General features: G+C 36.2%; 41 protein-coding genes and 1 other RNA gene (2 of these 42 running past the window's edge). 31 read left to right on the forward strand and 11 right to left on the reverse strand.

From position 1 onward, the window contains the following. The 6 genes from ACHZAX_RS05460 to ACHZAX_RS05485 form a co-directional block, all read right to left on the reverse strand. On the reverse strand, positions 1–20 hold the start of the coding sequence (locus ACHZAX_RS05460; protein ID WP_320018324.1) for a DUF3999 family protein. The gene continues 1222 nt to the left of window position 1, outside the view; only the first 20 of its 1242 coding nucleotides appear in the window; it begins with the start codon at positions 18–20; its stop codon lies beyond the left edge, outside the window. A gap of 62 nt (positions 21–82) precedes the next feature. Then, on the reverse strand, positions 83–2443 hold the full coding sequence (locus ACHZAX_RS05465; RefSeq protein WP_320018325.1) for a DUF2339 domain-containing protein: 2361 nt from the start codon (positions 2441–2443) through the stop codon (positions 83–85). 252 nt (positions 2444–2695) lie between these two features. Beyond that, complete coding sequence (locus ACHZAX_RS05470; protein ID WP_101308427.1) at positions 2696–3436, reverse strand: shikimate dehydrogenase family protein; 741 nt, start codon at positions 3434–3436, stop codon at positions 2696–2698. Position 3437: 1 nt separating this feature from the next. After that, positions 3438–4376 carry a polyprenyl-phosphate transporter gene (locus tag ACHZAX_RS05475; protein WP_394698218.1) on the reverse strand — a complete coding sequence of 313 codons (939 nt, stop codon included), beginning with the start codon at positions 4374–4376 and terminating at the stop codon, positions 3438–3440. A gap of 42 nt (positions 4377–4418) precedes the next feature. Next, positions 4419–5822, reverse strand: coding sequence for a tetratricopeptide repeat protein (locus ACHZAX_RS05480; protein ID WP_101308425.1), 1404 nt, complete (start codon positions 5820–5822; stop codon positions 4419–4421). Positions 5823–5972: 150 nt separating this feature from the next. Next, a complete protein-coding gene (locus tag ACHZAX_RS05485; RefSeq protein WP_320018327.1) occupies positions 5973–7529 on the reverse strand; it encodes a DUF4301 family protein in 1557 nt (518 codons plus the stop codon). Positions 7530–7838: 309 nt separating this feature from the next. Here ACHZAX_RS05485 and mnmL point away from each other — a divergent pair, with 309 nt between their 5' ends. Continuing rightward, a complete protein-coding gene (gene mnmL / locus ACHZAX_RS05490) occupies positions 7839–8792 on the forward strand; it encodes a tRNA modification radical SAM protein MnmL/YtqA (protein WP_320018328.1) in 954 nt (317 codons plus the stop codon). On the opposite strand, the gene ACHZAX_RS05495 is transcribed toward mnmL, so the two are convergent. Both ACHZAX_RS05495 and ACHZAX_RS05500 read right to left on the reverse strand, forming a co-directional pair. Beyond that, positions 8793–9521, reverse strand: coding sequence for a tetratricopeptide repeat protein (locus ACHZAX_RS05495; RefSeq protein WP_320018329.1), 729 nt, complete (start codon positions 9519–9521; stop codon positions 8793–8795). A 101-nt stretch (positions 9522–9622) separates the two neighbouring features. Then, a complete protein-coding gene (locus ACHZAX_RS05500; protein ID WP_320018330.1) occupies positions 9623–11458 on the reverse strand; it encodes a YgiQ family radical SAM protein in 1836 nt (611 codons plus the stop codon). A gap of 201 nt (positions 11459–11659) precedes the next feature. On the opposite strand from ACHZAX_RS05500, the gene hisJ reads away from it, so the two are divergent. The 3 genes from hisJ (at position 11660) to ACHZAX_RS05515 (ending at position 15277) form a co-directional block, all read left to right on the forward strand. After that, the gene (hisJ, locus tag ACHZAX_RS05505) at positions 11660–12499 is read left to right on the forward strand and encodes a histidinol-phosphatase HisJ (protein WP_320018331.1); all 840 of its coding nucleotides are present in this window, start codon (positions 11660–11662) and stop codon (positions 12497–12499) included. A gap of 267 nt (positions 12500–12766) precedes the next feature. Then, positions 12767–14572: a lysophospholipid acyltransferase family protein gene (locus tag ACHZAX_RS05510; protein WP_101308419.1), complete on the forward strand. Its 1806-nt coding sequence runs from the start codon at positions 12767–12769 to the stop codon at positions 14570–14572. Positions 14573–14626: 54 nt separating this feature from the next. Next, positions 14627–15277, forward strand: a complete 651-nt coding sequence (locus ACHZAX_RS05515) for a LysE family translocator (RefSeq protein ID WP_197092799.1) — start codon at positions 14627–14629, stop codon at positions 15275–15277. Between the two features lie 220 nt (positions 15278–15497). Here the strand turns inward: ACHZAX_RS05515 and ACHZAX_RS05520 are convergent, their stop codons facing one another. Beyond that, a complete protein-coding gene (locus ACHZAX_RS05520; RefSeq protein WP_320018332.1) occupies positions 15498–16526 on the reverse strand; it encodes a Smr/MutS family protein in 1029 nt (342 codons plus the stop codon). 162 nt (positions 16527–16688) lie between these two features. On the opposite strand from ACHZAX_RS05520, the gene ACHZAX_RS05525 reads away from it, so the two are divergent. The 26 genes from ACHZAX_RS05525 to ACHZAX_RS05650 all read left to right on the forward strand — a co-directional run bounded on the left by ACHZAX_RS05525 (position 16689) and on the right by ACHZAX_RS05650 (position 51946). Beyond that, positions 16689–17924 (forward strand): S-adenosylmethionine:tRNA ribosyltransferase-isomerase, encoded by a 1236-nt coding sequence (locus ACHZAX_RS05525; RefSeq protein WP_320018333.1) that lies wholly within the window; start codon positions 16689–16691, stop codon positions 17922–17924. Positions 17925–19004: 1080 nt separating this feature from the next. Next, entirely contained in the window at positions 19005–20891 is a 1887-nt protein-coding gene (locus tag ACHZAX_RS05530; protein WP_320018334.1) for an OmpA family protein, read from the forward strand. Positions 20892–21529: 638 nt separating this feature from the next. After that, positions 21530–22684, forward strand: a complete 1155-nt coding sequence (locus ACHZAX_RS05535; protein ID WP_320018335.1) for an SPOR domain-containing protein — start codon at positions 21530–21532, stop codon at positions 22682–22684. 117 nt (positions 22685–22801) lie between these two features. After that, on the forward strand, positions 22802–23158 hold the full coding sequence (locus tag ACHZAX_RS05540) for a four helix bundle protein (RefSeq protein ID WP_320018336.1): 357 nt from the start codon (positions 22802–22804) through the stop codon (positions 23156–23158). A gap of 171 nt (positions 23159–23329) precedes the next feature. Continuing rightward, positions 23330–23679: RNase P RNA component class A (gene rnpB / locus ACHZAX_RS05545), an RNA gene on the forward strand. A 1794-nt stretch (positions 23680–25473) separates the two neighbouring features. After that, entirely contained in the window at positions 25474–27426 is a 1953-nt protein-coding gene (locus ACHZAX_RS05550) for a polysaccharide biosynthesis protein (RefSeq protein WP_320018337.1), read from the forward strand. 452 nt (positions 27427–27878) lie between these two features. Next, on the forward strand, positions 27879–30299 hold the full coding sequence (locus tag ACHZAX_RS05555) for an SLBB domain-containing protein (RefSeq protein ID WP_320018338.1): 2421 nt from the start codon (positions 27879–27881) through the stop codon (positions 30297–30299). A gap of 37 nt (positions 30300–30336) precedes the next feature. After that, positions 30337–30717 (forward strand): GxxExxY protein, encoded by a 381-nt coding sequence (locus ACHZAX_RS05560; protein WP_320018339.1) that lies wholly within the window; start codon positions 30337–30339, stop codon positions 30715–30717. Between the two features lie 99 nt (positions 30718–30816). Continuing rightward, positions 30817–31956: a Wzz/FepE/Etk N-terminal domain-containing protein gene (locus tag ACHZAX_RS05565; RefSeq protein WP_320018340.1), complete on the forward strand. Its 1140-nt coding sequence runs from the start codon at positions 30817–30819 to the stop codon at positions 31954–31956. Between the two features lie 211 nt (positions 31957–32167). Continuing rightward, positions 32168–33706, forward strand: coding sequence for a lipopolysaccharide biosynthesis protein (locus ACHZAX_RS05570; RefSeq protein WP_320018341.1), 1539 nt, complete (start codon positions 32168–32170; stop codon positions 33704–33706). A gap of 5 nt (positions 33707–33711) precedes the next feature. Beyond that, positions 33712–34815 carry a polysaccharide pyruvyl transferase family protein gene (locus ACHZAX_RS05575; RefSeq protein ID WP_320018342.1) on the forward strand — a complete coding sequence of 368 codons (1104 nt, stop codon included), beginning with the start codon at positions 33712–33714 and terminating at the stop codon, positions 34813–34815. 11 nt (positions 34816–34826) lie between these two features. Then, positions 34827–36551, forward strand: coding sequence for a 2-succinyl-5-enolpyruvyl-6-hydroxy-3-cyclohexene-1-carboxylic-acid synthase (gene menD / locus ACHZAX_RS05580; protein WP_320018343.1), 1725 nt, complete (start codon positions 34827–34829; stop codon positions 36549–36551). Between the two features lies 1 nt (position 36552). Next, on the forward strand, positions 36553–37371 hold the full coding sequence (locus ACHZAX_RS05585) for an SDR family NAD(P)-dependent oxidoreductase (RefSeq protein WP_320018344.1): 819 nt from the start codon (positions 36553–36555) through the stop codon (positions 37369–37371). A 35-nt stretch (positions 37372–37406) separates the two neighbouring features. Continuing rightward, the gene (locus ACHZAX_RS05590) at positions 37407–38669 is read left to right on the forward strand and encodes a glycosyltransferase family 4 protein (protein WP_320018345.1); all 1263 of its coding nucleotides are present in this window, start codon (positions 37407–37409) and stop codon (positions 38667–38669) included. 455 nt (positions 38670–39124) lie between these two features. Further along, a complete protein-coding gene (locus tag ACHZAX_RS05595; protein WP_320018346.1) occupies positions 39125–40369 on the forward strand; it encodes a hypothetical protein in 1245 nt (414 codons plus the stop codon). 84 nt (positions 40370–40453) lie between these two features. Beyond that, complete coding sequence (locus ACHZAX_RS05600) at positions 40454–41326, forward strand: glycosyltransferase family 2 protein (RefSeq protein WP_320018347.1); 873 nt, start codon at positions 40454–40456, stop codon at positions 41324–41326. A gap of 11 nt (positions 41327–41337) precedes the next feature. After that, complete coding sequence (locus ACHZAX_RS05605; protein ID WP_320018348.1) at positions 41338–42546, forward strand: glycosyltransferase; 1209 nt, start codon at positions 41338–41340, stop codon at positions 42544–42546. Positions 42547–42561: 15 nt separating this feature from the next. Beyond that, positions 42562–43599, forward strand: coding sequence for a polysaccharide biosynthesis protein (locus ACHZAX_RS05610; protein WP_320018349.1), 1038 nt, complete (start codon positions 42562–42564; stop codon positions 43597–43599). A gap of 11 nt (positions 43600–43610) precedes the next feature. Further along, positions 43611–44753 carry a capsular polysaccharide biosynthesis protein CapF gene (locus ACHZAX_RS05615; protein ID WP_320018350.1) on the forward strand — a complete coding sequence of 381 codons (1143 nt, stop codon included), beginning with the start codon at positions 43611–43613 and terminating at the stop codon, positions 44751–44753. Between the two features lie 143 nt (positions 44754–44896). Next, the gene (locus tag ACHZAX_RS05620; protein ID WP_320018351.1) at positions 44897–45253 is read left to right on the forward strand and encodes a four helix bundle protein; all 357 of its coding nucleotides are present in this window, start codon (positions 44897–44899) and stop codon (positions 45251–45253) included. Between the two features lie 53 nt (positions 45254–45306). Then, on the forward strand, positions 45307–46437 hold the full coding sequence (gene wecB / locus ACHZAX_RS05625; RefSeq protein WP_320018352.1) for a non-hydrolyzing UDP-N-acetylglucosamine 2-epimerase: 1131 nt from the start codon (positions 45307–45309) through the stop codon (positions 46435–46437). Further along, on the forward strand, positions 46437–47630 hold the full coding sequence (locus ACHZAX_RS05630; RefSeq protein WP_320018353.1) for a glycosyltransferase family 4 protein: 1194 nt from the start codon (positions 46437–46439) through the stop codon (positions 47628–47630). Before wecB ends, ACHZAX_RS05630 begins: the two co-directional genes overlap by 1 nt. Before the next feature lie 17 nt (positions 47631–47647). After that, a complete protein-coding gene (locus ACHZAX_RS05635) occupies positions 47648–48595 on the forward strand; it encodes an NAD-dependent epimerase/dehydratase family protein (protein ID WP_320018354.1) in 948 nt (315 codons plus the stop codon). A 94-nt stretch (positions 48596–48689) separates the two neighbouring features. Beyond that, positions 48690–49658, forward strand: a complete 969-nt coding sequence (locus ACHZAX_RS05640; protein ID WP_320018355.1) for an MraY family glycosyltransferase — start codon at positions 48690–48692, stop codon at positions 49656–49658. An 88-nt stretch (positions 49659–49746) separates the two neighbouring features. Then, complete coding sequence (locus tag ACHZAX_RS05645) at positions 49747–50217, forward strand: WbuC family cupin fold metalloprotein (protein ID WP_320018356.1); 471 nt, start codon at positions 49747–49749, stop codon at positions 50215–50217. Positions 50218–50674: 457 nt separating this feature from the next. Then, positions 50675–51946: a mannose-1-phosphate guanylyltransferase gene (locus ACHZAX_RS05650; RefSeq protein WP_320018357.1), complete on the forward strand. Its 1272-nt coding sequence runs from the start codon at positions 50675–50677 to the stop codon at positions 51944–51946. A gap of 1568 nt (positions 51947–53514) precedes the next feature. Here the strand turns inward: ACHZAX_RS05650 and ACHZAX_RS05655 are convergent. Then, positions 53515–54432 carry a carboxypeptidase-like regulatory domain-containing protein gene (locus ACHZAX_RS05655; protein WP_320018358.1) on the reverse strand — a complete coding sequence of 306 codons (918 nt, stop codon included), beginning with the start codon at positions 54430–54432 and terminating at the stop codon, positions 53515–53517. A gap of 766 nt (positions 54433–55198) precedes the next feature. Between ACHZAX_RS05655 and ACHZAX_RS05660 the strand changes: the two genes are divergently transcribed. Beyond that, positions 55199–55399, forward strand: coding sequence for a hypothetical protein (locus ACHZAX_RS05660; protein WP_320018359.1), 201 nt, complete (start codon positions 55199–55201; stop codon positions 55397–55399). 1253 nt (positions 55400–56652) lie between these two features. On the opposite strand, the gene ACHZAX_RS05665 is transcribed toward ACHZAX_RS05660, so the two are convergent. Then, on the reverse strand, positions 56653–57671 hold the end of the coding sequence (locus ACHZAX_RS05665; protein ID WP_320018360.1) for an alpha-amylase family glycosyl hydrolase. The gene runs 2050 nt beyond the window's last position; 1019 of the gene's 3069 nt are visible here — the last part of the coding sequence; its start codon lies beyond the right edge, outside the window; the stop codon is at positions 56653–56655.

Here is a 57671-nt window from a genome sequence, read left to right on the forward strand (position 1 = left end):
AAACAGATCTTAATTTTCATGGGAGTGTAAGTTTATTAGTATGTCTGAGTGAAACCAGCTGAAATAAATTGTGTTCTTTGCTTTAGATTTCTTCCTCAGTCATATTGCTCTTGTATTTGTTGTACAGGAACGAAATAATCAAAAGAAGTATTCCCAATAAAACAAATGCGATGGTTTTTGCTATTGTACTCAATTGCGAGATGTCGTAAAAGAAGAGCTTTACCAATGTAAGTGCAAACAATCCGATAGCGCCAATTCGCAAATGTTTCTTGTTTTTCCAGATGCCGTAGGCAATCAGGAGTAATGAATAGGAACCCCAAAGTATGCTTAAGCCAAGTTTATAGGATTGAGTTGATCCGCTTATGTCCATCCAATTAAGCAACTCGCTGCTAAATATCCATAGAATGGAGGTGCTAAGCAGGTATTCAAATGCTATTCTGTACCTTTTTGCATTAAATTCTTCCTTTACATGAAGAAATATACTTGTCAGTGCAATTGCAGCAAAGGCTAATGAGATGTATCTGATTATGATATTGAATGTTCCCCGGTGATAATATTCAGATAAACTTTGAGTAAGATAACTTTCTCTTAATTCACTTAGGGAGTACAATCCTTGGGTTAAAAATACGACCAAAGTTATCGTTGTTAATCCAATACCGGCATAAGCTAAATTTTTGTTTTTTAATTTCCTGATATTCACAAAAGAAAGAACTGAAAAAAACAGTAAGGAATAATTGATGATCCAGATCGTTTTAAATTCTTTTAAATCGTAGTTGTTATAGTAGCTGGCATATTCCTCTCCGGTTGCCTGAATGCTTAATGCCGATTCCTTAATTAGTTGATTCCAGTAATTGCCAATTTCCAATCGGATTGAATAGTAAAGCGTAAATACGAGAATAACAGGAATGGCATAGGATAATAGTTTGGTGACCTTTAGCCATGAGCCTAATAAAGTCGGATACTTGATATTGCTGTTCAATCTGTTGATAAGCCCAAATGAAATAATAAAAAGCAATGAACTCAAAAAATTAACATTAAGAAACAGAGTGATTTTGGTTTCCGGATCATCCACAAGGTAGGTGTTATACATGGTGGTCCAATCCTGCAAAATACTACAGAAAGCAAGTGCCATTAAAGGGTAAGACATTGCTTCGTAAATGGAAACTTTTTTAGTTCGGCCAATCCAAAAGAGCAGAGCGGCTTCACTGACCCATAATAAAGTTACCCAATTTCCGTCTAGCTGAATAGGAAATGCGATGGTGATAAATATGAGAACTAAACCTGATATCAAATAGAAAACATTTTTGTCGTCAAGCTTTTGTTTGTAAATAATTACACTGACAATACTGTGAATAACAGCATTGATAAGAGTGAATAATCCTAATAAATGTTGTCCTGTTTCGTGAAGCGATAATATAGAATATCCCAGACCAAAAAAGATAAGGGAGTTGGATACAAGAAGCAGAGAATTGCCTTTGTTGAATTTCTCTTTTCGAACCAATTTGTAAGCAAGGAACAGCAAATAAAAGATCGCGAAAAATACGGTTAGAAAGCTGCTTCCCAGTACAAAGTGTTCACTGGTTTCGTATTTTCCCAGGAACCAGGAATAGAAAATCAACCAGGTAAGCACGAAAGAAGAATAATGCAATGCCTTCCAGTATTTCCTGAATGCAATGAAAAGAATGCCAATGTTAATAATGGTCATGTAGGTAAAAAGTACAGCCACTTTTCCTGAGCCGTCACTTAGCAGGAAGGGAACTGCGTATGCTCCCACCAAACCAATATGAGCAATTACCTGCTTGTTGTAATTAATCGCAGCAACAACTGTGAATACGGTGAAAATCAGCATCAGAATAAAAGCAAATGCCTGCGGAAACAGATCGTACAGACTGTAGGCCATGTAGGTAATAAAATATAGAATTGCTATGGCACCACTCACCAGAACGGCACTGTAATTTTCATATTTCGCTTTTAGTTTTATTCCAAAACCCAACAGACCAATTCCCGTTAAATAAGCCAGGATTATTCTTGTTAAAGGGCTGATAAGATCATTGTCGATGGAGTACTTGGCACCTATCGCTACACCGATAATGGTAATGGCAATCCCAATTTTATTGATCAGATTTTCACCAATAAATTTCTCAAGATCGGATTTCGATTTTGGAGGTTGATTGGTTGCAGGAGGGGTGACAATTGTTTTTGCAGTCTCAATTTTGGGTTTCTCCTGCGTTGCTGGAGATGCGATGTTTTTCAGATCATCAAGAAGATTTTCATTCAAAATCTGCGTCTCTTCTTTATCTGCAAGAGGTTTTGCTTCAGCACTCTTTAATCGAATTAATTCATGTCGTAATTCACTAATTTCATTCGACAGAGCCTCTTGTTTTTCATGAAGCTTTTCTTGTATCTCGAAAAGCTGATTTATTTTGTCTTTATTGTCTGACATATGATCTACTTACATAAGTATTGCAAATATAATTCCTTGTTGAATTGTAAATATCCAAAATTGGAAATTTTTAGTTTGCCTGATTAAGGAATTGTTTACTTTAGCTCGTGAATTTATGAAAAGCATTCTACATAAACAAAATGTATGTTTTAATGCAGCTGTCGCACAAACCCAATATTTGATCAAATAATATTATGACGAATTGTTTTGTGAATTTACAATGCCAAGGAATGGAATGTGATATTTTTTGAGTTATCTATTCCAAATTTCCCAGCTTTTTTCGGCTTGTAAGTGAAGCATTTTTAAACCATTATGAGTTTTAGCTCCTTTTTCTGCTCCTTTTTTCATGAAAAGAGTCTCTGCAGGATTGTAAACAACATCGTACAGAAAATGATCTTTTGTAAGGTGTTCGTATGGGATATCAGGACAGGTATCATCTTTTGGGAAAGTTCCCAATGGAGTACAATTCACTATCAAATGACAATTGTTTATGATTTCGGGGGAAAGCATCTCGTAGCTTATGCATTTGTCAGAAGCAGTTCTGGATACAAATTGGTATTCAATATCCATTTCTTCCAATGCTGTGGCTGCAGCTTTTGAAACCCCGCCAGTTCCTAAAATTAATGCTTTTGGTTTCGCTCCATCCAAAAAAACACGCAGCGATTCAGTAAATCCGTGTATGTCGGTGTTGTAACCAACTAATTTAAACTGATCATTTTCACGGATAATTTGTACGGAATTTACAGCACCAATTCTTTCTGCCAAAGGATCAATATCATCGAGGAATTGAATTACATCCTGTTTGTAAGGAATGGTAACACAGAATCCTTTTAAGTCGGAATGTTGCTCCAATATAGCAGGGAAATCTTGAATATTGGAAAGTTCGAAATTTAAAAAAGAAGCATCTATGTTTTCTTCCGTAAATTTATCCGTAAAGTATTTTTTTGAAAAAGAATGTCCCAAAGGGAAACCAAGAATTCCGAATGTATCCATATTATTCTGTTTTAGATTCCGGAGAAAATTTTTCCATCATCCAAATTAATAGAAATCCGGCAATGGCCAAAAGAATTGCAAATATCAATTGTGAATCTTGTTCAGAAATATTTGCGAATGTATTTGGCAGTATATTTTCCTGCAGCAATGGTTTTTCAATTCCGTGCCGGTCAATAAAGGTGGAGATTGTGTTTTTCCAAGGCCAAACTTTATTTAAAGATCCGATCATGAATCCGGAAAGCAAACCGATAGTCATATTGTGGTATTTTTTTAACAGCCAGCTTAGCAGATTTGAGAAACTTAAGAGGCCTATCACAGCTCCCGCACCAACCACTGCAACAACATCCAGTTTAAAAGAACTGATGGCATTTAGGATGTATTCATATTTTCCCAAAAGAAGCAATATGAAGGCGCCTGATATTCCAGGTAAAATCATCGCACAAATTGCCAATGCTCCCGAAAGAAAAAGAAACCAGTAGGAAGTGGGTGTTTCTGCCGGAGTAACAACAGTTACCATGTAGGCAATTCCGATACCAATAAGCATTGCTATAATAGTGCGTAGTTTCCACTCCGTTATTTTACGGGCAATAACAATTGCAGATGCAACAATCAACCCAAAGAAGAAAGACCAGATTAAAATAGGCTGTTCGGCGAGAAAATACTTAATTAGCTTAGCCAATGACAAAAAGCTTAGGAAAATTCCGAAGATCAATGCCAATAGAAAGTTTCCGTTAATTGCCTGCCAGAATTCTTTGAATTTAAATTGAAAGAGAAGTTTTACCGCATTTCCGTTAATGGATTTTATGCTGTTAATTAATTCCTCGTAAATACCGGTAATAAATGCGATTGTGCCACCGGAAACTCCTGGTACAACATCTGCTGCTCCCATTCCCATTCCTTTAAAGGCAATAAGAAGGTAGTCTTTCATTTTTCTGGGCATAGTATAATTTTGTTGCGCTTACTTTACTGGTTTCAAATACAATTATTGATTTGCTTTGATTAGTTTGGTGAAGATTTTATTTTTCTTCAATTCAGGAAACTGAATAAAGATGTCGTTAATGTTTTCAGAATCGATATCGATGGCTTGTCTGATATAATGTTCCGAAGATTTGATGTCACCCGTAATTGCATAGTAAGCAGCTAAATTACTTAGTAATTGAGGACAGTTTGGGGTCTGGGCAAGACTTTCCAACAACACATCAATAGCGGTTTCTTCATTTTCATTTTGATGATAATATTCAGCGAGAGTTATTGGATAAGTGGTATCGTAAGGATCCAGATCAATAGCCTCTCTAAATGCCTGAACTGCTTTTTGAGGCGAATTGGCTCTGGCGTAAGCCGATCCCAAGGCAAACCAATAGTCTGAATTTGTATCGTCCAGATTTTTAGCTTTTTCAAGATAAACCAAACACTCATCAATTTTATCCTGATACATGAGAATTAATCCCATTCCAAACCAGGGATCTGCTAAATTCTCATCCGTTTTAATGGCTGTTTCGTAATTGATTAAGGCTTGTTCGTATTCGTCCATTTTCTCAAAACATTCGCCAATATAGGAATAGGTTGAAGCATGATCATCATCAAACTCAAGATATTCGGTGTAGCATTTTATTGCTTCTTCGAAAAGTCCCTGATTAGCCAGAGCATTGGCTTTGTTAAAATAGGCTTTACTATGTTGATCATTTACTGCCAGTGTGAATTCGTAGGCCTCAACAGCTTTTGGGAAATTCCCCATGCGGTTAAAAATGATTCCCAGATTGTACCAGGCGTTGTCGGAGAATGGGTTTAGCTCTAAAAATTGCTCATAAGCCATGATACTTTGATCATCCTCGCCAATTTTCTCATAACAATAACCCAATTCAAAAAGAACTTCCGAATCTTCTTCATCTAATTCCAGTGCTTCTTCCAAATATTCTATCGCAAGGCCGAATTGACTCAATTGCTCGAAAGCAAGCGCAATTCTGAAAAGTAAATCTTCACGATTCTCGTAACTGACCTGCAGCGCTTTATCGAATTGTTTTTTTGCAAGCTCAGGTTTTCCAATATGGTTATATATGTTCCCTTTAAGTAGAAGAATCTCCTTGTTTGAAGATTCAATACCCTGTATATTCTTTAAAATGGAAAGTGCTTCGAGATGCTGTTCCCGATCAACTAAAATCTGAGCTTTTTTAATTTGGAGAGAAATAGCACCGGGGTGCTGTCTGTTAGCAATGTTAGAAACTTTAACAGCTTCCAACAGATTGCCCTTCTCAATATAGTGATCAATAATGCTTTCAAATTCATGAACATCGAAGTAGTAAAGCGTCTCAGCTTTAATCATTTCTTCGAACCGGCCTACCAAAGTAAGCGCATCATCATCAAGATAGTTTTCTGTATTCTCTATCATCTATCAAATTAAAATGATTATTGCACTGCAAAAATAGGATTAATTTTAAAATATTCAAGATGTAAGATATTAACAAAAGTTAATCCTTATTTCTGTTTTTATTGGGTTTTGCCCAAAACAAACGGCCTCTTGCAAGGAGGCCGTTGTTAATTATAAATTGCGGTGTTCAATTCTAAGTAAGTCAAATACTGTTTTCACAGGATTAAAAGTTGCAATTGGGACTTCAACAAATACAGAATTCCAATCAGACATGGCACCATTCCACAAACCTGGTAATTCCATTGCTTTCAGATCACTGCCATTGTGTGATTTTTGAGAGATGAAACCAGTTTGCTTATCAACAAACAAAGGAAGATCAAATTTATTTCCTTTATAGTCTTTAATACCGCATATCAAATCTACCGGATTAAAGTGCGTAGAACGTTCAAAAATATTTGTTTGTCGAACGTCTTGTTTGTCAATTTGCGATCCTTCAACAATTTGAAGAGATACAGATCCATCTGAATTTCTTGACCAAAATGGTCCCCCACCAGGTTCACCTTCGTTCTTAACCATTCCGCAGACACGAATAGGACGGTTGAATTTGGAAAACAGGTATTTCTTCAGTTTTTCAGGATCTTCAATTTTAAGACTTGCAGGCGCTTTTGTGCAAAGTTTATCTTCTAAAAAGGCAAGCATTTCATCAAGAGTATTTTGCGAAATATTTTTGTCTTCTTCCAAAATTTTTAAATAGTCAAAAATAAATGACTGGCGTTCCAATAGAATACCTGCTAAAACCTTCTTGAATTTGTAAGTAATTTCCTTTAAACGATCAGGAACAACATTATCAATGTTTTTAATGAAAACAATATCAGCATTCAGCTCGTTTAAATTTTCAATTAAAGCACCATGTCCACCCGGGCGGAATAGTATTGTACCATCTTCGTTTCGGAAAGGTTCATTGTTTGTATCAACAGCAATGGTGTCGGTAGAGGATTTCTGAACAGAGTAAGCAACATTTAGTTTGCCGTTATATTTTTCTTCAAAAGTTTCCTTGGTTTTGTCTAAACGATCTTCAAATAGTTCTTTGTGATCTTCTGATACGGTAAGATGAATTTGGGCATCTCCTTTGGAGTTTTTAGCGTAATTTAGCGCCTCAACCAAATGTTCCTCAAAAGCTGTTCTGGAAAAATGTTTGTACCTGTGGAATTTCAGCAGTCCCTTAGGAAGACTGGCATAATTAAGCCCTTTTTTTGTTAGGAGCATGGCCAGGATTTGTTTGAATTGATTTTTATCAATCATCTTTTCCAAATCCATATTGTTTTCCGAAACAATATTTCGAAGATCTCCATAGAAAGCAAAATCTTCAATTCTGTCAAAGAAGTTAAACATGGTTTCCGGTCCCTTGTTACAAAGGAATTTTAGGTATTCGTCTTCCGTGTCCTGATAAGTGTTCAAAAAATCGTACAGCGATTTAAACATTCTTGTAGCTGCACCCGAAGCAGGAACAAATTTTAGCAATGAAAGGCTTTTGGCATGCGCCGTAAATACTTCTTGATAAATATCCTGTTCATCATCACAAATTTGCATTATTCCGTCATCAATTGTGGCAGGCTTCTTCAATTTCATTTTAGGAAAACCAGTTTTGAAGTTATTAAATTGTTCTTCAATGGTTTTAATATCAATGGCTTTGGCCTTGAATTGAGATTGGTCTTGTTTTGAAAACATGTTTAAAGTTTTAATAAAGTGTCAAAGGCAATATAAAGAATACTTTCAATAAATGAAATGCTCATTCTATTAAATAAAAAAAATACTTATGCAATGCTTTGCAGTTTTGCATGTAAAAATACAAATATAGTGGGAGATTTACTGTTTCAATATTATAGTAATATTTGTAAAAAACCTATACAACTGCATTTTAACTTTGTTTTCTGTTTGATTTTTAAGTCTGCAGCTTATCTTGATAAATTCCAATTAATGTCAATCAATTTACTGGAATCAATTTCTTTTGTATTTTTACGATAAATTCGAAGAGGTATGACAAATAAGCAATTTAAGTGGGGAAACAATAAGAGATATAATGATTTCCCAAGTTCATTTAAAAGACGGTTTTCGGAACGAATTCAAAAAATATCAATAGATGCTGGTTTTACTTGTCCCAACCGCGACGGGAGCAAAGGTGTAGGTGGTTGTACATATTGCAATAACAATAGTTTTAATCCAGCTTACTGTAGTCCTAAAAAAACAGTTACAGAGCAGATTTTACTGGGAATAGACTTTTTCAATACCAAGTACAAAGCTCAGTATTATCTGGCTTATTTTCAGGCTTATTCAAATACCTACGGATCACTTGATCATTTAAAACAAATTTATGAGGAGGCTTTGTCTCACGAGAAAGTAGTTGGTTTGGTTATTGGTACCCGTCCCGACTGTGTTTCTGATTCTCTTTTAAGTTATTTGGAAGAATTGGCAAAAGATAATTATATCAGTATTGAGTATGGTGTCGAATCGTTGAATAACCGTGCTTTGGAAGCTATAAATCGCGGACATTCCTATCAGGAGGCAGAGAAAACCATAATGAGAACTTCGGGTCGTGGAATTCACATTGGTGCTCATTTGGTAAACGGCCTTCCGTTCGATACACCTCAGATGATGATTGAGCATGCTGTGAAGTTGTCAAATTTACCGATTGATACGCTTAAAATGCATCAGCTGCAAATTCTAAATAATACAATAATGGCCAAAGAATATGAAGTGGAACCTGAGAAATTCCACTTGTTCGAAATGGAAGAGTATTTGGATTTTATTGTCGATGTAATTGAGAGAATCAATCCAGGAGTGAGTTTGGAACGATTTATAAATCAGGCACCAAAAGGATGGCTGATCGCTCCTAAATGGGGGGTCAAAAATTTCGAATTTGTAGATAAGCTGGACAAGAGATTGGTGGAAAGAGATTCTTGGCAGGGAAAATTATTTAAGGAGATTGAATAATCAACCAATAATTTCCTTGAGCACGTGAGCAGCTTTCTTGAAACCTAATTTTTCTGATTGTTTAATGTCGGCGATAGCTGCTTCTTTGTTGCCGTTTTTCAAATTGGCAATTCCCCGGGCGAAGTAGGCCCGCTCCAATTTTGCGTCAATTTTTATTGCTTTGTCGTAATATTTTATTGCCTTAGGGTATTGTTCCAAACAATCAAGCGCAACAGCTATGTTGTAGTAAACACCCGAAGAGTTTAGTCCGTATTTTATTGCTAGATTATAGTCAGTTACTGCTCCGGAGTAATCTTTAATGTAGTACCTGCAAATGCCTCGAAAATGCAGTGCTTTACTATTTCGGGGATTTATGGTGAGCAGATGAGTGTAGTCTTTAATGGCATCCTCATATTTCTTTTGGTTTTCAAAGAGAATTGCTCTGTTTAAATAGGCCTCCTCATCGAATTTTTGTTTCGAGATTACAAAATTCAAATCATTAATTGCTTCTCTGTTCTTATTAAGAAAAGAGTAACATATTGCTCTGTTGTAATAGGCTGGAAGGTAGTTTTTATCGCCTTTAACAATTGTGGAAAATTCTTTAATTGCTTCGGCGTATTTCTGTTTTCCCATTAATTCAATGGCATTCTCATTAGCTCTGTCTTCCCTGTTTTTGTTGCATCCGAAGACAATAAAAACGAGAATGATCAGAATGACAACTGCAGTAGTTCGTAAGTAAAATTTAGTCATGCAAAGTAGTTAGAGTTGGTTTCTCCAATATACGCAAATAAATAGAAGAGGTTTTCAAACCTCTTCATATTTGTTATGAATATCTGTTAATAGTTGCTTAACTATTTGAAAAGTTTGGTCAGCATATCTTTTTTGCCCATTTTTATTAATTCAGTTTTTATAGCTTCCCGATACTCTTTTTTATACCAGAATAGAAATTTCCGCTGCGATAACTTCTCCTTTTCACTTTTTGCCGTAAATACTTTCTTTAAAGTATAAGGGTGATAACCCGAGTAGTAGATTACTGTAGCAACCGTCATTGGTGTAGGGGTGAAATCCTGAACTTGTTCCAGTTTAAAATCAAGTTCTTTTGTTTTCACGGCAAGGTCGGCCATATCGGTTGGTTGACTTCCCGGGTGACTTGAAATGAAGTATGGAATTAATTGTTGGTTCAAACCTTCTTTTTTGTTGATGTCATCGAACAAAGCCTTCAGTTTGTAAAATAAATTAAAGGATGGTTTTCTCATCATATTCAAAACATCATCGGAAGTATGCTCCGGAGCAACTTTTAATCTTCCCGACACATGATTTTTAATCAATTCGGTGGCATATTCCCGGTTCGATTTATTTATTTTATCATCTTTAGTTTGATGTAGAATAAGATCATAACGAATTCCGCTGCCAACGAACGATTTCTTAACTCCTGGAACTTGATCAACCTTTTTGTAAATGTCAAGCATTGCCTGATGATTGGTGTTCAGGTTTGGACAAACATCCGGGTGGATGCACGAAGGTCTTCTGCAGGTTTTGCAAATAGATTCGAAAATCCCCTTCATTTGGTACATATTGGCAGAAGGGCCTCCTAAATCAGAAAGATAACCTTTGAAATCGGGCATCTTTGTAATGTTTTCAACCTCTTTCAATATCGATTTTTCAGATCGGTTGGCAATAAATTTTCCCTGATGAGCAGATATGGTACAGAATGAGCAGCCTCCAAAACATCCTCTGTGCATGTTTACCGAGAATTTAATCATATCAAAAGCAGGAATCTTTTTGTCTTTGTATCGTGGATGCGGCAATCGGGTATAGGGAAGATCGTAAACTTCATCCATTTCCTTTTCGTTCATCACCGGGTACGGAGGATTCACAACAATGGTCTGATCTTTATAGTCCTGAGTAAGTTTCTTTGCCATCATAGCATTCGATTCCATCTCAATGCAGCGAAAGTTACTTGCGAATTTTTTCTTGTCGTTCAGGCAATCTTCATGTGAATAGAGTTTCTGATCCTGCCATGTTTTTTTTGTAGGATAAACTTCATCCTGGGCAACAAGAAAAGACGTTTGTGGAATATTAGTCAAAGAATAAAATGGTACACCTTTTTTTGTTAGGCGAACAATTTCCTTTAATGGCTTTTCGCCCATTCCATAAACCAGTAAATCGGCATTGCTTTCGCAAAGGATGCTTGGTTTCAGTTCATTATCCCAGTAATCGTAATGAGTTACTCTCCTTAATGAAGCTTCAATTCCTCCAATTAATATGGGGGTGTCAGGGTATAGTTTTTTCAGTATCTGAGAATAAACTATTGTGGGACGATCAGGCCTTTGGCCGTGTCTGCCATCGGGAGTATACGCATCATCATGCCGTAATCTTCTGTTGGCAGTATAATGATTCACCATCGAATCCATATTTCCCGCGGTTACACCGAAGAATAATTTAGGCTGTCCCAGTTTTTTAAAGTCGCGCAAATCATCACGCCAGTTTGGTTGTGGTACGATGGCAACTTTCAAGCCTTCGTTTTCCAGAACTCTTCCTATAACAGAAGCTCCAAACGAAGGATGATCAATATAGGCATCACCGCTGAATAGAATTACATCCAATTCTTCCCAACCTCTTTCTTTTACTTCCTTAGCTGATGTAGGAAGCCATTTATCTATGTGTAATTTGTTGCTCTCAGTCATATGTCTTAAATTATTGCAAAGATAGTATTATTTATAAAGATTTTAAAGAAGGATTATCATCCCAATAAATAATAAATTTTCAACGGATAATAAAAAGCTTCTTTTGTTGTTTGATTAAAGCCGGACAATTGATGCATATTGAGAAAGGGATTTTGTGATATTGGTGTCTTGAAGTATCTTTGCCTTACTAAAATCTGACAAATGAATTATTTTTCATACCACACTCATACGACCTTTTGCGATGGTAAAAACACAGCGGAAGAATTTGTTGAACGAGCTATAGATCTTGGGTTGAGTGCAGTTGGTTTTTCTTCTCATGCGCCATTGGTGCAAAATGAACCATGGAGTATGCCATTGCAAAGCTTAAAGAAGTATTCAGCTGAAGTGGAGGGATTGAAGCAAAAGTACCGGTCTAAAATACAAATTTACCTGTCTCTGGAGATTGACTATATTCCTGAAGTGACAAAATCTTTTAAGGAGCTGAAAAAAGAGGCTGGGTTAGATTATACAATCGGTTCAGTACATTTGGTGAAAGCTAAATCTGATTCTGAATATTGGTTTCTCGATGGGCCGGATACAAATTATATTCATGGTATTGAGGTTTTGTTTGACGGGGATGCGCAAAAAGCAGTTACTGCCTATTACAATCAGGTAATTGAAATGATTGAAACTCAAAAGCCGGACATTGTTGGGCATGTAGATAAGGTAAAAATGAACAATAAAGGCCGTTTTTTTTCTGAAAATGAAAAATGGTATGTTGATTTACTGAATGAGACAATTAAAGTGATTAAGAATTCCGGTACTATTGTTGAAGTCAATACCAGAGGGATTTACAAGAAAAAGTGTGATTCATTTTTTCCCGGTTTGTATTTTTTGAGAGAATGTAAAAAATATGCGGTACCTGTTACAATCAGTACCGATGCTCATCATGTGGATGAATTAGTTTCAGGATTCGATTTAGCTGTGAGTCTGCTCAAAGATATTGGATTTGAGTCGGTTCGTGTTTTTGTTAACGGGGGCTGGTTCGATCAGACTTTGTAATTAACAGTAATTATTAAGTTTTTTAATTGAATATAGGACTGGAGTATTGATAAATAATACTATTTTTATCCGGTTGAAAAGGTCTGATACTTTTGGTTTGGTTAGCGGGTCTGAATAATGCGGGCTTTTTCGAAAACAGTAATGACTTTGAAACAAAAAAACATAGATAAATACTGATTCATGATACAGTCTTGTTAAAGATGTTAATTGATTTAGTTTGTCACTCCCGATATTTGTCGGGACAACCTTTTTAGAACGTATTGACATATGAAGTTGGTTGATCCAAAAGATTTATTAAAGGCAAATGAGAGCCTTAGCTGGTTTGGTGGGGAAAGTTTTGCCAAATTGTTGATGTATATTCTTCGATTGAATAAATTGAATGATTTGTATTCGGCAAATTGTGGTAAGGATGGCATTGATTTTATTGATGCGTTGCTAGACGATTTAGGGATTAAATTCGAATTTGACGAGGAAGAATTAAAGCGTATTCCCAAAGAAGGTCCGTTCATTACAATATCAAATCATCCGTTTGGAGGAATTGACGGCTTAATTCTGATTAAGCTGATTTGTATGGTACGCCCTGAGTTTAAGGCAATGGCTAATTTCTTGCTGAAAAAGATTGAGCCCATAAAAGATTATTTTTTGGGTGTAAATCCTTTTGAGGAAAGAAAGGGTGTAGCTTCCAGTACCGGAGGTATTAAAGAAGGGCTTCGTCATCTAAGCGGTGGTTTTCCATTGGGAATATTTCCTGCAGGAGAGGTTTCGTCTTATCAGTCCCACACAAATAATATTACCGATAAGCAATGGCAGCCATCTATTCTTAAGTTTATTAAGAAAGCTGAAGTACCTGTTGTGCCTATTTATTTTCAGGGAAGCAATAGTTTGATATTCCATTTGCTGGGAATGATTCATCCTACACTTCGAACAGTGAAATTGCCATCAGAGTTATTAAATAAAAAGAATAAAACGGTTCGGATCCGTATTGGAAATCCAATTTCGGTAAAAGATCAGAAAGGATTTACAGATATCAATCAGTATGGTCGGTTTTTGCGCGCAAAGACTTATATGCTGGGGACTCCAATTGAGGTGAAAAAGTTTTATCAATTCAAACGCAAGGAAAAAATTGCAAAGGTTGAAGATATTGTACCTCCTGTAAACCCGGAGATTATTCAAAGTGAGGTGGAGAGTCTTCCTCAGGAATACTTGCTGTTTAAAAGCAGTAATTTTACTGTGTATTGTGCACCTTCTTCTAAGTTGCCACATGTGTTGACCGAACTTGGGCGATTAAGGGAAATTACCTTTCGGGAAGTTGGTGAAGGAACAAATCTGGGAATTGATGTTGATGAGTATGATTTGTATTATCATCAGCTTTTTATTTGGGATGAGGAACTGAAAAAGATAGTAGGTGCCTATCGTGTTGGCAAGGGAAATGAAATTCTTTCGGAGTATGGATTGAAAGGCTTTTATTTGCAGAGCCTGTTCCGTATGAGCAAAAAATTCCAGCCTATTCTTCATGAATCATTGGAGTTGGGGCGTTCATTTATTGTGAAAGAATATCAAAAAAAGCCAATGCCTTTATTTTTGCTTTGGAAAGGGATTTTGTATTTCTTACTCAAGAATCCTCAGTCGCGTTATTTGATAGGACCTGTGAGTATCAGCAATAAGTATTCTGATTTGTCGAAAGATTTGATCATTAAATTTATTATGCGGAATTATTTCAATTACGATTTAGGACAGTACATTAAATCAAGAAAGAAGTTTAAGGTCAAAATAAAAGATCTGGATGTGGATATTTTATTGGAAATGGCTAAGAATGATATCAATAAGCTAGATAAGTTAATTGGCGATTTTGAGATAACGAATGATAAATTGCCGGTACTTCTTAAAAAATATATTTCTCTGAACGCCAGGATTGTGGGGTTTAATATAGACCCAAATTTTAATGATTGTCTGGATGGTTTAATCGTAGTTGATTTGTTTGATGTGCCAATTAAAGTGATTGAATCATTGTCGAAGGAATTCAATGATGACACCATTATGAAAAGATTTTCATCGGAAGATGTCAGATTTTAGCATATATTTTACCACCTTTGCAAGCAATTTTGTTAACTGAAAAAGATTTAGTAGTTGGATTTTCAATATTTATTTAAAGGAATAGTTGTGGGATTAATGGTTTCGATACCATTAGGCCCGATAGGGGTGTTAATTATTCAAAAAACCATTCAGAAAGGTCGCTTGGCCGGTTTTATTTCGGGTCTGGGTGCTGCTGTTGCAGATATGTTTTATGCTACAGTTGCCGCTTTTGGTTTGGGAATGGTGCTTAGTTTTATTAAAACACAGGAATTCTACCTGCAGTTAATCGGTAGTATTTTTCTGGTGTATGTAGGGTTGCGAATCTTCCTTACAAACCCTATAAAGCAGATTAGAGGGGCGAAGAAAACGGGTAAAAAGGGAATGTTGGGTGACTTTGTTTCTATATTTTTTCTTACAGCATCGAACCCGATTGCAGTTTTTGTTTTTGTTGCAGTTTTTGCCGGAGCATCTATCTTTGGAAGCAATCCGACTTTGAGAATTGAATTGTTCTTGATTTTAGGTGTGCTGTTGGGAGGAGCTTTGTGGTGGTATACCTTGTCGACCATTATTAATATTTTCCGCAAGAAATTCAGGTTAAAACAATTATTTTGGATCAATAAAATTTCGGGAATTGTAATTGCAGCATTAGGATTTCTTGCTTTTCTGGCCTGTTTCGAGCCAATCAAATCCTTTATACATACTTAAAATTACTCAAGGAGATATCAGAATATAAAAAAAAGACGCATTTGCGTCTTTTTTTTTATTTAGTTCTTTTTTTAATCCACAGGTAAAGAGGCAGTAAAAAAAATATTTTTCCTTTCAATACTATCCCCGCTAAAGCCACGTGGCAATTTAATTCTGAGCTTATTATTACAATAAGCTTTTGGTTTCAAGACTTTTTGATCTTTCGGATTTTCCAGACTTTTTATCGTATTGTAACCATGGTTGCTCCCCATCCATATTCTTTAAAAGAGGCATCTTGAGAATAATGTTTTCTGTATTTTCTTTTGAGTTCATTATGAACATGCTGCTTTAATGTACCATTGCCGATACCATGAATAAATACAATTTTTTTGCCTTTCTCATATTGGTTCTGACGCAATACCTCATGAAATTTATTAAGTTGAAATTCAAGGATGTCAGCATTTGATAATCCTGTTACAGAGTCAATTAATGCATTAATGTGTAAGTCAACTTCGATTAAATTATCATCAGAATTATTGTTTTTTGGTGTTGGTTTTACTTTTTCTGAATCTTCTTTTTCACGAATTGCCTGTTGGAAATCTTTATTGCTTAGTTCTTCTATTTTTTGCTCCAGATTTTCACCTGTAAGTTTGTAAAGTATCACTTCCTGATGAAAGTATGCAGTATCCTTATAGCTTGAAGATTTGTGGAATTTTACAGCCTGAATTTTGAGCGTACGATCCAAAGGTTTTTTAGGAGAGCATTTTCCTTGCTGATAAAAAATGATTTGAAAATGACAGCAGGTCAATACGTTCAGGTCTTTTATTTCGTATTCTGATAAAAGAATTTTTGATTTAGGATCAAGAGTTCCAGCGGTTATCCCTTCCAGTCCATTTCCTTTTTCATCACAGAAAGTGTACAAAAGAATTTGATTGGTATCGTTAATTAAAAATAGTTCCAACGGGCTTTCCGATTGGGTGGCCGGTTCCTTGGGGGCAAAAGCAGCGTAAACTTCCTCTTTTTCAACAAATAGTGTTTGTTTCTTTGATGGTAATGAGGAACCTGAACTTGAAGAATTACTTTGTTTGGATTGAGGGGAAGCTCCTGTATTTACCGATTCAATCACAACCAAATTGGTTTTCAGACTTGGAATCTCAAATTCATCCTCGTCGTTTAAAACCATAACAGTTTTAGCATCAATTATTCGGGTGACAATACCACCACCTGTTTCATTTAAAAACCGGACTTTATCTCCTGTATTTATTTGCATCAGATTATCTAATTTGAGTTGACTGTTTGAGCATTCGTTTCGACTTTAGAAATCTAAAATAGTCAACAGGTTTTTGATTCCCGACAAAGTTAGCTATTTTTGCCGATCAAAAGGCAAAGCCCCCTTTTTATTAGGAATAAAGCTTGATTAATTAAGAAATAGATGGATTGTAATATCAATATAAATAGTTTGGACGCCAGGCAAATTCAAATTTCAGATTTCACTTACGATCTTCCCGATCAAAGAATTGCCAAACACCCTTTAGCGAACAGGGATTTGTCAAAATTACTGATTTACAAAAACGGATTGATTTCGGAATCTGTATTTGAGAATTTACCTTCGGAGATTGCCTCTGGAACTACGATGGTATTTAATAATACCAAAGTGATTCAGGCCCGATTGATATTTCATAAGGAAACAGGAGCACGAATTGAAATATTCTGCTTGGAGCCCTTGAAGCCGGCTGATTACAACCTGGCTTTTCAGGCATGTGGTTCTTCATCCTGGAAATGTATCGTAGGAAATGCGCGAAAATGGAAGTCCGGGGTATTAAAAATGCCTTTCTATGTTGATGATAAGGAGTATTTTCTGAAAGCGGAGAAGCAGGAAGCATTGGAAGGAGCTCAGGAGATCTTTTTTTCGTGGAATCATCTGGACCTGAGCTTTAGCGAGGTGTTGGAACAAACCGGTAAAATTCCAATTCCCCCCTATTTAAATCGTGACACGGAAGCAACAGATTTGCTTCGCTACCAGACCGTTTATTCAAAATACGAAGGCTCGGTGGCGGCGCCAACAGCAGGACTGCATTTTACTGAGGATGTGTTTTCCCGCCTGGAAGCAAAAAAAATAAATCGGGAAGAATTGACACTGCATGTTGGAGCCGGAACGTTTAAGCCTGTAAAATCGGAGCAGATAGGCGATCATGAAATGCACACAGAACATATTCAGGTTACCCTTGAGAGTATTCAAAATATAATAAAGCTTAGCGGACAAATTATTGCGGTGGGCACAACATCTGTGCGAAGTTTGGAGAGTTTGTATTGGATGGGTGTTAAAATTCTGACCCAAAAGGAAAATCCTCATTTGCTGGGACAGTGGGAGGCTTATCAGTTACCGGCTAATTACAGCAGGCAGGAATCGTATCAGGCAATTTGCAGCTATATGCAGGAGAAAGGTTTGACTTTATTTAATGTCGCGACTCAGATTATTATCGCTCCGGGATATCAATTTAAAGTTATTTCGGGTTTGGTGACAAACTTTCACCAGCCACAAAGTACCTTGCTTCTTTTAATTTCGGCCCTTGTTGGTGATAAATGGAAGGAAATATATCAGTACGCGCTGGATAATGATTTTCGTTTCCTGAGTTATGGTGACAGCTCGCTATTGATGAGGGGATAGAAGAGTCTCAAAAGTCTCGAAAAGTCTTGAAGAGTCTTGAAGAGTCTGGAAAGGTCTCAAAAGTCTTGAAAAGTGAAAAAGGTCAACAAGAGTGAGATAGATAAAGAGATTGCTTATTTTATCGGAGCCTGAAGGGCTCAAATATGAATAGCCCGGAGTAAAGGAGCGAAGCGAATGCCACCCCGGGATAAGAATGGGACATAACAAATTGGCGCAGGTGAAAATCATTCTTTGAAACAAGATCTTATTCTGCGCCACAAGATGTAATGTAAAAAGAAGCATGGGATTGAATTACCTCTCGGATTTTGCGGTTGGAGAAGAAGTATCTTGAAAAGTAGAAGGGTCGAAACATCAAAAAAAGTCAATTGCAGTTTTATGGTTTTAGTTGCTGTGTGGGTTTGACCCACCGTTTGGGAAGATATGTGCTTTGTGAAGCCATGTATTGCCAACTGCTTTAGCTGTGGTGTGAAAAGATTTATTGCAGCAATTCTCCCATTTTCAGGGGAGATCCCGACAGGGAGAGGGGTGTTTGGGGATCGAAAAAGTCTGGAAGAGTCTGGAAAGGTCTCAAAAGTCTTGAAAAGTCAAAAAGGTCAACAAGAGATAGATAAAGAGATTGCTTATTTTATCGGAGCCTGAAGGGCTCAAATATGAATAGCCCGGGGTAAATGAGCGAAGCGAATGCCACCCCGGGATAAGAATGGGACATAACAAATTGGCGCAGGTGAAAATCATTCTTTGAAACAAGATCTTATTCTGCGCCACAAGATGTAATGTAAAAAGAAGCATGGGATTGAATTACCTCTCGGATTTTGCGGTTGGAGAAGAAGTATCTTGAAAAGTAGAAGGGGCGAAAAGTCAAAAAAAAGTCAATTGCAGTTTTATGGTTTTAAATGTTATGTGGCTTTGACCCCGTTTGGGAAGATATGTGTTTTGTGAAGCCATGCATTGCCAACTGCTTTAGCTGTTGCGTTTAAAAATCAAAGAGCCTTGAAAAGTTAAGTTTTTATTAATTCACTGTTTGTTATTGTCCTGAAAACTCTTAATTTTAGTTTATGTTCATTCTAAATCCATTCGAATATGATTTATAAGCTAAAACTGCTTGTTTTATTCCTAATGTTTCCTACTGCACTTTTCAGTCAAACTAAATTTGAAAAAAAAGGCGATAAAGCAATTCTGAAAGGAGATTATCCGGAGGCGATTATTCAATTCAAGAATATAAAGGATAAAAATGCTGAAGTCAACCGGAAGATTGCAGAATGCTATTTTGTTTTGGGCAGGTACGATCAATCCGAGAATTTTTATAACAGTATTCAGGAAAAAGAGAAGAATTCTGCAGATTTACTTCATCTCTCTCAAATAAACCTTGCTAATGATAATTTTACAGCAGCTGTTCTACTGGCAGAAAGAGCTGGTGAATTGGGGGCGGATCCAAATGAAGTTCAAATACGCTTGGATGCTGTTTGTAAATTCGCCGAGGTGCGAAAGGCAAATCAAGATTTGAAAATCACTAAGATTAAAGTTCAACCCCAAGGAAAGTGCTTAGGTATCTTCCTATTGCCCGAGGGAATTGTTTACTCAGAAGCTGGTGCCGGAAAATTAAAATCAGATAAAAATTACAAATTGCTGCTCGCTGCAGGTGAAAATTCGGAGTTTAATGAAACCAAATCTTTTGCCGGCAAACTGGAACCTAAAACAGATATTGGAGCCATTTGCATTTCTCCTGATGGAAATACAATGTATTACACGCGTTGGTGCATTCGAAAGGGAAAGCAACAAATGGAGATTGCGATTGCCGAAAAGAAAAACGGGGAATGGCGTTCTAAGGAAAGTCTTGCATTTTGCAGTCGAAAGTATTCCTGCTGCTATCCTTTTTTATCCCCCGATGGGAAAACAATGTATTTTTCTTCAGATATGGAGGGTGGATACGGAGGGATGGATCTGTATGTTAGTAAGCAGGAGAACGGGAAGTGGACAGAACCTCAAAATTTAGGAAAATCAATTAATACAGCACAAAACGAGATTTATCCACGGGTACTGTCGAATAATCAGTTGTGGTTCTCGTCCGATGGACACGCAGGTTATGGAAAATTGGATTTGTTTTTTACTTCCAGAAATGAGGATGGCAGCTGGGCTCCGGTATTAAATCCGGGAGAACCGTATAATTCTGCATTTTCAGAGTATTCAATTCAGGATATCCCTGAGACGGGCATGCAGCTATTTGTATCAGACCGGGAAGATAGAGGTTTGCGGGACCGGATCTATGAATTGAAAAAAGAAGACAAAAAACGTGTTCAGGTTTTTGTGAAAGATGCACATTCCTATGATATTATTAAAAACGTAAAATTTTCAGTTCTGAAAGCTTTGGAAAATAAAGTGATTGTTGCTGATAAGGGGATGATTGAGGGAGAAACTTCTTTCGAAATACCGGAATCTGAGTTTGATCAGGGAATATTATATGAGATTACTGTTCAAAAAACAGGATATATGGATCGGAAGATTGAATATTACCCATCCTCTCAAAAGATGAATATTGAGGTAAGTTTGGACCGCATCAGCGAAAAACCTAAGTTTTCCTTTGTGTCGGAACTGACGCCAATTGCCTATCCTAAGAAGAAGATTGCATTTAAAAACATCTATTTCGAGAAGAATGAGGATGACTTTAGTGATGAAGCTAAAAAAATATTGGATCGTTTGTACCGGTTTTGGAAAGAATTTCCGGAATTGGGAATTAAGATAAACGGCCATTCAGACTCGAAAGGATTGGAACAAATGAATTTGGACATTTCCCTTCAAAAAGCAGAAAAAGCAAAAGAATATTTGGTAAAAAAAGGTATGGATGTATCAGAGATAGAGGTTGGTGCATGGGGCGGGGAGTTTATTTTGAATGGGTGTTTTGATGATTCGGGATGTTCTGAAAATGAGCATCATGAGAATCGAAGGATAGAATTAATTTTTGTGTTGTAAATCAATTGTTATTCGTCTTGGGAAGCTGCTCTTTATACACAAATATTCGCTTCCCAGGCCATAGTTTAATTATAAACACAAGCACCCCTCTGTTCTTCGAACATCTCCCCTTAAAATGGGAGAATCGTTCGCAAATAGAATCTTCCCTTCTTGAGGGTACCGTAACGCAGTGAAGATTATGAACGCAATTTGAAATAATATTGTGAACAAGGTGCCGATCCCGACACGTCGGGAAAAGGGCGTTAGTTCTTAATATTATCCTTTTTACAGATCTTGTTGCTCTTGATTTTTTCAACCAATAAGATGTATATAAAGAGTTGCTTGGGAAGAGGGATTGTCTTTTGTAATGTTTATTTCCATTAATTAATGATTTTATTAGAAGCTGTTTAAATCTATTTTTAGAAATTCTTATCGAAGAAAAAAGACTAAGAATAAGACAAATTTGATGCGAATAGTGGTTCTGTTTAAAGATAATTTAACGCAATTATGAGGTTTTTGCCTTATAAAAAAGCTAAAGGATAAATTTTAAACAGTTTCTTGTATTTACTACTGTTAATTTTTGTTATTTTTAAGAATTAATCTGACACTCTATTCTGCCATCTGTTATGAGGAATATCTACTTTTTAATCTGTTTTTTCTTGACCGCCGGGACAATTGGTTCCCTTTCTTCTTTTTTCGATATTAACTTTGCCGGTTCTACTGCTGGAGGTTCAACCTATGGTGTAGAAATTGCAAAGTTTAAATATCCGGTGTATACCGATTATTTTGAGGAATTGAATGATGTTGTTGAGTTGAGTGGAAAAGATGGAGAGTATCATTATTTATCCGGTCTTAGCAATTCCAAGAGTGAAGCAGAGACCCGGGTAGAGGAAATAAAGTCTTTTGGATATGCTGATGCTAAGGTTTTGGATTTAAATCAGGAGTTCACATCGGAGCAGATTTCAGCAGTTCTTACAAATGGAAAGGGTGATCAGGATAAAACTCAGAAGCAGAAAATTACCAGTCAAACCGATAAAAGGAATCAAGCCACTGAAACCGCAATTGGTAAACTGACTCATATTGGTAATGATTATTACTACACCATTCTTCTTCAGAAAAGCAAAAATAGTCTAAATGCAGAAAGTTTTTCTCCGTTCAACTCAGTGAAAGTACTGGAAGCCGATGGAATGTTTCAATATGTGTTGGGACGATTTGAGGATGTGGGTGATGCTAAGAAATATTTGCAGGAAAAAGTGGAGGCAGGTTTTCCTCAGGCAAGTGTTGCCGTTATTAATAAAGGAGAGTTGGCGGAAGTTAGAGTAGAGGCAGAAAGGAAAAACGATGTGAAAATGGCCTCGGATCAGACAGGATCCTATAACATGGGACGAAAAATGAGAGGAAAAGAATATGTTGACTACTATTATGAGCTGGGACATTTAAAGATATCTGAAAAGCCGCTTTATGTTATTGAAATAGGAGACTATAACGATAAAAAGCTTGCAAATGAGGCGATTCAAAAATTAAAAGACCTTGGTTTTACTCAGGCAAGAATTAAAACTCCGTCAGGTTTAAAAACAGCAGCCATTCAGGAAAGCCTTTCTGCAGATGCTCATTTTACCATTCAGATATTTGCAAGTAAATCTGAAATGAACCTTAAGCGGATAACGATTAAAGATCTTACCCGTACGTTTGATCCGCAGGACGAATTGTATCGTTATTTTTACGGGAATTACGACAATTATTGGGTTTGTCGCCGGGAATTGCGCGAAATTCGCCAAAAAGGCTACGGCGATGCGTTTATTGTCCGATTATAGGTTCCAAACTTCCAAGGATCAATCTTGAAGTAAAAAGGATAAAGTAAAAAGTACAAAGTACAAAGTACAAAGGGTGAGAAGTATAAGGAATATTGTAAGTGTAAAGTATAAAGCCACGTGAAACAAAATGAATTGCAAGCTCGATTGTTTAATTTTTCTGTTGACATCATAAAACAGGTAAGGGTGTTTCCAAATTCGCGTGAGTATCAAGTAATCTCCTATCAGATATTAAAGTCAGCAACATCTGTTGGGGCAAATTACGAAGAAGCGCAAGCAGCTGTCTCAGAAGCTGATTTTGCTAATAAAATCTCTATTTCCCTGAAAGAGATAAGAGAAACAAACTACTGGATTCGTATTGTTAATTCTATCTCTGAGGAACAAAAACAATGGGATATCTTGGAAAGAGAATCTGAGGAATTAATGAAAATATTGGGAGCAATAAGAGTTAAAATGTACCAAAAGCTAAAACGGTAACATTACCTTCCTTTGTATTTTTTTTCTTTATACTTTTTACTTTATACTTTTTACTTTTTACTTTTTACTTTTTTCTTTGTACTTATTGCCTCCTTTGAACTTTTTCCATTTCTTCCCTTCTCTTTTTTATACTTTATACTTTATACTTGTTACTTTTTCCTTACATTTGTCCCGGCAAACCGTTCTATCGCTGCTTTGTAAAAAGGAGAGGAAAGTCCGGGCAACATAGAGTAACATACTTCCTAACGGGAAGAAGGCCGAAAGGCTTTAGTAGTAGAACAGAAAAGAACCGCCTCCGGGTAAGGGTGAAAAGGTGAGGTAAGAGCTCACCAGCACTGATGGTGACATTGGTGGCTGTGTACCTTATGTGTTGCAAGATCAAGTACACCGGCGTATGTAGGCTGACTCGGCTGATGTTCGGGGGGTGGATTGCTCGAAACATTTGGTGACAAGTGTTCTAGATAAATGATAGAAATTCTTTTCGGAGAATACAGGACCCGGCTTACAGGTTTGCCTTTTTTTAAACATAAACAGACTGACTCGTAATTGAGTTGGTCTTTCTTTTGTGATATAGTGAAAGTCTGGAAGGGTCTCAAAAGTCTTGAAAAGTCTTGAAAAGTCTGGAAGAGTCTTGAAGAGTCAAAAAGTCAAAAAAAGCCAATTGCAGTTTTATGGCTTTAATTGCTATGTGGCTTTGATCCACCGTTGGGGAAGATATGTGTTTTGTGAATTCATGCATTGCCAACTGCTTTAGCTGTTGTGTGAAAAGGTTTATCGCAGCAATTCTCACATTTTCAGGGGAGATCCCGACAGGGAGAGGGGTGTTTGAGGATTGAAAAGTCTGGAAGAGTCTGGAAAGGTCTCAAAAGTCTTGAAAAGTCAAAAAGGTCAACAAGAGATAGATAAAGTGATTGCTTATTTTATCGGAGCCTGAAGGGCTCAAATATGAATAGCCCGGGGTAAATGAGCGAAGCGAATGCCACCCCGGGATAAGAATGGGACATAACAAATTGGCGCAGGTGAAAATCATTCTTTGAAACAAGATCTTATTCTGCGCCACAAGATGTAATGTAAAAAGAAGCATGGGATTGAATTACCTCTCGGATTTTGCCGTTGGAGAAGAAGTATCTTGAAAAGTCGAAGGTCGAAAAATCAAAAAAAAAGTCAATTGCAGTTTTATGGTTTTAAATGCTGTGTGGCTTTGGCCCACCGTTGGGGAAGATATGTGTTTTGTGAAGCCATGAATTGCCAACTGCTTAAGCTGTTGTCTGAAAAGGTTATCGCAGCAATTCTCCCATTTTAAGGGGAGATCCCGACAGGGAGAGGGTGAAAAGTCTTGAAGAGTTTGGAAAGGTCTCAAAAGTCGAAAGGTCAAAAAGTCAATTGCAGTTTTATGGTTTTAAATGTTATGTGGCTTTGACCCACCGTTTGGGAAGATATGTGTTTTGTGAATTCATGCATTGCCAACTGCTTAAGCTGTTGTCTGAAAAGGTTATCGCAGTAATTCTCCCATTTGCAATTCTCCCATTTTCAGGGGAGATCCCGACAGGGAGAGGGGTGTTTGAGGATTGAAAAAGTCTTGAAGGGTCTCAAAAGTCTGGAAAGGTCGAAAGGTCAAAAAAAATCAATTGCAGTTTTATGGTTTTAAATGCTGTGTGGCTTTGGCCCACCGTTGGGGAAGATATGTGTTTTGTGAAGCCATGAATTGCCAACTGCTTAAGCTGTTGTCTGAAAAGGTTATCGCAGCAATTCTCCCATTTGCAATTCTCCCATTTTAAGGGGAGATCCCGACAGGGAGAGGGGTGTTAGAAGATTGAAAAGTCTTGAAGAGTCTTGAAGAGTCTGGAAAGGTCTCAAAAGTCTTGAAAAGTCAAAAAGTCAAAAAGTCAAAAAGTCAAAAAAAGTCAATTGCAGTTTTATGGTTTTAAATGTTATGTGGCTTTAGTCCTAATCGAATGCATTGCCAACTGCTTTAGCTGTTGCAGGGAAGGTGAAGTAGGGAAAATGAATGGCAAAACGGTCAAAAGAAGGGATGGTACAATTGTCATGTTGTAAATATTACCGGGTGTTGTTTTAACGGATTTAAAATGAATGTATTGCGTTTTTTTTGAAACTTTTACGCAACCCTTTGCGTTTTATGTAATCATATAGTTTTGAGGGGCTATGGATTAAAAGATTATAATTGCATGTGAATGGGCCGTAAAAAACGATAAAAAGTAAAAATGGCAACTTTGACAGTTGCTTTTAGTAAAATAAGGAAGTATTTTTGTACTCAGTATTTATTGTACACACTACTACATATAAAACCAATATCTATGAATTTATCTAAAATTAGTGTCTTCGATCACAACACTCCTCGTTGGATCGTTTTTCTAATTGATTTGTTTATTGGGCTGGCTTCAATTTCTGCCGCTTACTTATTACGTTTCAACTTTAATATTGAGAGTGTTAATCTGAGTTCCGCAAAGTTTGTTATTCCTTTGGTTTTATTGGTGAGAGCTATTAGTTTTCTGATTGGGGGAACTTATGCAGGAATTGTCCGGTACACAAGTGCTAAAGATGCCGAACGTATTTTCATGGTGATTTCCTTGGGATCTTTACTGTTTGTTCTTACAAACGGATTGAGCTACTATTTTCTGAACGGCGTTTACCTGCTTCCGTTTTCTATTCTGATTATAGAATACATATCAATGGTTTTTTTGATGACCAGCAGTCGTATTATTTTTAAGGCTCTTTATTTTAGATACTTAACTTATTCTAAAATTCGGGAAAACATACTGATTTATGGCAGCGATGAGTTTGGTATTATGGCAAAACACGCACTGGATAGTGGAAAAGATATCAATAGTACAATTGTTGGATTTATCGATCACAACAACAAAAAAGTCGGGAGTAAATTAGAAAATATAAAAATTTATAGTCCGAATGACTTAGATAGATTGTTGGAAAAGCAGGAAATCGATAAGGTTATTATTGCCAAAAAAGATTTAAGTGTTGATGAACGTCAGGATGTGATTGAAAAATGCCTGAATAAAAATGTGAAAGTTTGGGAGGTTCCTAAATTTGAAAGCTGGGTGAACGGCGAGTTGAGTGTGAAGCAGATCCGGGCCATTAAAATAGAGGATTTGTTGGAGCGTGAACCCATAAAATTAGACTGGGATGAAATAGACAGTCAGGTGAGTGGCAAAACGGTTTTGGTAACCGGTGCTGCTGGATCTATTGGTAGTGAAATGGTGCGTCAGGTAGCACGTTTTCGTCCCAAGAGCATTATTTTGTTTGATCAGGCAGAATCACCCTTATACGATATTGAATTGTCGTTAAAGGAAGAGTTCAATTTTTATGATTTTGAGATTGTTATTGGAGACGTGCGTGATTTGGAACGAACACGTAAAATGTTTGAAATCTTCAAGCCTCAATTGGTGTATCATGCAGCGGCTTATAAGCATGTACCAATGATGGAGAACAATCCTTCCGAGGCCATAAAAACAAATGTGTTTGGAACCAGGAACATTGCTGATTTATCATTGGAATATGGCGTGGAGCGTTTTGTAATGGTTTCGACCGATAAGGCTGTGAACCCAACCAATGTAATGGGAGCATCGAAAAGAATTGCTGAGATTTATACTCAAAGCATGAATTTCCCGGGTGGACAAACGCATTTTATTACAACAAGATTTGGGAATGTGTTGGGCTCAAATGGCTCTGTAATTCCCCGGTTTAAGTCTCAGATTGAAAAAGGTGGCCCCATTACGGTTACTCATCCTGATATTACCAGATATTTTATGACGATTCCTGAAGCTTGTCAGTTGGTGATGCAGGCTGGTGCAATAGGTAAAGGAGGGAAAATCTTTATTTTTGATATGGGTCGTTCTGTGAAAATTGTTGATTTGGCCTACAAAATGATCAAATTAAGCGGACTGAAGGTAGGTGTTGATGTAAATGTTCAGTTTACCGGTTTGCGTCCCGGCGAAAAATTGTTCGAGGAATTGTTGAATGTGAAAGAGAATACAGTACCTACCAAACATCCTAGAATTATGATTGCAAAAGTCCGGGCTTATGAACGGGAAGAGGTTGAACTACTGATTAACCATTTTTGTGAATTGCTTGATGAAAATGATAATTTTAAGATTGTTGCGCATATGAAGGCTATTGTACCTGAATTTAAGTCAATGAATTCAATCTATGAACAGTTGGATGCAAAAATTATCCGCAGGAAAGAGCAGATTGGATTGATTGATTTGGCCGAAATCAAAGAGATGCTGCGATAATTATCCGGAGAAATGGAAGTTGTTATACAACAGTTTGTTAAATTCTTGTAAGTGCTTTATTTTTAGAGAGATTTCATTAATGGGCATCCTGACCTAAGGTTTGAAAATAAGCGCATTGTTAATCAGTCTAATATCTCACAGCTAAAATCTAACGATCTATTATTATAAGGAGACCGTATCGAATTTATTGACACGGTTTTTTTATTTGGCAGGTTTGACAGGCAAATAAATGATTGAGAAATTGTACTATTGCAGGGAATTGCAGTTCTGTATGCAATGTGTTCATAAAATAAGGGAAGTAAAATGCTCTGAAATTAGGGAATTGTGGATTCGTTCCTTATTTTTGTGCTGCGAAAAAAATCTTTCGTCTTATTGAAATAGGGTTTTGTCACAACAAAACGGATATAGATGATAGGAATAAAGGTACATACTATATAAATGTTATTGAAATTATGATTTGGTCGGTAAAAAAAATGTTTCTGGTTTGTTTGTTTGCGGTTTTATTCATCGGGACAGCAAACTCTCAAAACACAAATATCAATCCAGCGAGTGTAAATGTGGAAGCCTTGAGTGATGCTCAGGTTGAAAAGCTGATTTCCGAAATGGAAAAAAACGGCATGAGTCTGGAAGAGGCAATGGCACTGGCACGGGCCAGAGGAGCTTCTCAGTTGCAGATCGATCAAATGGTGAAAAAAATCAACGAGTACAAAAGTGGAAAGCGAAATGTAAAAGCTCCGGCAGATGATTCTCAGGAGACTTTGGTGCCGGAGGTGAAGCTTTCGGAAAAAGCAGACTTTAAAGCCACAGAAAAAAACAAAGAGATTTTTGGGTTTCAATTTTTCAACTCAAAAAATTTAAGTTTCGAACCGGCAATCGATGTGCCTGTGTCAGAATCTTACTCTTTAGGAATAGGTGATGAAGTAAATATATCTGTTTATGGTGCTTCTCAGCAAAATTATCAGTTAACAGTTCAAAAAAGCGGAGCCATAACCATTCCTGATTTAGGGCCGGTTCACGTGTATGGCATTTCGTTTGCCAAAGCACAGGCAAAAATTAAAAGCAGATTGCTTTCCATTTACAATGGCATGGGGGGCGATCGGCCAAATACCTTTGCTGATGTAAGTATGGGAAGCTTAAAAGGGATTAAAGTGAATGTGATTGGGGAGGTGAATTTGCCGGGTACCTATTCTTTGCCGGCAACGGCTTCGGCTTTTAATGCCTTATACCTTGCAGGGGGACCCAATGAAAATGGATCTTTCCGAAATATAGACGTGCAGCGCGATGGTAAATTGGTATGCAGTATAGATGTTTACGCTTATTTAATCGATGGAAAAACGCAAAACAACATACAGTTGCGCGATCAGGATGTGGTCTTGGTGCGTCCTTACGCAAAAAGAGTGAAAGTAGCAGGAGAATTTAAACGGACCGGATTGTTTGAGGCTCAAAAAGAGGAGACTGTAGCCGATTTACTGCGTTTCGCAGGTGGCTTTACGGATAAAGCTTATACTCATCGTTTGGAATTGTATCGCAACAATACCAGAACTCTTAGTTTTAAAGGAGTTGCTGCTGATCAATACGATCAGGTGCAGCTGATGAACGGTGACTCATTGGTGGCAGGAATGCTGACCGAACGTTTCGAAAACAGGGTAAGCATAGATGGCGCGGTGTACCGTCCGGGAAATTATGAATTAACCGAAGGCCTGCAGTTGTCCCAATTGATTCAAAAAGCGGAAGGACTCAAAGAAGAAGCATTTATGGAGCGTGCCGTGATTACCAGAAAGCTGGAGGACATGAGCTTGAAAGCCATTTCCTTTTCGGTCCGGGATGTGGTGAATGGAAAAATAGATTTTGAGCTTCAGAAAGAAGACCGGATTCAGATTTCATCCATATTTGATATGCGCGAAGCCAGAACGGTTGAAATTGTTGGGGAAGTTCAGTTCGAAGGAACTTATGCCTGGGCAGAAAATTTACGGATAGGAGATCTGATTTTTCAGGCAGGAGGTTTCAAAGAGGATGCTGAGGTGGCAGGATTGGAAGTGAGCCGCGTGCTGGATTACAAGGAAACAAGTGAATTGACAAAATCATTGCTGCATACCTTCCAGTTTTCGTTGGACCGGAATTTAAAATTGAATTTGGAAGATGAAGCCTTTTTATTGAAACCTTTCGATAAAGTATATGTGCGCCGCGCTCCAGGTTTTCGTCCGCAGGGAGCTGCCAACATTCAGGGAGAAGTTAAATATTCCGGGGATTACGGGATTACTCATAAGAACGAAAAAATATCAGATATCATTCGAAGAGCAGGAGGGATCACTTCAGAGGCTTATGTGAAAGGGGCTTCCCTGCGAAGAAGAATAGAATTGAGCGAAGCTGAATATCAGGCCAAAGTGGCGATTGCAGCTCAGGATACCACCATGACCGAAGCGGATATTGAAAAGGTAGCCTATCAGATTGTTGGAATCGATTTGACAGCCATTTTAGGTCATCCCGGTGGCGTGGAAGATTTGCAGGTAAAAGCAGGAGATCAGATCTTGGTTCCCTCTAAATTAGAGACGGTAATGGTATCCGGCTCTGTATTGAGTCCGGTGGCTCATACTTTTACAAAGAAGAAAAAATTAAAAGATTACGTGTACAGCAGTGGTGGTTTTGCCGAACGGGCAAAAAAAGGAAAGGTATATGTTCTGTATGCCAATGGAACCACTCAGGCAACAAAAGGAGGACTATTCGGCCGTCGTTTTCCGAAGGTAGAACCGGGTTGCGAGATCATTGTGCCCGAAAAACCAGAGGTTGACAAAGCCGGACAGGCAAGCAAATGGCTGGCCATAGCATCTACCTTTGCAACATTAATTACCGCCATTGCGGTGGCTACGCGTTAGGAAGAGGGAATTACACTGATTAATAAGGATTACACGGATGTCAAACTTGTTACACGAAGAAAAGACTTATTCAATAATTGGAGTGTGTATGGCAGTTCATCGATCATTAGGTTCGGGCTTTCTGGAAAGTGTATATGCTGAAGTATTGACAAAAGAATTTGAAAAAAGGAATATTCCTTTCGAAAGAGAAAAGAAACTGGAATTATATTATGACGGTGAAAAGCTAGACAAATATTTTAAAGCGGACTTTGTCTGTTGTAATTCAATCATTCTTGAATTAAAAAGTAAAAGCAGAATTATAAAAGTAGACGAGCAGCAAATCATTAACTATCTGAAAGCAACAAACTGTGAAGTTGGGCTTTTAGTTAATTTTGGTGAAAGTTCATTAAAATATAAACGATTCATTAATACCCAATAGGGAGATTACGCTGATTAATATCGATTACACAGATGATAGAGATGTACTCTGTTGCATCTGCGAAATCATTTTGAAATCCGCGAAATAACAATACGAAGTATGCAAGAAAACAATAACAACATACCTGCCCACACCGACGACGAAATAGACTTAATCGCCCTCGCAAAGACCCTCTGGAACGGACGAAAAACCGTAATCCGTACCACCCTTATTTTTATGGTGCTGGGTTTGTTCATCGCCATTTTCTCAGCGAAAGAATACACCGCATCAACCACCATGGTACCACAGTCATCTGAAGGAGGATCTAAACTGGGGGGTAGCTTGGGCGGACTGGCCGCCATGGCAGGAATCAATCTGGGAAGCATGAGCGGTGGTTCTACCATTCCCCCAACCTTATACCCAAAAATAATCAACAGCATCCCCTTCCAAAAAGAATTGATGCAAACTCCTCTTTCTATTGAAGGACAGGAGAAACAAGTGACATTTGCAGATTACTATCTGGAAATCAAAAAGCCAAATTTATTGGGCTATATTAAAAGATATACCATAGGATTACCAGGTGTTATTATTGGAGCCACCATCAAAGCCATTAAAGGCGAGCGTACAGACGCAATGCTTGCGTCTCAAAGCAATGACCAGTTACTAAGCATTACTGAAGACGAAAAGCAACTAATTAGCATCCTATCAGCTCAATTATCTCTGGAAGTAAACGACAAAGATGGCTACGTTTCCTTATCTGCGCGCATGCCCGAGGCCAAGGCTGCAGCCCAACTGGCCCAAAAAGCTCAGGAGCTTTTGCAGCAGGCCATTACCGACTTTAAAATACAAAAAGCAAAAGATCAATTGGTTTTTGTAGAGGAACGTTTTGCCGAAAAAGAAGCCGTATTTAATGAGGTGCAGGAGAAATTGGCCCGCTTTCGCGATCAGAACAGAAATGTGAGCACGGCGGTGGCTCAAACCCAATTGGAACGCCTGCAATCCGATTTTTCCATGGCTTCATCGGTCTACACCGAACTGGCCAAACAGTTGGAGACGCAAAAAATACAGGTAAAAGAGGATACGCCTGTTTTTACCATTATCGAGCCGGTATCCGTACCCATCGAAAAATCAAAACCCCAACGACCAATGATTTTGGTGATCTGGACTTTTCTGGGAGGAATTGTTGGAGTGGGGATGGTGTTCGGGAAGGAGTTTCTCGGTTCAATTAAAGAGCAGTGGAGAAAAAAAGATAGTTTTTAAATAGAATCAAATTAGATATTAGGGAATAGATCATTATGAAAAAATTAGTTAATTATTCTTGATCATTATCAATATAGTTGTGTTTTTAAAACGTTTTTAGATACATTTCAAGTAGTCGATTTTGGTATTTCAACCCAAATGTTATTATTCTTGTATCCTTATTTTCTAGAATATGTAGGTTGGACATTTTGTATAAAAATATATTATTATAATGATTTCGAGTAATAATAAACGTCTTGCAAAAAATTCTATCTTGCTCTATTTCAGAATGGGGTTAACAATGATTATTTCATTGATTTCCGCAAGAATAGTTTTAAATACATTAGGAGTTGCAGACTATGGTGTTTATAGTGTTGTTGGCGGATTTGTAGTATTGTTTTCTTTTTTAAATCAATCATTGAGTACTGTTACTCAACGGTATTTTGCAGTAGCGTTAGGAGAGAAGGATGATAAAAAATTATTGGGCTATTATAATAGTAGTATAATTATATATTTAGGTGTTGTTTTGATTGTTTTCATACTCGCTGAGACAATTGGTTTATGGTTCCTAAATAACAAAATGAGTTTCCCAGCAAATAGATCACTTGCTATATTTTGGGTATATCAATTATCAATTTTAACAACTGTTGTAGGTATACTAAAAGCGCCTCTGGATGCAAATGTTATAGCAAATGAAAGGATGTCTTTTTTTGCTTATACTAGTATTTTTGAAGCTGTATTAAAAGTACTAGTCCTATTTTTACTTGTAAGTTTATCATTTGATAAATTAATTGTTTATTCAGCATTAATATTGAGTGTTACAATATTGATTACTACTTGGTATAGTTATTATAATAGAAAAGAATTTAATTATGCTCGCTTTAAGATAGAACATGTAGAAAAGAAATACTTAATAGAGTTGTTAAGTTTTACTAGCTGGGGAATGCTTGGAAGCATTGCTAGTTTAGGTTTTAGACAAGGAGTAAATGTTATAATTAACATATTTTACGGAGTGACAGTAAATGCTGCGTTTGGTATAGCAAACCAAGTAAGTGCTATGTTTAGTCAATTTGCTTCTGGTTTTCAAATCGCATTAAACCCACAATTAACAAAGGCTGTTGCGGCAAAAGAAAAAGATCATCAAAATAAACTTATTTACAGGTCTTCAAAATTTTCATATTTTCTGCTTTTTTTTATTGGGTTACCTGTATTGCTCAATATGGAATTTCTTCTTACGTTATGGTTAAAAACTGTACCAGATTATACTGTAATATTCTGTCAATTGATAATAATAGGTACATTAGTAGATGTGATATCTGCTCCTTTTTGGGTTGTTGTTTTTGCTACAGGAAAAATTAAATTATATCAGATAATTGTTAGTACAATCATTATTTGTAACGTTATTTTTTCATATATAGCGGCTAAATACGGGTATGAACCAGAATTAACTTTATATATCAGAATTGGATTATTTGCTATTCAAAATGTTGTTAGGGTGATTTTTGTTAGCCAACTAATAGATTTTGATATTATTGATTTTTTAAAAAAGGTGTTAATACCTATAATATTTGTAACCATTATTGCGTCGCCATTACCAATATTGTTAAAGGGGAGTTTTACAGGGGTTCAACAGCTAATTTCCACTTCAGTTCTTTCAGCTTTTTTAGTCGTTGGATGTGTTTATTTTATTGGATTGGATCGAGATGAAAGAGTTTTTTTGAAATTGATTGTAGTACAACAAACACAAAAGTTTATATTTCGCAAAAAGTAAATTGAATGAAAAAGATAAAAATAATTTTAAGGTTCTTTTTTAGACCACCTTATCGCCTAATCAAAAGTATAATTAGGGATATCTATATACATAGGGAATCAAGTCGATTAGCCAATATTAGTAAAAGAGAAAAAAAAATACTTTACTTTGGAATAACTGAGCATTCAAATTTAGGAGATCTTGCACAGTATTATTGTATTCAAAGATGGATAAATAGTAATTATCCAGATACACCTAGTTATGAATTTGAAGCAACTATTATTGTCGATAAAAGATTCAGATTTTTAAAGCAATTAGAAAATGTTCTTGGTGATACTGATATAATCATTTTTCAAAGTGGCTACACTACACAAGATTTAGGTGGCGTCCATGATGAAATGCATAGGCTTGTATTGGATCGATTTCCTAATGCAAATGTTTTGATGATGCCACAAACTATATTTTTTAAAGAAGAAAAAAACAGGATGCGAACGGCTCAATCTTTAAATAGAGGAAAACACCATTTGTTTTTATCTAGGGATAGAATCTCATATGAACAAGCACTTATAATGTTCCCTGATATTACAAATGCATTGTTTCCTGATATTGTAACAACACTTATTGGTTATTATTCTTTTGACAATGAGAGAGATGGGGTTCTTATATGCCGTAGAAATGATGGTGAAAAGTATTATGATGAGGATAAGATTATAGAGTTGAAAAAGAACCTTGAGAAAATCACAAATGTATATATTTCAGATACTACAATAAATGATTCTTATAAAAAGATTAGAAAAAACCTTAAGCCTTATATTGAAAGTATTATTGAGGAATATTCTAAGTATAAAGTAATTATAACCGATAGGTACCACGGGACTATTTTTGCTTTAGCTGCAAATACACCTGTTATTGTGATACAAACAAATGATCATAAAGTAGTAACTGGATTGGATTGGTTTAAAGGTGTATATGATGAACACGCAATGTTTGCTAATTCTTTAGAAGATGCTCTTGCTTTAGCAAAGAAGACTCTGGATGCTAATATTAATTTTAAGTTAGACCCGTATTATGATGATAAGTATAGTAAAGAGTTAAAACCTTTGCTAGAAAAAGTAATGTTAAATAATTAAAATTGTAAGTAATGTATTCTAATTATAAAAGTATTCAGATTTTGCTAGCATTATTAAAAAAATATAATGTTAGAAATATTATTACATCCCCTGGCGGAAGTAATACTCCAATTGTTCATTCTATTGAAAATGATGCTTATTTTAAAACTTATTCCGTTGTTGATGAAAGAAGTGCAGTTTATTTTGGAATTGGAATAGCTCAGATTATAAATGAGCCTGTAGCATGTCTTTGTACTTCAGGAACTGCTGTTAGTAATTATTTACCTGGCATGACTGAGGCATATTATCAGAATGTACCTATTATTGCAATCACAGCAGATAAAAACCCTTATTTCACAGGGCAGTTAGAGATACAAAAAACAGAGCAGAGAAATATTTTTGGAGATGTAAGTAAAAAATCTGTTGATTTACCTCTATGTAATACGGATGATGAAGAATGGTATTGCGCTCGATTAATTAAAGAAGCCTTACTTGCATCATCTCATCATGGCAAGGGTCCTGTTCATATAAATATCCCATTAGTTGGAAGCTATGCTAATTATAATGTAAAGGAATTACCAGAAATTTCTCCCATTACAGTAATCAACTGTGAGAATTCTGAGGAAGTTTGGAAAGGGTGTATTAACGTGCTTAAGGAAAGCAAAAAGATTTTAATTATTGTTGGACAAAATATCTTGTTTTCAGAAGAAGATAAAAATAATATAGAAACTTTTTTTGCAAAATTTAACTGTGTTATTTCTGTAGAACACCTTTCTAATCTGGAATGTGAAGGTACTGTATTTACATACCCAGTAACTGAAACTGGCAACACAAAGGAGCCAGACCTCGTTCCCGACTTAGTAATTTCTATGGGAAATAATCTTGCGAATTATGGGATGAAACCTTTTTTAAGAAGAAACTGTAAACAAATTCAACATTTTGCAATTGATGAAGGTGGTAGAGTCAGAGATGTATATCAAAGCTTAACTACTATTTTTGAATGTACCCCATCTTATTTCTTCAGATTTTTTGCAAAAAACGATTCTGGCTCCTCAAATAATCAACAGTATTATAATGCATGGAAAAATGAATCAGAAAGTATTGTTCTACCTGAATTCGATTTTTCTAATTTTTATTTAGCAAAACAACTCTCTTGTATAATTCCAGAAAACTCAATACTCCACTTAGCAATTTTGAATAGTGCTAGAGTAATGCAATTCTTCGAATTAGCTAAAGGTGTGCGTGTGCATAGTAATGTTGGAGCTTTGGGTATAGATGGGTGCCTATCTACTTTCATGGGGCATGCTGCAGTTACAGAGGAATTAGCTTTTTTGGTAATTGGTGATTTGAGCTTTTTCTATGATATGAATGCTGCGGGGATTAAACATTTGGATAAAAATGTAAGAATTATTTTGTTGAATAATGGAGGAGGGGCCGAATTTCAATTTTTTCTTAATAAAAAGGACATACCCACCTTAAATGAGAATATCTGCGCCGAACATCGTAAAATAGCTAAAGGTTGGATATCATCATTAGGTTATGAATATCAATCTGTAACAACAAAAGAACAATTAAATGATGTTTTTGACTCATTCGCCGAAAAATCAGATAGACCTAAGTTTTTAGAGGTCTTTACAAAAATGGAAGAAGATGCATTTATTACTCGTGAATTTTATAATATAAATCAACAGAACAGGTCTGTTATGCAAAAAGCAAAAGGTGTAGCATTTAGACTTAAGAACAAAATATCGAAATAAAGTGATCAGATTCATTAAAAACAAAATCAAGCAGCTTATAGTAAAAGAACGACTAGTTCCTATTTATATTTCCAAAGATTCAAAGTCTCTACTAAATGGTAAAACAGCATTGATTTCGGGCGGGAGTAGTGGTATTGGATTCGCTATAGCCAAAAAACTATCAAACTCTGGTTGTAAAGTAATCATATCAGGAAGAAACGTGGAGAAGCTACAGAAAGTTGCAAATGAGCTTTGTGTGAATTACATATCCTTTGATATAAGCGATATTGCGGAGACACAAGCAAAGTTTGATGAATTGGTTCGCGATAATCAAATTGATATACTAATTAATTCTGCTGGAGTACATTGTCCACAAAAATTTGGAGAGGTGTCAGAAGATGGCTGGGATAATGTTATTGATATAAATCTTAAAGGATTGTATTTCTTATGCCAATGCGTGGGTAATTACATGGTGGACAATAAAATAAAAGGACATATTTTGAATATTAGCTCTGCATCATCATTAAAGCCTTCTTGGACACCTTATGAAATTTCCAAGAGGGCTGTTAATGGAATAACTCAAGGTTTTGCGCATAAGTTAACATCTTATGGAATTGTTGTTAATGGATTAGCTCCCGGACCTACAGCAACACCAATGTTGAAGTTTTCCAAAGATGAGGAGGTTGATTTAACTTGGTCTGCTAATCCTTCAGGGAGAGTTTCTACTGTTGAAGAGATTGCTGAACTTGCTATTTTTATGGTGAGTGATTTGGGAAATGGAATTATAGGCGATACATTTTTTATGACAGGAGGATCTGGTACCATTTGCATTGATAAATAGAATTTTATTAATTAAACATTTTTTTGAGATTAAATATGAAATTACTCTGGATTACAAATACGTTATTTCCTGAGCCATCTAATGTGCTGGGGTTAGAACCTCCAGTTTTCGGAGGATGGATGTATGGTTTGGCGGAGCAGCTTGGTAAAAATGATGGTGTTGAATTAGCAATAGCTACAGTTTATAAAGGAAATGTATTGAAAAAGATTGTTTCTAATGGAGTTATGTATTACTTACTTCCTGTTAAAGATAAAACTAGGTATAATAATGAATTAGAAAATATATGGAAAGATATTTGTTTGGAATTTCAACCTGATATTGTGCATGTTCATGGTACAGAATATACACATGGACTTGCATGTATGAGAATATTACCACATTTGAGATATGTAATTTCCATTCAGGGATTAGTAAGTATAATTGTTAGGTATTATAATTCTGGATTAACATTTTTTGATATTGTTCGAAATTGGACCTTTAGGGATATAGTTAAAAGAGACAATCTTTTTCAAGCAAAAAATAAATTGCATGAAAGTGGGTTGTTAGAAAAAGAATATATAAAGCGAACTAAAAATGTAATAGGAAGAACTTGTTGGGATTTAGTTCATGTGAAAGCAATGAATGAAAAAGTAGATTATTATTTTTGTAATGAGTCTTTGCGAAATAAATTTTATTCTGCTGAAAAATGGTCTTTGAATAATTGTACAAAATATTCTATTTTTTTGAGTCAAGCTGGATATCCTTTGAAAGGATTGCATCAGGTTATTAAGGCATTATCTTTTTTAAGTAATTTATATCCAAATATTAAACTGCGTGTGGGGGGTCAAAATATTATTAATAGGAAAACAATAAAAGATAGGATTAAACTTTCTGGTTATGGTAAGTATATTTGTAGGCTTATAAAAAAATATGAGTTACAGAATAATGTTGTTTTTTTAGGTACGTTGACCGAAGAGCAGATGATAGTAGAATATCAGAATGCACATGTTTTTATTTGTCCATCTTCAATAGAAAATAGTCCAAATTCCTTGGGAGAAGCTCAAATAATAGGAACCCCTGTTATTGCTTCATATGTAGGAGGGATTCCTGATATGATTGAGAATAATGTGTCTGGATTATTGTATCGATTTGAAGAGATTGAAATGCTGGCTAAAAATGTATGTCAGGTTTTTGAGAATGAAGATCTTTCTTTAAAATTATCTAAACATGGAGTGCTTTCAGCTAGTGTTAGGCATAATAAAGATGAGAATTTTAAAAGAATATTATCTATATACTCTGATATCCTAGATTGCAAGTAGTTATTGTCTAATGTGCGATTGGGGAATAATTGATTTAAAACAATTGGTATTAGCGAAGAAATTGTTCGTTAAAGTAATCTAAATATTGTATTCTTTAGAAGTGTAATATTGTTTGTCATTTTCTTTATTCTCTTGAAGGATTATAATACCTCTAGACTAACCTCGGTATTAAAAGATATTTTCAACTAAATGCATTGTGGGCTTGCCCCGAGAATTTTTACTTGCAATGAAACTGTTACTTTTGGTACGAATAATGATCAAATAATTATTCGCAAAAAATAGTGAGTAAATTTATTTGCTTTATAAGAAATAATTATTGCCAATAATTGTAATTGATCAATAGTTTTGATTTATAAAGAATAATGTGTGAAATATGTTATTTTAACAAAAATATATTGAAATATAATTATTATCTATTTTTTTTAATGATAGATATAAACCTGTTTTAAATAATAATGGATATACAAAGTTCTTATAAAAAAATAGCAATATATTTTCTATTATTTGTTATTGTCTATATTTCTGATGATACTCTTTTGTTTGGTACAAGCAGCGATGTATATATGTATAGTAAGTTTAAATACTTATTATACTATTTACTTACAGTAGTCTTAATTATTAATGTTAGACGAATATCAAAATCAAATGCTATCTTATTAATGACTCTTGTTACACTAATTGCGATAACATCAATTAGTAATTCCGATTTCAGAGGAGGTTATGTATATCAAACTTTGATAATTGTTCTTTCATTTCTTTTAGTGAAGAAAATTAATTTCTCAGTATTTGCGGCTACCTATTGCAGATACATATACTTATTTGGAATAGCTTCTTTAGTTGCATATGTATTAGCAATATTATTTCCATTTATAATAAATTACTTCCCTGTTATTACAAATATATCGGGATTAGATAGCCATAATTTAATAGTTGCTGTAATACATGGGGATTACGGTCATGGTCTAAGAAATACTGGTATTTTTCGTGAACCTGGAGTTTATATGATTTATTTGAATATAGCACTGATGTTAAGCTTGTTTTACGAGAATTCATTAAATAAAAGATATGTTTTTATATATCTTTTATGTATTGCAACAACTGTTTCGACTGCAGGTATTATTGTTGCAGCAGGTATTTTGCTCGCATCAGTTTTTTACAGAAAAGATATGTTTTCAAAAGGAGAGAAGCGTTTAATATATTTACTGCCATTTTTTTTTGTATTGGTTTTGATTTACAATATTGGTCTCAGTGATGCTATATTTGGGAAATTAAATGCAGACTCAGACAAATATGTTAGTACATTGGCAAGAGTGGCATCATTTTTTGTACCACTTGTAAATTTCATGGATAATCCATTTTCAGGATCAGGATTAACCAGTTTCAATATAGAATTCGAGAAACAATCTATGATAATGTTTGGAATTCCTCTTTCTGCTGATGGAACAGCAACGAATACAATAACTAATAAATTTGCAACCTACGGATTACTTTTTGGTACTATTTTTATTTATGCATTATTTAGATTTTCAAAAAAGATATTTGGAAAAAATGTTTTTTTAAAATACGTATCATTTGTATTACTTCTGGCAATGTTTAGTAATGAAGATATGAGATATTCGTTGCTCTTTAATATGATCGTTTTTTATGGTTTAATTAAAGATAAGTCTTTGCAAAATCAATTTATTCAGGGTTCTAAATAAATTATGAGCAATGATAAATACAAAGCCTTGCAAATGATCAGTCCAAATAAATAGCGAAATCGATAAACAGAAAATTACAATATTATGAAAAAACCATTAGTTAGTGTGGTGATACCTTTTTATTCTGAAATAAAATGGCTTGAGGAGGCAATTAATAGCGTACTCCTTCAGACTTATGAGAATATAGAAATTTTATTAGTAAATGATGGTTCTAAAGAAAAATTTGATAGTATTATCAATGATTCTAAGATTGAAATCAACGTAATTAATAAGGAAAATGGTGGGCCAGCCTCAGCTAGAAATTTAGGGATTGAAAAAGCGTCAGGAAAGTATATTGCTTTTTTAGATTCTGACGATCTGTGGCTCCCAGAAAAACTATCAAATCAGATAAGTTTTATGGAAGAAAATAATTCTATTTGGAGTCAGCACTCTTATGAATTATTTTGGGATGACCGAGATAAAACCAAAATTATTGAAACTCGATTGTATACAGGGAATGTATATAGGGATTGCTTTATTTCTTTGAAACTTCAAACATCTTGTATCATAGTATTAAGGGCGGTTTTATTAGAGAACAATATACGTTTTCCTTATGATAAAAGATATGGAGAGGATACAGTCTTTTATAGCCAATTGGCAAAGAAATACCATCTTGCCTATATAAACGGTGTGTTGTCTCGATTTAGAATGCGAGGTTCAAATGCAGGTTTTAGAGCTGAAATACAATTACTGGATAGAGGAGAAACATGGCAGAGAATCAAGGATAATGATGAGATATTGAATATATTACCTAAGCTGGTTATTTTTGCTTATAAATTATCCTTTTTGATGAGTAATCTACTTAAAATAAGTAGAGATAAATATTTAAAAAATGCGAGAAATTTAGAATTTTTTGCCAAATTATTATATGTTATGCCATATACGATTTTTAGAATATATGGAAAAAACACAAAATAAATCCTTATAGTATGAATGTTTTATATTTTGGCGAATTTTGTGATAACAGCTTATACAAGAAAAAGGAAAATAAGCATTTGCCTTATTTTGTGGCTCAATATATGTATGAAAAAGCACTTTGTGACGAAATTGCTAAAGATGTTGAAGTTAACTTAGAAATAATAAGTATTTACCTTACGGAATATTTCCCGAAAGATACTTTCTTATTTAATAGGAAAAGTAGGGGGGAGACAAAACTCGGATATTTAAATTTTATTAATATTCCATATTTAAGAGAAATAAGCTACTTTTTATCAGCTTGCATTAAAATATTAAGTTGGTATGTCAGAAACAGGGATACAAGAAATATGAGAATTTATGCAAGTTGTCACTTCGCTCCTGTCTCTTTGGCTATAGTTTTAATGGGAAAGATTTTGTCAATTAAAAGAATTTGTACTTTTACAGATTTAGCTATTTTTAGTTTTTCAAAAGATAGAATTTCAAAAATGAAATTTTATAAAAGAATACTAATAAAACCATATGTCGATATGGTTACTTATTTACAAAAAAGTTATGATGCATATGTTTTATTTTCGGAAGGTATGAATCAATTAGTAAATCCGAAAAACAAACCTAATGTAATAGTAGAGGGAATTTTTAATGGGGAAAATCTTAATTGTAAAACATCTAACATTAAGATGAATGCTATAGCTCATGCTGGGACATTAAATGCAGAATATGGGATTGATAGAATTCTTGACTTATTTGAATTAATCGATGATCCATCACTGGAATTATGGCTGTTTGGGAATGGTGATATGGCAGATGAAATTAATAATAGAGCAAAAGTTGATACTCGAATCAAATATTTTGGTTTCATTCCTCGGGAGGATGTATTTGAAAAACTTAAACAAGCGAAATTACTCATCAATTTAAGATGTTCAAATGACATCTATACAAAATATTCTTTCCCATCAAAAATGTTTGAGTACATGGTTTCAACCACTCCCGTTTTCACTACTAGATTACAAGGGATACCTCACTCGTATTATCAGTTTTTATATGTAACGGATGATGAAAACTTAAATATAATTAAGTCTCAGATTCTTGAAATATTACAAAAGGATCAATCTGAACTAAATGAATTTGGAAAATGTGCTGCAAAATACATTTTGGATAAAAAGAATTCAACTTATCAGATTATGCAAATAAATAAGTTACTTAAATCAGTTAATAATTAATCAAATAATAGTGATATGTTTAAGGATAAAATTCTTTTAATTACGGGAGGAACAGGTTCCTTTGGAAATGCTGTTTTAAATCGTTTTTTAGATTCAGATATAAAAGAAATCCGAATTTTTTCTCGTGATGAGAAAAAGCAGGACGATATGCGTCACCGTTTGCAAAATCCAAAGGTGAAATTTTATATTGGTGATGTAAGAGATAAGCGTTCGGTTGACATGGCAATGATGGGGGTGGATTACGTATTTTCTGCAGCGGCTTTGAAACAAGTTCCTTCTTGTGAATTTTTCCCAATGCAGGCAGTTAAAACTAATGTGGATGGAACCGATAATGTGATTCAATCGGCAATTGCTCACGGAGTAAAAAACGTAGTAGTTCTTTCAACCGATAAGGCGGCTTATCCTATTAATGCTATGGGAATTAGTAAAGCGATGATGGAGAAAGTTGCAATTGCTCATGGTAGAGCATTAGGAGCAGATGCTACAACAACCATTTGCTGTACCCGTTATGGAAATGTAATGGCTAGTAGGGGTTCGGTGATTCCTTTGTGGGTGGATCAAATCAAGGCTGGAAATTCGATTACCATTACTGATCCGAATATGACCCGTTTCATGATGACTTTGGATGATGCTGTAGATTTGGTAATTTATGCTTTTCAAAATGGGGTAAATGGTGATCTGTTTGTGCAGAAAGCACCTGCTGCTACTTTATCTGTTTTGGCAGAATCTTTGAAACAATTATATCAGGCAGATACTGAAGTAAAAACAATTGGAACCCGTCATGGGGAAAAATTATATGAAACTTTAGTAACCCGCGAAGAAATGGCAAAAGCGATTGATATGGGCGAATACTACCGAATTCCCTGTGATAGTCGAGATTTGAATTACGATAAGTTTTTTAATGAAGGAGATGAAGAATTGTCAAAAATTGAGGACTATCATTCTCACAATACAACACCTTTGGATGTGGAAGGAATGAAAAAATTACTCTTGAAATTGGATTTTATTCGGGAGGATGTACTGATTGAGGAAAAAGAACCTGCTAAAATGTAATATAAAAAATTATGAAGATTTTAGTGACAGGAGCCAAAGGCTTTATCGGTACAAACCTGATAAGTCAATTGAGAAATATTCAGGAGGGAAAGGATAAAACTTATACGCTGAATTCAAATTTTGAAATATTGGAGTGCGATATCGATACGGATGCTATCGTATTGGAACAATACACTAAGGAAGCGACTTTTATTTATAATTTGGCAGGAATAAATCGTCCGGAGAAAGAAACAGAGTTCATGGAGGGTAATCATGATTTTGCTTCCGATCTCTTGAATCTTCTGCAAAAACATCAGAATACCTGTCCAATCATGCTTTCTTCATCTGCTCAGGCCAGTTTGGATAATCCCTATGGGAGATCCAAGAAAGCAGGGGAAGACCTACTATTTCAATATGCGAATAAAACCGGGGCAAAGGTGATGGTATATCGTTTTCCAAATGTTTTTGGAAAATGGTGCAGACCAAATTATAACTCGGCGATTGCTACTTTTTGCAATAACATAGCGAATGACTTGGATATTAGCATTTCGGATAGAAACAACGAAATGACTCTAGTTTATATTGATGATCTTGTCAAAGAATTAATTTTAGCTTTGCAAGGGAGAGAAAACAGAGAAGGGGATTTTTGTGTCGTTCCAATCGTTCATCATAAAACACTTGGAGACATTGTTGACTTACTCTATTCTTTTAAAGAGAGTAGAAAAGATCTTTCAGTGGCCAATTTGAATGATCCTTTTGCCAAAAAATTATATTCGACCTATTTGAGCTACCTGCCATGTGATAAGTTTTCTTATTCATTAAAAATGAATGTTGATCCTCGTGGTTCCTTCACTGAAATGTTAAAAAGTAAAGATAGGGGGCAGGTGTCTGTGAATATATCCAAACCTGGGATTGTGAAGGGGAATCATTGGCATCACACTAAGAATGAAAAGTTTTTGGTGGTGAGTGGAAAAGGGGTGATCCGCTTTCGTAAAATAGATGAAGAAAAGGTTTATGAGTATTTTGTTTCAGGAGATAAACTGGAGGTAGTGGATATTCCTGTTGGATATACGCACAATATAGAAAATTTGGGAACAAGCGATATGGTAACCGTGATGTGGGTAAATGAACCATTCGATCCTGAGTTTCCCGATACATTTTATTTAGAAGTGTAGTTAGTGATTGGTAATTTGTGATTAGTAAGTTGTAAATGGTTATTTGTAACTTATAGGTGTAGAGCAGTAATTAGTTTTCAAATCAAAAATATCTAATCACTATTTACTAATAACAAGTCTCCATTATTTGAAAATTAATTGAAATGGTAAAAACTCATAAAGATTTAGAGGTTTGGAATAAAGCTATTGATTTTGTTACTGCGATCTATAGTGTGAGCAGTAAGTTTCCAAAGTCCGAATTATACGGATTAACATCACAAATTCGAAGAGCATCAATTTCCATCCCTTCTAATATTGCTGAAGGTGCAAGTCGAAATCATAAGGCAGAATTTATTCAGTTTCTCTATATTTCCTTACCAAGTGAAGCAGAAGTTGATACACAATTAATTATTGCTGGCAATTTGACTTTTATAGAAAAAGAAAGTCAACAAAAACTTTTATCAGAACTAAATACGATCTCCAAAATGTTACAAGGTTTGATCAAATCAATAAAAAAATAGAATATAACACAATGTCAAATAAAAACATACTAGTTACCAATAACCAATCACCAATGACTAAACTAAAGGTCCTTACTGTAGTTGGTACTCGTCCTGAGATTATACGTTTATCACGTGTTTTATTGAAATTGGATGAAACAGAAAGTATCGAACATATTTTGGTTCATACCGGACAGAACTACGATTATGAACTAAATGAGGTGTTTTTTAAAGATCTTGGTTTGCGTAAACCTGATTACTTTTTAAATGCTGCAGGAGGTAATGCGACGACTACAGCTGGTCAGATTCTGATTAATATTGATCCTGTATTAGAGGAGGTGCAACCTGATGCTTTTTTAGTTTTGGGCGATACTAATTCATGTTTGTGTGCTATTGCCGCCAAAAAAAGAAAAATTCCGATCTTCCATATGGAAGCAGGAAATCGTTGTTTCGACCAGAGAGTACCTGAGGAAACCAACCGTAAAATTGTGGATCATATCAGCGATGTAAACTTGACTTATAGTGATATTGCCAGAGAGTATTTATTGCGTGAAGGTCTGCCAGCTGATCGTATCATCAAAACAGGTTCTCCTATTTATGAAGTAGTTCATGCTTATCAAGAGCAAATAGATGGGGCGGACGTATTGGAAAGACTAAATTTAAAGAAAGGAGAGTATTTTGTTGTTTCTGCTCATCGGGAAGAGAACATCAATTCCGATAATTTTTTGAAATTGGTAGAGACACTTAATGCAGTAGCTGAAAAATACCAATGGCCTGTTATTGTTTCAACACATCCTCGCACCCGTAATAAAATTAACGATACCGGTGTTGTGTTCAATGCCTTGATTCAATTGATGAAGCCATTGGGTTTCCATGATTACAATCATTTGCAAAAAAATGCAAAAGCTGTTCTTTCTGATAGTGGAACCATTTCAGAGGAATCTTCTATCATGAATTTTCCTGCTTTAAACATTCGTGAAGCTCATGAACGTCCTGAAGCGATGGAAGAAGCCTCTGTGATGATGGTGGGTTTAAATCCAGAACGAATCATGCAGGCTTTGGCTATAATTGATACACAAAAGCGGGGAGAGGAACGTGATCTACGACCTGTATATGATTATTCGATGCCTAATGTGTCAGATAAAGTGGTAAGAATAATTTTATCTTATACCGATTATATAAACCGGGTTGTTTGGAGCAAATAATGAATATATTAATCGTATCCCAATATTTCTATCCGGAAGATTTTAAGGTGAATGATATTGCCTTTGAAATGAAAAAAAGAGGTCATTCTGTTACAGTTTTAACAGGTAAACCGAACTATCCGCAGGGTAGTTTTTTCGAAGGCTATAGTTTTTTCGGAAAGAAAGAAGAGAATATTAATGGTGTGAAAATAATTAGATGTTCCTTATTCCCAAGAGGGAATGGTTCTGGCATTCGTTTATTGCTGAATTATTTATCATTTGTGATTTTTGGGAGTATAGCTGCCATATTTAGGGTAAAGGGTAAATTTGATGTTGTTTTTGTGCATGAAGTTTCTCCAATAACAGTTGCTTTGCCTGCTATCCTATTGAAGAAAAAATTTAATTGCCCAATGTATTTATGGGTGTTGGATTTATGGCCGGAAAGTGTTACAGCAGCAGGCGGGGTAAAGAATAAGTATATTTTAGTCTTTTTAAAAGCCTTGGTTCGTTACATCTACAATTACTCTGATAAGATTCTAGTATCTTCAAAAGGATTTATAAGTTCAATACAAAATTTAGTGGGTAGAGATAAGGAAATAGTATATTTTCCAAATTGGGCAGAAGAAATTTTTAGCTGTCCTCCAAATAATGCAATTGAATTACCCAATTACCCAAAGGGATTTAATATTCTATTTGCAGGTAATATAGGTGAATCACAGAATGTTGAAGTGATTATTGAGGCCGCGAAATTGACAAAAGGTAAAATAAATTGGATATTCGTTGGAGATGGCCGTAAGCGTAATATGCTTGAACAAGCCATAGTGGAGTGTGGTATTGAAAATATTCATGTTTTCGGTCGTTATCCATTGGAAACGATGCCTGCATTTTTCCAAAAAGCAAATGCAATGTTGATCACTTTAAAGAATGAAGAAATATTCGATCTAATTGTTCCGGCAAAAATGCAAGCTTATTTAGCATCAGGGAAAGCCATTTTAGGTGCAATCGGTAAAGAGGCTTCGGATATGGTTCATGAAGCGAATGTTGGTTACTCTTGCAAGCCTGATGATTATAGACAGTTAGCTAGTAATGCTTTAAAGCTTTCAGAAGATGATACTTCAATTGCCTTGTTTGAGCGAAATTCGAAAGATTTTTATGAGAAGAATTTTGAACGGACCATTCTGATGGATAAGATTGAGCAAATCTTAAAAGATTAATGCGAAAACAGAAAATTATGAGTAAGAATATACTAATAACAGGCATCTCAGGTTTTGTAGGTCAAAATTTTGTTAAATACTTTAATAAGCAATCAGATTTCAAATTATTTGGATTGGATATTGTATTCGAGGAAATCGAAGGGGTAGAAAAAATTTACTCTTGGGATGAATTGGATAAGATTGATGATATGGATGTTGTTATTCATCTCGCAGGCAAGGCACACGATCTTAAAAAAACTTCTGATGAACAATCTTATTTTGATATCAACTATGGCTTAACGAAGAAAATTTACGATTGGTTTTTGAGTTCAAGCTGCTCCAAATTTTTTTTAATGAGTTCAGTGAAGGCGGTAGCAGATGTTGTGCAAGGCGATTTTCTAACAGAGGAAGTTCAAGCTAAGCCAATTACAGCCTATGGTCGTTCAAAAATAAAAGCAGAAGAGTATCTGCTGTCAAGGGACTTGCCAAGAAATAAATCGTATTTTATTCTTCGTCCCTGTATGATCCATGGACCGGGTAATAAAGGGAACTTAAACTTGTTGTATCGTTTTGCAAAATCAGGAATTCCCTACCCGCTGGGTGCTTTCGAGAATAAACGGTCCTTTTTGAGTGTTGAAAATCTTTGTTTTGTGTTTCAGGAATTCATCAACAGGGATATTGATTCGGGTACATACCAGGTCTCTGATGATGAAGCTTTATCTACCAATGAGTTGATCTCTATGATTTCGAATGCCTTAGGAAAGAAGCCTAAAATATGGAATTTGCCGGAAAAATTTATCAGTCAGTTGGCAAAAATCGGAACCCGATTGAAATTGCCTTTAACCGAAGAACGCCTCATGAAACTTACAGAGAATTACGTAGTTTCGAATGATAAGATTAAGGCTGTATTAGGAACGGATTTTCCCGTTTCGGCAAGAGATGGTTTGGTCAGGACAATAGAATCTTTTTCCAACCCGTCAAAATAGAATGATTTGGTCGAAAGGTTTTACGGGTAACAACTCCTTTCAATGAAAAATCACTACTAATTTATGAATCGTCCATGTATAAAGATTTCCAATAATGCAATATATCATTACTCTGATTGTTTTAGTTGCAATCCTACAGATCTATTTTAAGCTTGCCGATCATTTCAATATCATTGACAAGCCCAATCAAAGAAGTTCTCACACATCAATCACTTTACGGGGTGGCGGGATCATCTTTTATTTTGGCGCATTGGCCTTTTTCATTTCTTCAGGGTTTCAATATTCCTGGTTCTTTTTGGCTTTGAGCTTAATTACCCTGATTAGTTTTCTGGATGATGTGTTAACGCTTTCCAATAAATTGCGCCTAAGTGTTCATTTGGCGGCTATGGGTTTGTTGTTTCATCAGTTGAACCTGTTTGACTTGCAATGGGTTTGGATTGCAGTCGCTTTCATCCTGTTTATTGGCATTACCAATGCCTACAATTTTATGGATGGGATCAATGGCATCACGGGAGCCTACAGTTTGGCCGTGCTTTCCGGCTTGTGGATGATCAACAACTATCACATCACTTTTGTGGAGAATGAACTAATTTACTGTACCGGCTTGGGGCTTTTGGTTTTTAATTTCTACAATTTCAGAAAAAAAGCAAAATGTTTTGCCGGGGATGTGGGTTCGATTGCCATGGCCTTTATTCTGTTGTTTATGCTGGGGAAATTGATTGTATTGGAACCTTCGATTGCTGTTGTATTGCTCTTAGCCGTGTATGGCGTGGATTCTGTTCTAACCATTGTGCATCGATTGATTTTAAGAGAAAATATATTTCAGGCACATCGTAAACATTTGTATCAAATACTGGCAAATGAGGCAAAGATTCCACATCTGTTTGTTGCGCTAGTCTATACCGCAATTCAGATCGCTATCAATTGTTTTGCTTTATTTTTAATGCAGTCAAACTTTTCTGTATTCGTCACCATTCTACTCGTGGTAGGTCTGTTGATTTTGATGGCTTTTGTTTATGTGGTAGTCAAGAAAAAATATTTTCATTTGCACAAATTGGTGTAATTCAATACTAATGTAAATAAATTGAAGTTCCGGAATTGGAACAAAGTCCTATACTGTCCTTTTCCTTTTTTTTGAATACAAGCAATTAATGAAATACATCAATAACACATTACTGAACCAAGTGAGTCTTTCGGCTCAAAGTAGTCCTCGGAAACGCATGAATTACAATTTCCATGCAAATGGTGATGAATTATTGCAACGAATGCTCAATGCTTTGGAGCCTGAAACCTATTTGCCACCTCATAAGCATACAGCGCAAATAGAGATTTTTCTTTTGTTGCGAGGCAAAATAAGCGTGATCCTTTTTGATGATCATGGAACTATTACGGAAGTAAAGAAATTGGATCCATTCGTTGGAGAATATGGTGTGGAGATTCCAATAGGAGTTTGGCATACCATTTTAGTAGAGGAGTCGGGATCGGTAATTTATGAGATAAAACAAGGACCCTACTTACCCAATACAGGTATGGAGTTTGCTTCGTGGGCTCCAGAACCTTCAAAGAATGATGCTTGTGCCTTGTATCTTGCTGGTTTGGGAGAGAAAATACAAAATTTGTAATGAAAAATAAAAACTTCGGCGTACTACCCCGTAAGAACATGTTGTTCTTGCGGGGCCGAAGAAAATATACAAGTGAATTGTTCTTGCGAGGCTGATGAAGGAAGTCGTGGCAATCTGTTCGCATACAGGCAAACAAAAAAAGAAGGGGGCTACCAATAGTTGACAGATTAATTCAGTTCCCGATTTTCGGGATCAGAAAAACTGGCGGAGGCTCCCTCGCAAAGACAGATAAAAAGGAACACTGCAGTTGGTGCGGGGGCCGGCTCCCTCTCCTTCAGGAGAGGGTTGGGGTGAGGTGAGAAAATCAAGTAAAAAGTATCAAGTAACAAGAAAGAAAGCCGCAGCTGATCCTTTGCCACGTGCTTTAGCTCGTGGTTGAAAATTGATTCCTTGCAAGATGCTTTAGTTCGTGGTTAAAAAAGACAGAAGTCGCAAAAAGTAATAACAGCAACAGACAATGAACAAAAACAACTACATCGTAATTATGGCCGGGGGAGTCGGTTCCCGTTTTTGGCCCATGAGTACAGAAGAAAAGCCAAAGCAGTTTTTAGATGTTTTGGGAATTGGTAAAACCTTGCTGCAGCAAACCGTAGCCCGTTTCAAAACAATTGCTCCGGCTGAAAACATTCTGATCGTAACATCTTCGAAATATAAGGAACTAGTAATAGCTCAGTGCCCTGAGCTTCTGGAAAGTAATATTTTGCTGGAGCCATGCATGCGAAATACCGCGCCTTGTATTGCTTATGCAGCCTATAAAATAAAAGGATTAAATCCGAATGCAAATATGGTAGTCGCTCCTTCGGATCATTTGATTACCAATGAGGCGGACTTTGTGCGCATCATCGAAAATGGCTTGGATTTCACTGTTGCTAATGACACTTTGCTCACTTTGGGGATTCAGCCTCACCGTCCGGAAACTGGTTATGGATACATTCAATCGGCTTCGCCTTTAATTAATAATGATGATCCCGATAGCTATCGGGAAAGAATTAATAGTTCAGCTCAAATTGGTTCTGAAGGTAATTCTTATGTGAAAATGACCGATGTGGCTACCAACTTCTCCCCTTCAGGGGAGACCGAGAGGGGTATTTCTGATGATCAGTGTGGCAACTTCTCCCCTTCAGAGGGAACCGAAGGGGGTACTTTGGGGAAGGGTATTTTGGAGAGTGGTATTTGTAAGGTTGCTTCGTTTAGAGAGAAGCCAAATCTGGAAACGGCAAAAACATATTTGTCAGAAGGAAACTATTTTTGGAATTCGGGTATTTTCTTGTGGTCTCTTAAGAGTATTCTTTCTGCATTTGAATCTTTTGTTCCTGAAGTCGCAGGTATCTTTCAAAAAGGAGAAGCCTTCTACAATACAGAAAAAGAACAGGCCTTTATTGATGAAATGTTCCCCACTTGTACCAACATTTCCATTGACTATGCGGTGATGGAAAAGGCGGATAATATCTATGTGCAGCCAGCTGATTTTGGTTGGTCTGATTTGGGTACATGGGGATCGCTTTGGGAAAAACGCGAACGTTGTGAACAAGGAAATACTGTGGTTGGAGAAAAGGTTCATGTCTTTGAATCGAACAATTGTATTGTGAACATGCCAAAAGATAAAAAGGTGGTCATTCAAGGCTTAGATGACTATATTGTAGTGGAAGACAATGATGTTTTGTTGATTTGTAAAAAGGAAGAAGAGCAAAGAATTAAAGAGTTTCGGACGGCGGTGTTGGGTGCTTAAATTCAAAGGAGAAAGGTGAAATTCCAAGGATCAAGGAACCAAATTCCAAGGTTCAAATTCCAAATTCCAAATTCCAAGGAGAAAGGAGAAAGGAGAAAGGAGAAAGGAGAAATTCCAAAATCCAAAGCCCAACCACTGACTATTGACCATTTACCACTGACCACCAACAACCAAATTCCAAGGATCAAAGTTGAGTCTGCTCCTCAAAGTCCCCTTCAGGGGATTAAGGGGTTTTAGACTTTTCAGAGTGGACTCAAAGTTCAGATCCTTCCATCCGTCGGGCTGTCATCCCGATCCCGAGAATCGGGAGAGGGATCTGTTTCAATACAATTCAATGCTGTCTTTACTTTCAGTGATCCCGCAAGCTCGGCAGCGAAGCCGATTGAAAATACATGCAAAAGTTAAAGAAGTGAATTCTCCCATTATAAGGGGAGATGCCGACAGGCAGAGGGGTGTTTATGTTTACAATTAAACGATTGTCTGGGAAAGCGAATATTTGTGTATAAAAAGTAGCTAAAGTAGAAAGGGAGATTCCTCTGATTGCACACTTGAGCTGCCTCGCCTTCAGGAGAGGGTTGGGGTGAGGTGTTTAATAGAGGAAAGGCCGGGGAGAGGTGTTTCAACAAGCACTGACGAAAAGCCAAAATGGATGGGATCCTTCACTGCGTTCCTCCGTTCAGGATGACCACATGCGCAGTATTTCCATTTTGGGGCTAACTCCCTCGCCTTCAGGAGAGGGCTGGGGTGAGGTGTTTAATAGAGGAAAGGCTGAGGTGAGGTGTTTTTATATTGGAAAATGGATGTTTTTTTGTGGATTTTCATAACCTCATCCCCCAACCCCTTCTCCTAAAGTAGAAGGGGAGATTCCCCTGATTGCACACTTGAGCTCCCTCGCCTTCAGGAGAGGGCTGGGGAGAGGTGTTTAAAAGAGGAAAGCCGGGGTGAGGTGTTTAATAGAGTTGTTTAAAAGAGGAAAGGCCGGAAAGAGGTGTTTCAACAAGCACTCATGAAAAGCCAAAATGGATGAGATCCTTCACTGCGTTCCTCCGTTCAGGATGACCACACAGCGCAGTATTTCCATTTCGGGGCTAACTCCCTCGCCTTCAGGAGAGGGTTGGGGTGAGGTGTTTAATAAAGGTGTTTAAAAGAGGAAAGGCCGGGGAGAGGTGTTTCAACAAGCACTGACGAAAAGTCAAAATGGATGAGATCCTTCACTGCGTTCCTCCGTTCAGGATGACGACATGCGCAGCATTTCCATTTCGGGGCTAACTCCCTCGCCTTCAGGAGAGGGTTGGGGTGAGGTGTTTAATAGAGGTATTTAAAAGAGGAAAGGCCGGGGAGAGGTGTTTCAACAAGCACTGACGAAAAGCCAAAATGGATGGGATCCTTCACTGCGTTCCTCCGTTCAGGATGACGATATGCGCAGTATTTCCATTTCGGTGCTAAACTATTTATGAGGAACTAACAGCAGAACAAAACCCAAAGAAATTCAATTCTTTGGGTTTTGTATTTTAAAGCTTGCAGGAATGTTTCCATTTTTGGGATTCCGAATGACCGGTTCCCAATGACTATTGTAACCCGTTCTCTGTTTCCATTTCCACCTCAAGCACATTGGTTTCACCGTAACGGTGTACCAATTCCATGCTGATTGTTTTATAGGTTACGGCTTTAATTTGAATTTGATAGGTGCCCGGGTTCAGTTTATCAATTCGGAACCCGCCTTTTTTACTGGTACAGATGTGATCAATTCCCGCTTCAGGAATCAGGATGTGCGCCTGAAGAACCGCTAGTTTGCTTACCTTATCGGTAATGCTTCCGGATACGGCAGTTTTTCGACGCCCCACTTTCATCATGTTGGTAGCTTCCAGATAACTTTGATACAATTCGGGATCGGAACCGGCAAAGAGAGATTGCATCACATTGTCCAGTCTGATTTTGTTAATGTTGAGAATTTCTGCCCCCACATCTTTCAGTTCCTGATTCGAAATTTTTGTATTGCTCTTTATTTCCCTGGGTCTTGGAGCCAGATCGATATAGCCCGAGCGAAGCACCTTAAGATCTGCCAATTCTTCTGTACTCACAGCTGTTTCGGCCAGTTGATCGCCCAAGTTGTCACCAAATCTGCAGGTAAAGTCCAGTTTACTGATGAATTTTTCATCGGACAAATTCAGGTAAAACGAAACACTGCCCTTTAAATTGGGAAGATCTTCCAGTTTGTTGCTTTTCAGGCAATAATTGTAGAAAAGAAGATTAATGCGGTTCAGATAATTGGCTGCCAATGCCTTTGTGTTGTGTTTGGTAATGGTGGTGCCGCTGTAATTCGTTTGAGTAAGCTCCCACAGAACATCGAACCGATCCATTTTAGCCACTTGCAAATCAGTGATTTCCTTCACAACAGGGACTGCATCCAGTTTAACTTGATTACCACTTATAAAACCTCGAAATGTTCTTTGCATTTCTTTTTGAGACTCTAATGATTTTTGCATAATTTTTTGTTTTAAATGTTAGAAAACAGGAACATAACTCCGGGTACTTGAGCGAAGTACAGCTCAAAAATGAAACAGAGCTTGATTCAATGAAAAAACAAAGTCAATCCAGAACTTCACCAGGTGATCAAATGAAAATACAATGTGATTCCCGGACTTCACCAAGTGATTCCTGAACTTCATCAACTGATCAGAGGAAAAAACAAAGTCAATCCAGAACTTCACCAGGTGATCAAATGAAAATACAATGTGATTCCCGGACTTCATCAAGTGATTCCTGAACTTCATCAACTGATCAGATGAAAAAACAAAGTCAATCCAGAACTTCATCAGGTCATCAAATGATACCGGAATTTACTTCTGTTAATTCACTGATCAGAAATGGAGCCACAGAGAAATATTATTCCTTGCGGAGGATCCATCTTTGTCCGGAGCACTTTCGTTCCAGTAATCTACCAATGATTTATAACTAAATTTACAACTGAAAATAAATGACAATAGTTCGTTAAGGTTTTGTAAGTGCTTGATTTTTTAGAGTGATTTTTTGAACGGGTATGTGTTTCGATGCAAACATTCGAAAATAAGCGTATTGTAAATCAATCTAATACTTCATGTCTGATATCTAACGATCTATTGAAGGAAATAAAGCTGTTTTAATTGCTGTTGAAATAGAATTGAGTATTGATGGATAAAAACAATTGTTGAAAGTAAGTCATTTGCAGAAATCGCTTTGTGCAGATGATGCGGGTTGATTTGCACGAATTGCTTGGCAAATAACCCAGAGAGTAATTGGATCTGGTACCGGGAGACATCCGCCTGGTTCCTGATTTCCCATACTGATCAGGAGACGATAGTTGTCCGGATTCTTACCGGAGAAGCATCTCTTTCGATACGGCATCACATTCAAATTGATATTTTTCTTCGCATATCAACCTGCAAACAAAGAATTAAAACAGCTGTAACATAATTCTAAAATAAATGTAAATAAAAATATTTATATAATCCTTTCGGATGTTTAATTAAAAATCAAAATAAATGTTAATAATCATTAAAATCAGTCTGTTTGTCAGGATAATTAGTCTTTTAATCTATCATTATGGTGGTTGAAAAGTCCAAAAGTTAAAAAATCTGGAACAGTCTTGAAAGGTCAAAGAGTCCAAAAGTCCATTGTAATCAAAAGAGGTAGAGGATTGGATTACCATGTGACTTTAGCCCATGGTATAAAATAAGGATAACTTTGCTTTGCCACTTGGCTTCAGCCAGTGGATTCAAAGCCGAATGCCTAATGTAATATTTCTCCCTTTTTTAAGGGGAGATGCCGACAGGCAGAGGGGTGTTTATGTTTACAATTAAACAATTGTCTGGGAAAGCAATATTTGTGTATAAAAAGTAGCTAAAGTAGAAAGGGAGATTCCTCTGATTGCACATTTGAACTCCCTCACCTTCAGGAGAGGGCCGGGGTGAGGTGTTTAAAAGAGGAAAGGCCGGGGAGAGGTGTTTCAACAAGCACTGACGAAAAGCCAAAATGGATGGGATCCTTCACTGCGTTCCTCCGTTCAGGATGACGACATGCGCAGTATTTCCATTTCGGGGCTAACTCCCTCACCTTCAGGAGAGGGTTGGGGTGAGGTGTTTAAAAGAGGAAAGGCTGGGGAGAGGTGTTTCAACAAGTACTGACGAAAAGCCATAATGGATGAGATCCTTCACTGCGTTCCTCCGTTCAGGATGACCATAGCGCAGTATTTCCATTTTGGTGCTAACTCCCTCGCCTTCAGGAGAGGGTTGGGGTGAGGTGTTTAATAGAGGAAAGGCCGGGGGTCATTATGAAAAATATTTTGTTGTAAAATAGCAATTGATTCATGCTGAAGTACGCTTACTTATTCAACATGTATTAAAATAGAGAAATTTGGCTTCTTAAACTGTTCTTCGAACACCCTAAAAAGTGTTCGGTCGATTAATGAACCGGGTGGCTAGTATTAGTTACAATTGGCTTTCAATAATTCAACTTTTCTCTGGCATCCAGAAAGGATGAAAAACCAATTTAAAGTTTCAATGCCCGATGATCCATTGATTCCAGGAGATTATCAATTACTGATGATTCCCGTTGGTTCAGAAATAAAATATCGATTGGAGCTGACAATTAAGTAGTCAAAAATCCTGCTTTTGGTGTTCCAAAAAACGGGATTTTATCTGATCTAAAACCTATTGAAAAAACACTGTTTATTGCTTTACTATTTTTTTGCTGAGTTTTGAGCCGTCTTCCATTTCAAATATTAAGATGTAAGTTCCTGTTGTTAGATGATTTATGTTTAAATCTGCCGATTCATTTGGCATTGTTACAGCTATGATTGCTTTTCCTGATAAATCAAAAAGCTGTAATTTATTTACTTGCTTTAGATTTTCAAGATGAAGAATATCACGAACCGGATTTGGGTACAGGCGTAATTCTTTGTTTAAAATATCATTAATGCCTGTTGAGTAGGTTATTTCTTCGCTGTATGCACTGTAAACAATATTACCTTGCAATAATTCACCTGTTTGTGCAACCGGTGTTACCGAAAAGCGGATAAAATTACCGCGATCAGCTCTAACAAGAGTATAAGATAATTGATCGGCTCCGCTAATAACAGTTTCATTGGTTCCATTTGCATCGTCTGCTCTGTACCATTTGTAAATTGAACTTCCTTCCGGATCATTATTCAAATCCGTAAAGGTATAACTTGCCGTTAGGGTTTCATCCTCTCTGAAAGTTCCGCTTACAGTAATGTTTGAAGCAACAGGTGCTGATTTTACATCAGGAATGGAAAGTTGTTTTGTTGTGTAAATATGATATTCTCCGGCTTTAAGATCTATAAATGCGTTAACATCAGTAACAGCAATTGCCTGCCCGGTAAAATAATCATACCAGGTACCGGTTTTACTGAAATTAGGATCAATACTTCTTAGCTTAAGGTCGAAATTTCCAATTACTCTAACATCCATATCAGAATGATTGATTTCAATACGTTTTAAAACGGTATTTGTATTCAGTGTGAAATCTTCCGATTCGAAGGCAACTTCTTCTTTTTTTAGCTTGATTAGTGCCGAAAATGCTTCGTACAGTCTTTTTCTGTTCGGATCATCCTGATATTCCCAATGGATTGGTTTTTTGCCAACACGACCATTTTCATCTATGGAAACATCGTAACCCAATTCTTCAAATTGCCATACCATTTTTGGACCTGGCACAGTAAAGAAAA

The sequence above is a fragment of the Labilibaculum manganireducens genome (assembly GCF_963665805.2).
Classification (GTDB): domain Bacteria; phylum Bacteroidota; class Bacteroidia; order Bacteroidales; family Marinifilaceae; genus Labilibaculum; species Labilibaculum manganireducens.

Bases quoted from the DNA above. Each gene is read 5' to 3' on its own strand.
- ACHZAX_RS05510 (WP_101308419.1), top strand. From the start codon at position 12,767: ATGAAGTTGGTTGATCCAAAAGATTTATTAAAGGCAAATGAGAGCCTT.
- ACHZAX_RS05495 (WP_320018329.1), bottom strand. From the start codon at position 9,521: ATGACTAAATTTTACTTACGAACTACTGCAGTTGTCATTCTGATCATT.
- ACHZAX_RS05480 (WP_101308425.1), bottom strand. From the start codon at position 5,822: ATGATAGAGAATACAGAAAACTATCTTGATGATGATGCGCTTACTTTG.
- ACHZAX_RS05555 (WP_320018338.1), top strand. From the start codon at position 27,879: ATGATTTGGTCGGTAAAAAAAATGTTTCTGGTTTGTTTGTTTGCGGTT.
- ACHZAX_RS05650 (WP_320018357.1), top strand. From the start codon at position 50,675: ATGAACAAAAACAACTACATCGTAATTATGGCCGGGGGAGTCGGTTCC.
- menD (WP_320018343.1), top strand. From the start codon at position 34,827: ATGTATTCTAATTATAAAAGTATTCAGATTTTGCTAGCATTATTAAAA.
- ACHZAX_RS05615 (WP_320018350.1), top strand. From the start codon at position 43,611: ATGAAGATTTTAGTGACAGGAGCCAAAGGCTTTATCGGTACAAACCTG.
- ACHZAX_RS05525 (WP_320018333.1), top strand. From the start codon at position 16,689: ATGGATTGTAATATCAATATAAATAGTTTGGACGCCAGGCAAATTCAA.
- ACHZAX_RS05640 (WP_320018355.1), top strand. From the start codon at position 48,690: ATGCAATATATCATTACTCTGATTGTTTTAGTTGCAATCCTACAGATC.
- ACHZAX_RS05565 (WP_320018340.1), top strand. From the start codon at position 30,817: ATGCAAGAAAACAATAACAACATACCTGCCCACACCGACGACGAAATA.
- ACHZAX_RS05520 (WP_320018332.1), bottom strand. From the start codon at position 16,526: ATGCAAATAAATACAGGAGATAAAGTCCGGTTTTTAAATGAAACAGGT.
- ACHZAX_RS05475 (WP_394698218.1), bottom strand. From the start codon at position 4,376: ATGCCCAGAAAAATGAAAGACTACCTTCTTATTGCCTTTAAAGGAATG.
- wecB (WP_320018352.1), top strand. From the start codon at position 45,307: ATGACTAAACTAAAGGTCCTTACTGTAGTTGGTACTCGTCCTGAGATT.
- ACHZAX_RS05620 (WP_320018351.1), top strand. From the start codon at position 44,897: ATGGTAAAAACTCATAAAGATTTAGAGGTTTGGAATAAAGCTATTGAT.
- ACHZAX_RS05465 (WP_320018325.1), bottom strand. From the start codon at position 2,443: ATGTCAGACAATAAAGACAAAATAAATCAGCTTTTCGAGATACAAGAA.
- ACHZAX_RS05530 (WP_320018334.1), top strand. From the start codon at position 19,005: ATGATTTATAAGCTAAAACTGCTTGTTTTATTCCTAATGTTTCCTACT.
- ACHZAX_RS05610 (WP_320018349.1), top strand. From the start codon at position 42,562: ATGTTTAAGGATAAAATTCTTTTAATTACGGGAGGAACAGGTTCCTTT.
- ACHZAX_RS05470 (WP_101308427.1), bottom strand. From the start codon at position 3,436: ATGGATACATTCGGAATTCTTGGTTTCCCTTTGGGACATTCTTTTTCA.
- ACHZAX_RS05550 (WP_320018337.1), top strand. From the start codon at position 25,474: ATGAATTTATCTAAAATTAGTGTCTTCGATCACAACACTCCTCGTTGG.
- ACHZAX_RS05600 (WP_320018347.1), top strand. From the start codon at position 40,454: ATGAAAAAACCATTAGTTAGTGTGGTGATACCTTTTTATTCTGAAATA.
- ACHZAX_RS05655 (WP_320018358.1), bottom strand. From the start codon at position 54,432: ATGCAAAAATCATTAGAGTCTCAAAAAGAAATGCAAAGAACATTTCGA.
- ACHZAX_RS05630 (WP_320018353.1), top strand. From the start codon at position 46,437: ATGAATATATTAATCGTATCCCAATATTTCTATCCGGAAGATTTTAAG.
- ACHZAX_RS05595 (WP_320018346.1), top strand. From the start codon at position 39,125: ATGGATATACAAAGTTCTTATAAAAAAATAGCAATATATTTTCTATTA.
- ACHZAX_RS05560 (WP_320018339.1), top strand. From the start codon at position 30,337: ATGTCAAACTTGTTACACGAAGAAAAGACTTATTCAATAATTGGAGTG.
- ACHZAX_RS05575 (WP_320018342.1), top strand. From the start codon at position 33,712: ATGAAAAAGATAAAAATAATTTTAAGGTTCTTTTTTAGACCACCTTAT.
- mnmL (WP_320018328.1), top strand. From the start codon at position 7,839: ATGACAAATAAGCAATTTAAGTGGGGAAACAATAAGAGATATAATGAT.
- ACHZAX_RS05635 (WP_320018354.1), top strand. From the start codon at position 47,648: ATGAGTAAGAATATACTAATAACAGGCATCTCAGGTTTTGTAGGTCAA.
- ACHZAX_RS05570 (WP_320018341.1), top strand. From the start codon at position 32,168: ATGATTTCGAGTAATAATAAACGTCTTGCAAAAAATTCTATCTTGCTC.
- ACHZAX_RS05500 (WP_320018330.1), bottom strand. From the start codon at position 11,458: ATGACTGAGAGCAACAAATTACACATAGATAAATGGCTTCCTACATCA.
- ACHZAX_RS05605 (WP_320018348.1), top strand. From the start codon at position 41,338: ATGAATGTTTTATATTTTGGCGAATTTTGTGATAACAGCTTATACAAG.
- hisJ (WP_320018331.1), top strand. From the start codon at position 11,660: ATGAATTATTTTTCATACCACACTCATACGACCTTTTGCGATGGTAAA.
- ACHZAX_RS05590 (WP_320018345.1), top strand. From the start codon at position 37,407: ATGAAATTACTCTGGATTACAAATACGTTATTTCCTGAGCCATCTAAT.
- ACHZAX_RS05485 (WP_320018327.1), bottom strand. From the start codon at position 7,529: ATGTTTTCAAAACAAGACCAATCTCAATTCAAGGCCAAAGCCATTGAT.
- ACHZAX_RS05645 (WP_320018356.1), top strand. From the start codon at position 49,747: ATGAAATACATCAATAACACATTACTGAACCAAGTGAGTCTTTCGGCT.